Origin of the sequence: Paeniglutamicibacter gangotriensis Lz1y, from assembly GCF_000348945.1 — a bacterium.
Lineage (GTDB): Bacteria > Actinomycetota > Actinomycetes > Actinomycetales > Micrococcaceae > Paeniglutamicibacter > Paeniglutamicibacter gangotriensis.
This window is the reverse complement of record NZ_AOCK01000009.1, coordinates 173,014-229,130: the sequence shown is the minus strand read 5'-3', so window position 1 is coordinate 229,130 and position 56,117 is coordinate 173,014. Positions and strand designations below refer to the sequence as shown.

Genomic DNA, 56,117 nt, shown 5'->3' with positions numbered 1-56,117 from the left:
GACCTGCGGCAGGAAGTTGCGTGTGTACCAAAAGTCCTGGGCGAAGGTCCACGATAGGTAGTCGTCGCCAAAAAACGTGGTGGTGTCCACCCTGCGTATCTTGACACGGATGCCTGCGGCTTTTGCCTGCTGGGCAAAGACCTGGGCCGCTTCCACGGCACCGGCCTGGATCGGGGCGGTCACCAATTCAATGTCCAGGCCGTCGGGGTAGCCAGCTTCGGCGAGGAGCGACTTGGACTTTTCGATATCTTGGGTGCGTTGGGGAAGATGCTTGGCATAGCCGGGATCGAAGGGCGCATAGAGGTCATTGGCCACGGATCCGTTGCCGCTCAAGACCTGTTCGATCATCTGTTCACGGTCCACCGCGAGGCGGAAGGCTTGGCGCACCCGAACATCGTCGAACGGAGCCTTGTCGATGCGCATGGTGAAGGGAAGCCACGCACCGGTTTCGGAGTTCAGGATGCTGATGCGGGGATCGGCGGCAATTACCTCCAGTAGCGCCAGCGGGATCTGGCCGATGGCATCGACCTGCGTGGAAAGCAGCGCGTTGAGCATGGCGTCGTCATCGGAGAAATTCAGGATGACCAGTTCATCAAGGTGGGGCTCGTGCTCCCGCCAGTACGCATCGTTGCGGACGAAGACTGACTGCCTGCCGGGATCGAAGCTGGAGGCCTTGAACGGGCCGGTGCCGACGGGATTGGCGACGTCGAAGTCTTCGGGGACGATGCCTAATGCGTATTGTCCCAGCGAGTCGTCAAACGTGGCAGTGGGGGTGTTAAGCCGGAATCTGACGGTCAGTTCGTCGACGACCTCGACCTTGTCGAGGACGGACAAGGCGGCCGCCCCGCTTTTGGGATCGTCGGGGTTGGTGACCCGGGCAAAGGTCGAAGCAACGTCCCGGGCGGTGACGGTTCGGCCGTCGTGGAACTTCACACCCGGACGCAAATCAACCGTCCACACCCGAGCCGTGGCATCCGGGGTGGCGGCCAGCGCGAGCAAGGGCTTGAGCTCGAAGTTCTCATCGCGGTAGAGCAGCGATTCGTAGAGGTTGACGACACGGGCAATGTCGGTGGTGCTGACCGGCGAGTGGGGGTCGAGGGAGTCGGCTGCGCCGCCTCCTGCCAGGCCCACCCGGAGCGTTCCGCCCCGGACCGGTTCCCCGGTGGGTGCCTGCAGTACCGCGATCTCGGAAGAACCGCAGGCGGTCAGCAGCAGTCCCAGTCCCAGGGCCATGCCGCCGCCCAGGACAGTGCGGCGGCATGGACCGGGCGTGGTGCCCGGTTTTCGTTCGAATAGTGGTGTTTCGGAGTTCAAGACGTACTCGATTCTCGTGAAAGGCGCGAAGGATTCATGCGGTGATGGATCGGCCGCTCCAATCGCGGGTGCTCTGCCCGTGTGCTTCAATGCGTCCAAGGACCGCTGCAGGGAAGGGGATTGTGCTCCCGCTGGCCTGGTCAACATGCAGGCCCAGGATTTCTTCGGTGGCGATGAGTTTCCCGGCTCGGTGCATTTCGTGGGCAAGATGCAGTTTCTTGGGCCTCGAGGCAACAATGACGGTGGTGATTTCCAGTTCCTCGCCAAGGGAGGCCTCGCGCAGGTAGCGCACGTGTGCCTCGACGGTGTAGAGCGACCAATTGCTGGAGGTGCGATAGTCCTCGTCCAGACCCAGAGCAGCCATCACCGCAGTGGTTGCATCGCCGAAGGCCAGTACGTAGAAGGCTTCGGACATGTGTCCGTTGTAATCGATCCACTCCGGCAGTACGGAGCATCGATAGGGAGGCAGGCTCATTCTTGCCGCGCCCCTGTCGGAGTCCGGATGCCGTCCACGACCTGGCGGACCGCGATGATCGCGGCATCGCGCTGGGCGATCAAGTCGGTGAATGAACGTCCGTTGGCTTCAATGTCGCACCCGTCGATGACGTCCTGGCGCAACTTGGTGGTCAGCTCAGGAGCATCCAGCCGCGTCCAGGGGGACTTGAGCGAGGGCCCGAAGTGGTCGAGCATGTGCGCCATTCCACCTTCGCCACCGGCCAGGTGGAAGGTAAGCATGGGCCCCTGCAGCGGCCAGCGCAGGCCGGGACCATCGGTGATGGCCGTATCGATCTGTTCCACGGTTGCTTCGCCGTTGTCCACCATGTGCAGGGCCTCGCGCCAGAGGGCTTCCTGCAGCCGGTTGGCGATGAACCCCGGGACCTCGCGGTCCATGGTGATCACCGACTTGCCGATGTATTCGTACCAACCGGATGCCCAGGACGTGGCCTGCGGGTCCGTTTGTTCGCCCCCCACCACTTCGACCAGCGGGATCAGGTACGGGGGATTGAATGGGTGGCCCACCACCAGGCGGGAAGGATCGGCGGCGGCCTGCGCCATTTCGGTCATGCCGTACCCGGAGGTGGAGGAACCAACGACGACATTGGAGGCGACGGCCGCGGCGACCCGGGCGAGCAGTTCCTGCTTCAACGTCAAGTCTTCCGGGGCGCTCTCCTGGACAAACCCGACTCCGGCAACAGCCTCGTCCAGGTCGGTGTGGACGGTGAAGTTGTCCTTGGAGGCATTTTTTGCAAGGCCGAGCGTGGTCAGGGCGGGCCAAGCGGCGTCAATGAGCCTGCGCAATTTCACTTCGGCGTCGGGGGCCGGGTCCCACACGCGCACCGCCAGGCCGCGGGACAGGAAGTAGGCAGCCCAGCCGCCGCCGATGGTTCCGGCGCCGATGCAGGCAACGGTGGAAATGTCTTCGAATTCGGGATAGTTGCTCATGCCGAGGCCACCTTGTCGAGCTTGAGGATTTCGCGGGCTTCGTCGGGAGTGGCCACCGTGTGGCCCATTGACTCAACGATCGAGATCGCGCGTTCGGTCAGCTGCGCGTTGGTTGCCTTGACCCCCTTGGACAGGTACAGGTTGTCTTCCAGGCCCACGCGCACGTGACCGCCCAACCTCACCGAATGCTCAACCCAGGGAAGCTGGTTACGGCCAATGCCAAACGAGGTCCACTCTGCACCTTGGGGCAGCATGTTCACCATGACCTTGAGCAGGCCCGGATCGGCCGGCGCGCCGTAGGGGATGCCCATGCAGAGTTGGTAGAGCGGCGGGGGAGCGATGAGCCCTTCCTCCACCATGACGTTGGCAAACCACAGGTTTCCGGTGTCGAAGATTTCCATTTCGGGTTTTACGCCGAGTTCCCGGATTCGTGCCGCGCCTTCGCGCAGCATGTCAGGGGTGCTGATGTACAGCTGTGAACCTTCGCCGAAGTTCAATGAGCCGCAGTCGATGGTGCAGATCTCGGGACGCAGTTCCTCCACATGTGCCAACCGCTCCAATCCGGAGACCAGATCGGTGCCCGGCAGGTGGACCGTGGGGTTGGATGGATCGATAAAGAGGTCTCCACCCATGCCCGCAGTCAGGTTGATGACCGGGTCGACGTCCGATTCCTTCACCTGGCGGACCACTTCGCGGTACAGGGCCACGTCTCGTGAACCCTGGCCGGTGGCGATGTCGCGAACGTGGATGTGCACCACGGATGCCCCCGCGCGGGCGGCGGCGATTGCGTCGGCCGCGATCTGAGCGGGGGAGACCGGAACGTGTTCGCTCCTGGACGTGGTGTCGCCGGCCCCGGTGAGGGCACACGTGACGATGACTTTTCGGCTCATGCTGTTGCTCCTTGCTGTTGGATGATGACGCGGTCGATGAAACCGCAAATGTTTGCGAACATTTGACTCGGAGTCAGGTTTCCGGTGAGGACCTGGATGCCCATCCCGTCGAACATCGCTGTCAGTTCGGCGGTCAGTGTTCCGGGATCGACGTTGACGAAATGTCCCGTGGCCTGGCCGGCCGCAATGATGTCGCGGACGGTCAAGGTCCAACGTCTGTAGCCGGGGGAATGCGTGTCAAGACCTGCCTCGTTGACGGCAAGTTTGGTCCAGGTCTGTAGCCAGATGGACCATTCGGCACGTCCTTCGGGCCCGGTTGGAAGTTGCAGTTCAATGAGGTGCTTGAGCTGGGCCGCCGGATCGGCGTTCGGTTTCAGCTCGGCCACTTGCCGGTCATAGGCGAGCTTCACCGAATAGTGCAAGGTCTCGGCGAACAGTGCCTGCTTGGTGTGGAAGTAGTAGTGGACCGTGGGCGTGCTGACGCCGACGTCCTTGGCGATGTCGGAGATTCTCACCGCGGAGTAACCTTGGTCGGAAAACAGCCACCAGGCGCGTTCGATGATGCTTCGGCGACGCTGGGCGTGCCGCTCGTCTTCGCGGTGTCGCGTGGGAAGTGTGCCCCGGGGAGGCTCGGCGGAAAGCGCAGGCGCCGAGTCCGAGCCGGTGATCAGCCAGTTGGCGGTCACTCCCGTGACCGTTGCCAGCAACACGATTTCCTCGCTGGTGAATTTTCTGGTGCCGGTCAGGGACTTGGACAGCTTGGACGCTTCGAATCCCGTCCGGAGTGCGATTTCTCGTTGTGCCAACCCGGTGTTCCGGATGGCTTCACGGGTGCGCCCGGCGATGTCCGACGGGGCGCTTTCAGGTGTTGGCATTGAGCAAGACTAGGTCAAGTATTGCGATTTACGCAATGTCCTTGACTGACAGTCAGTGAATTGATGCGATTTTGTTGTTCATTCGTTATGCGGCCCACATGATGCCGGGCGACGTATTGCGGTAGGCACCCGTCGCCGAATCCGGCAAACCGCGGGCTGCGATGCCGGGCCCCGGCCTTCGCCGACCCCGGCACATCGCGCTAAAAGAGCTGGCGCCAGTTGGTGGCGGCCAAATCCAGCAGCTCGTCGCCCTTCCCGGACATCACCGTGCGGATGGCATAGAGCGCGAAGCCCTTGGCCTGTTCCGCGGTGATGGCCGGAGGCATGGATAGTTCCTGCCGGTCCGTGACCACGTCGATGAGCGCCGGCCCGTCGTGGGCCAGGGCCGCGGCCAGGGCCTTGGGTAGGTCCTTGGAGTTCTCCACCCGGAACCCTCGGATACCCAGAGCCGTGGCGACGTCGGCGAAGTTTGGGTTGTCGAGGTCGGTGGCGAAGGTGACGAACCCTGCGGCCTTCATCTCCAGCTCCACGAAGTTCAACGAGGAGTTGTTGAACACCACCATCTTGACCGGCAGCTTGGACTGGACAAGGGTGAGCAAATCGCCCATCAGCATGGCCAGCCCGCCGTCGCCCGAGAGCGTGACGACCTGCCTCTGTGGATGGGAAGCCTGGACACCGATGGCCTGCGGGATCGAGTTGGCCATGGAGCCGTGGCTGAAGGAGCCCAGCAGCCGGCGCTTGCCATTCATCTTCAGGTAGCGGGAGGCCCAGACCACCGGGGAGCCCACATCGGGCAGGAACACCGCATCGTCGTCGGCCAGCTCGTCTAGGAGGCGGGCCAGGTATTGCGGGTGGATCTTGGCGCCCTTGCGCGCCGGGGTGGCCAGGTCGTCGAGTTTCTCGCGGGTTTTGCGGTAATGCTTCTGCGCATCACGCAGGTGCGAGGTGTCCTTTTTCTGCGTCAGCAGCGGTGCCAAGACCTCCAAGGTGTCGGCGACGGTCCCGACCAGGCCCGCGTCGATTTTGGTGCGTCGTCCCAGCTGTTCCCCGCGTACATCGACCTGGATGATGGTTGCATGCTGCGGGTAGAACTGCTGGTAGGGGAAGTCGGTGCCCAGCAGCAGGATCGTGTCGGCCGCGTCCATGGCCCGGTAGCCGGAGGCGAACCCGAGCAGCCCGGTCATCCCGACGTCGTAGGGGTTCTCGTATTCGATGTGTTCCTTGCCGCGCATTGCGTGCACGACCGGGGCGCCGAGCAGCCCAGCGGTCTGCAGGACCTGCTGGTGGGCACCTGCGACTCCGGCGCCGGCCAGGATTGTGACCTTCTTGGCCGCATTGAGCAGATCGGCGGCACGAGCCAGGTCTTCGGCATGGGGTAGGACAGCGGAGCGGCTGGGGGTGATCACCGAGACGTGGGTTCCGGCTGCCTCGGCCAGTGCGACGTCACCGGGCATCACCAGCACCGCTACTCCGCGGCGCTCGATCGCGGTGCGCATCGCGATTTCCAGCAGGCGCGGCATCTGATCGGGGGTGGAAACCACCTCGCAGAACACCGAGGCCTCGCGAAAGAGCTCGGCGGGATGGGTTTCCTGGAAGTAGTTGCTGCCGATCTCCGAGCTGGGGATGTGCGCCGCGATCGCCAGCATCGGGACCCGGTTGCGGTTGGCGTCGTAGAGACCATTGATCAAGTGGAGGTTTCCCGGCCCACAGCTTCCGGCGCAAACCGTGATGTTTCCGGTCATTTCGGCTTCGGCCCCGGCAGCGAATGCTGCGGTTTCTTCGTGCCGCACACCCAACCAGTCGATGCCGCCGTCCTTGCGCATGGCATCGGTGAGGCCGTTGAGCGAATCTCCGGCAACTCCGTAGATGCGTTTGACTCCGTTGGCCTTGAGTGTGGAGACCATGGTTTCCGCGACGGTGGGCATGTGTATCTCATTCCTGCAGGTGAACGGGCGAACACTGCCCACACTACGCCGTTGACCAGTGCCAATCTAGGTACGGACATCTGGCGGCGAGGTGAACGCCCGAGCCCGCGATTGTGGCGTCGGTCGCATTGGTGGTTAAGCTGGGTGGCAGATACAGCAGGTGGCCGCAGGGCCACGGAACAAAGGGATTTAGCACCATGACGCAGACTGCGGCCGAAAAGAATCTTCCCGAACTCGCAGCGGGCGATTTCTACTACCAGCAAACCGGGGAAGGGCGCTACCGCTCCACGGTGCACGCACAGGGTGCCTGGAACCCGCACGAACAGCACATGGCGCCCGCCACCGGGATCCTGGTCCATGAGATGGAATTGTTCGCCCCGCGCAGCGATATGCGCATGGCTCGGGTCAGCTTGGACATCTACGGGATTATCCATGGCGGGGAATTCCAGATCAAGACGCGACTGCTCCGCCCGGGTCGCACCATCGAACTGATCGAGGCCGAGATGGTTTCCCAGGGTCGTACGTGCATTGTGGCCCGTGGCTGGAGGCTCGCGACGCTGGATAGCTCAGTGGTGGCTGCCAGTGAGGACGCCGCGGTGGTGGACCCCGGGGAACTGGAACCGTTCGTCGGCATGACGCAGTGGCCCGGCGGGTACATCGAGGGCCTGGAATTCCGTGGCGCGGCCGGACACCGACCGGGCAAGGGTGTGGTCTGGATGCGCAACAAATTCGAGATGGTCGATGGCGTCGCGACCTCAGACATGGTGCGTTTGCTGGGCATGATCGATACCGCCAACGGCGTCGCGCCACGCGTGGAACCCGGCCCGGCTTCCTGGATGTTCCCGAACGTGGACCTGCAAATCCATATGTACCGCGCGCCTGCCGGGGAATGGTTGGGCCTCGAAGCGCAACAGACCTACGGCGTCGATGGGATCGGGCTGACCAGTGCGGTGCTGCACGACGTGCATGGCCCGTTTGGACGCAGCGAGCAGATCCTCACGGTGCGCCCGTCCCCGGTGTCGGCCTAGCAAACCGTGCCGGCGACGCCGGCACGGCACTGACTCCTAACAACAGCAGCTATGCCAGGGACAAACTTCGTTTCAAGCCCGGTTCTGCCGATTCCGATGTTACGCGCTCAACCTCCTGCATGGGGCCTTGGCCAATGCTTCCTGAGTGTCCGAGTTTGTGGCTTTGCAGCCCCGGAATAATGCCGTCCAAATGCTCATGAGAGTGCAGCGGCGCCCGGGGAACGGCCACATCCGTGGACCGGGGGACCCTCGGGTCCACGCATCGAACCTGGTGCCGGTGCTGGCTACACCGCGCGGATAACGGCAACACCCACACCGGCCCGTGCTGGGCGGCTTCCGTGCCGGCCCGGTCTCAGATGTCGACGTGGTGCGGATCCAAGCCGTCGATGACCTGCGCTTGGGTTTTTTCGGCGCGACGGAATGCAGCTTCCAAGCCCGCGACCGCCTGCCGGTACCCGGTTCCCATGGTGCGTGCGGCCTCCGCGGCGGCAAGTGCACGAGCGAGTTCCGCTGTTGCCGGGGCATTTACGTCGTTCATGTTCGGATGAGCAATGGCCGCCGCGGGATCCAGTTCGTAGCGGCTCCAGGCCGTGAGCACCGAGGCGTGACGAATGGCCAGGGCCGAATGCTCGGAGGAGATCAGCGATGCTTGCTCTCCGGCCTGCCTCCGCTGCAGGGCGTTGGAAGAGAATCTGTTGGTGGCCAGGATGGTGGCCGCCACCATGGCCAGAGTTGCCAGACCGAACCACCTGTTGATGAGACCGACGCCCAAGAACAACGGAAACACCAAGGAGACGCCGGCGAAGACGTACCAAAACGCGGCGTCGGGATCTTGCTGGGTCGTGGGCCGGGTCTTGACGAGCCAGACCGTGGATGCGGCAGCGAGGACCGCTAACGCTCCGAGTATCGGGGCGAGCATCACATCACCTCCCAGTCCGGGGCCCGGCTCCGTGGATGCCAAGCGTCCTACTTACATTTGAACCCGGAGGGGCATGTACGTCAAGGGCTGTGGGGCAATTCTCCCCGTGCTACAGCCGCCAGGAGCTTCTTCACGGATTTCTTCTTCATCGGGGTGAACCCGGCGTCCAGATGCCTGCCACGGATTTGGCGGTCGGCGCGAAAGAGCGCGTAACCGCGCTTGAGCAGGAACAAAATGGGTTTGCGACGTTCCTTGACGTCGCGTACGAAACGCCTGACGGCGGTGGTAACCGCGGATACCTCGATGTAATAGGCCTGCACCGGCACGCCCAGACGCCGAAGTGGGGACAAAAGCTCACTGACGAAGATCCCCTCAGCGAGCAATGGTCCGCCATTGAGCTCAATTCGGTGCGTACCGTCGTAGCTGGAAGTGCTGATCGAGTAGTTGGGGACCTGGGTCTGTCCGGGCTCCAGCAGCTCGATCAGGGCATCAACGGCCTTGTTGCAATTCCAGGTGCCTGGATGGTCCCAGTCGATTTCCCCGTAGCCGGTCTGCGGCAACGGGGAATCGGCAGTGTGCTCGGAGATTTCCCGGTAGAAGTTGTCCAGCTCCAAATGAGGTCGGCCGAAGCGGTTGGCGAGGTAGGACTTCCCAGATCCGGAGGCCCCGCCCAGCAAAATCAATGGTGTTTGTTGTTTCGGCACGACACCCATTATTCACCGACACGCATCCGGACCTACAATCGTCCCCATGAGCCTTTGGAATCCCGATGCCGACCACCCCCTGCAAATCCGCATCGAGGACCCCACCGGAGACGCCGAGGCGGATCTACTGGGCGGGATCAAACTGCTCGAGTCGGTCCGCGATGGGCACTCGCCCGCGACCCTGCGGCTTTATCGCCCGGAACCCACGGTGGCGTTCGGGCAGCGCGATGTGCGGCTGGAGGGCTACGGGCAGGCCGTGGCACACTCCCTGGAACACGGGTTTGCCCCGGTGGTGCGCAAGGCCGGCGGGCGTGCGGCGGCCTACCACCGCGGAACGGTGATCGTTGACCATGTCGAACCCGCCACCGAGGCCATGCTGGGCCACCAGCTGCGCTTCAAGGTATTGGGCACGTTATATGCCGATGCCCTGCGCACTGCGGGCATCGATGCCCGGGTGGGGAAGATCCCCGGGGAATACTGCGTCGGGGAATACAGCGTCCACGGTGTTCGCCCCGGGGAGCCGGCGCCCGGGGGTGCCATCAAGCTGGTGGGCACCGCGCAGCGCGTGGTCGCGGGGGCCTGGTTGTTTTCCAGCGTGTTTGTCATCGAGGACTCGGCACCCATTCGGGCGGTGCTCGACGATGTCTACCGGGCCATGGAAATCCCCATGGACCCGTCCACCGTCGGTGCGGTCGATGACCTGCTGCCCGGCTACGACACCGAGACCTTCATCGCGGACCTGCTGGCCGAATACGGCAGGCATGCGCAGCTGCTCGTCTCCTGATCCCGTGGGAGCTCCGGCCAATCAGCTCCGGCGCCGTGCCACGGCAAGACCTGCCCAGAATGCTGTAGCGCATGCGGCACAGGCGATGAAGGTCCACCCGAGGATCTGGGCCGTGGTCAGGAAGTGCATGCCCGGGGCAAAGACCTCGTCGCTCAACGGAGCGTAGGCGAACCAGCCAAACGAAGACGCGGCGCTGGGTCCGACGATAAGGGTGACCACGCCGGCGACAAGTAGCAATCCCGCCAGAACCGCAGTGATCATCGGTAGCCTGCGCCGCGGGGTGTTCGAAGGCGGCGGGGATGCTGCGACTGGTTCGTTCATGGGTCCCAGTGTGCCATCGATACCAGTTCATCGCCGCGAGGCAGGAGGGTGTCGCCCGGTGGCAGCGCAACAGGATCTGAGCACTGCATTCTCGGGGGCCAGCGGTGCTGCTGCTCAGTAGCCGGCAGTCAGCTCGTTCCACAGCTCCTCGGGGTCCAGCTCCAGTCCCTGGCCCGCAACGGCCTGAGCCACCAACAGGCGCCCCGTCATCGTCAGATGTGCATGCATGGCGGTGGCGGCCCGCGCACCGTCCCCGGCCGTGATGGCCTCAATCACGGGGGAGTGCTCGGTGAGGATGTCATCCAGCGTGCGCTCCTGGCCGACGGTGAAGACGCCAAGCAACTTGGTGGCCAGGCGCAGGCGGTTCACGATCTTTCGCCCACGATGCGAGCCCGCGGCAGCCAGGACCAGATCGTGTAGTTGCTGGTCGAAGTCGAAGAATTCATCCGAGGCGCCCGTGGCTGCCAAGCTCCGCATCCGGTCCTGAAGCACATCGAACTCCACGGCCAGTTCGGGGGTGCAGGTCGCGGCGGCGCGCTGCGCTGCCGGGACCTCAATGGCCAGACGCAGTGAGAAGATCTCCGCAACATCCCACGGGCTGGTGGGCACGATCCTGAAGCCGCGGTTGCGGGAGAACTCGATCAGGCCCGCTTCCTCAAGACGCAGCAATCCTTCGCGGACCGGCGAGCGCGAAATGCCCATGGTCTCGGCAAGTTGGTAGATGCTGTAGAGCCGTCCGGTTTGCATCTCCCCGGTCGACACGGAGTGGCGCACGTAGTTCATGACCTGGTCGGCCAGGGACTGCCCGCGTTGGGGCAACGTGCGGGAATCAGGACTAGTCATGGCCTGAGTCTCTCATTGTTCGCAGCTAAATGGAGGGGGGTAAACCCATCGGACGGTTTTTCGGCGCAAGCAGCTGCTGGAACAATTTACTACGAAGCCAACGGCGCGAAGGCGCGTACTGCGTGGCGGTTAGCCTCGTGTGTTTCGGGCCGTTATGTGGGTGCATGTCCACGGACGATCGATGGGCGATCGAGATGGAACCTCCAGGATGTTGGGCTCCGCAGGTATAGGAAGCCGGATACGAAACAGGTTACGGCTCGCTTCACGGCAACTGGAAGCCGTGGTTCCGGATACGCGGAAGCCCGGAGGGTATCGGCCCCACACCGCAAAGGCCCATGTGCGCCGGGCCAGCGGCCATGCAGGCGCGCACATGGGCTGTGCACACCTGTACCTTGTGCGGACGAGCCCGTCGCTGTAATACTCTGCTCAAGGCAGAGCCCGGCATCAAAAACCGACGCCACCTGCAGGGATTTGAGTTTTGAGTGACTCCGGAGGTATTTTCCATGGCCGAGATGCCAGCGCCCGCCACCTACCCGCCAGTGATCACCGGGCTGGCCGGCAAACGAGTTCTGGTCACCGGCGGGGCCGGTGGACTAGGCAGGGCCATGGCCCACACTCTTGCCGCCCAAGGTGCACACGTCGTCATAGCGGACCGTGACGGCGCGGCAGCTGATGCCTTGGCTAGGGAGATCAACGGTGAAGCGTGGGAGGTGGATTTGCTAGACACTGCAGCCTTGGAGTCACTGCATCTGGAAGTGGATGTGTTGGTCAATAACGCGGGGGTCCAAACCATCGCCCCGATCCAGGACTTCGAGCCACAGGCCTTTCGGCGGATCCTTACGCTGATGCTGGAAGTCCCCTTCCTGCTTACCCGTGCCGCGCTGCCGCACATGTACGAGCAGGGATACGGGCGGGTCATCAGTATCTGCTCGATCCATGGTCTGCGCGCCTCCGAATTCAAGTCCGCCTACGTGGCGGCCAAACATGGGTTGGAGGGGCTTTCAAAGGTCACGGCCCGCGAGGGCGGGCGGCACGGGGTGACGAGCAACTGCGTCAACCCGGGCTAGGTGCGCACTGCCATGGTCGAAGGCCAGCTCAAGGACCAGGCAGCAACCCGCGGCATCGACGAGGACACCGTGCTCGAAACGGTCCTGCTCACCAAAAATGCGATCAAACGGCTGGTCGAACCGCACGAGGTGGCTTCGTTGGTCACGTTCCTGGCCTCGGAGCAAGCAGCAATGGTCACCGGGGCCTCCTATGTGCTCGACGGCGGATGGAGCATCTGATGCGTGCCGCGATCCTTCGTCATTTACCCACGGATGGGACGGTCTCCTATGGCACGGGCCGTCCACTGTCCATCGAGGAACTTGCCGCTCCACAGCCCCGGGCCGGTGAAGTCGGAGTGGAGATCATCTTGTCCTCGCTGTGCCATTCGGACCTCTCGATGGTCAACGGGGCACGGCTACGACCACTGCCCATGGCCCTGGGGCATGAGGCGGTGGGACGCATCACGCAGCTCGGAGACGGTGTACAGCATTTGACGATCGGGACGAAGGTGGTGTTGGTCTTTGTTCCCAGCTGCGGATCATGCCGCGCCTGTGCTGCGGGGCGGCCTGCCCTGTGCCATAGGGCAGCTGTCAGCAATAACGACGGTGAGCTCCTGCATGGCCCGGCCCTCCTGCGTGGACCCGGCGGGGAACGGGTCAACCATCATCTGGGCGTTTCCGCCTTTGCGGACTTTTCGGTGGTTGCGGCAGAATCCGTGGTGCCCATCGACGAGGACGTGCCAGACGAAGTCGCGGCCATGTTCGGCTGCGCGGTACTCACCGGTATCGGCGCGATCCGCCACACGGCGATGCTTGGGGCAGGTCAATCGGTGATCGTCTACGGGCTGGGTGCCGTGGGACTGGCAGCGATCATGGGTGCGGTCCGCCAAGGAGCCGACAGCATCATCGCCATCGACCCGAACACGAACAAACACGCCCTAGCGCTTGCCTGCGGAGCCACCGCTGTCGGCACCCCCGCACAAGCGCAGGAGCTGGTCGATCGGGCCACCGGCGACGGGGTCGATATAGTGATCGAGGCCTCCGGATTCGCTGCCGTGATCGGACAGGCATTGGATGTGCTGACCCGTGGCGGTGCCGTGGTCTGCGTGGGGCTGCCGCACCCCGAGGCGCAGCTGACAGTGCAGGCACTCGCCTTTGCCGGGACGGGCAAACGTCTGCTCGGCTCCTATATGGGGGATGCCAAGCCCGCGGCGGACATTGCCTTCTTCGTCCAGGCCTGGCGCGAGGGCAGACTGCCGGTGCAGCTGCTGTACACCGACACCAGGCCGCTTGCTGAAATCAACGAGGTGTTGGATGCGTTGGCGGAAGGCACGGTCATCCGTCGGCTGCTGGCGCCGATTTCCCATGCGCGCTCCACTGCCGGTCGCCCGTCGCCCGAAGTGATCTGAATCGTCAGCAAGGGATTCCTTGACTCGGATGGCACCTTTCTACTTTCGGCGCCAGAAGTTGTCCCATCGGTGTTTGGTCGATGACCGACATCGATGATGGCGAGTAAAGTTGACCCGTGTTTGAATCGTGCCAGCTTAATGAAGAAGTCAGCATGCGGCTCCTGCGCCCGAGCGATGCAGCGGCGCTCGCTGCTGCCTATACGCGCAACCGGGAGTACCTTTCGTGCTGGGAGCCCGTGCGTCCCGAGGCGTACTACACCGAGGCGTGGCAGGCTGCGGACATTGCCCGTCGCCTTGTCGAGACCGAAACCGGCGGGGGATACCCGCTGGCGTTGTGTGCCGGGCAAGCTCTGGTCGGACGTTTCAACTTGGCCGGAATCGTGCGTGGACCATTCCAAAGTGCAGGGCTGGGCTACTGGGTGGACAGCAAATACGCGGGCCGCGGTCTGGCCTCGGCGGCTGTCCAGGCAATCGTTGAAACCGCGCGTGAAAAACTCGGATTGCACCGCATAGAGGCGAGCACTCTGCAGCACAATGTCGGCTCACAACGGGTGTTGTTGAAGGCTGGTTTCCGGAAGATCGGGATGGCCCCGCGATACTTGAAAATAGCTCGTGAATGGCAAGATCACAATCTTTACCAAGTTCTCCTGCATGACTAGGCGCTCACGCCAGATCCATGACCCCTGGACCGCCTAAGCAGTTGGTAGCTGTCAGGTATTCCTACAGGTCTTGGCCCCCTAAGTTATAAGAAAAGACGACGGGGTTTGGCCGAGCAGGATGTCTCGGGTTTGAGAACGCAGCCAGAGGCTCGACTGAATTCTGGGGGATTGGTGAATTGGAGTTTCGACCGCGTTCATATCCAAACCACAGAGTGCGTTGTCCGTTCTTGCGGCCTTTACTTCACGTGAGTACCCACGGATTCCGATTAGCTTAAGTCGTCGGTGGTTCCTACGACGGCCGAGAAGAGGAACACAACGGCGCCTATGAACAGACTCCAATCAGTACCTTGGAAGGTCGCAAACATTCTCGCCACGCGGTTGCGAGGTAGCGGCTTCCCGCCACGGTGGGCCGGTTCTGAGCGGGCTGGTTGTGCCTGCTAACAAGGAACAGAAAATAATCGGCGTAAACCCCAAAAATCATCTTCTTCACGTCTTGACGGTGCGGTGTCCGTTGCTGCGGTTGATGCCGCTGATTTCTCGAATCCACACGGAGATCGCGCATCCCGGACAGAGCTGACGATCTCACAAGAGTCTCCGTCGTTTTTGCAGCACGATGTTTCGTCCGGACCACGATGGGAAAATAGCGCACCCACTTCATCCTGAGCCAGCATGGGTTGCTTCCAACGTTTGGAAGTTCAACGTTTGTCTCTCACAAACAACATTGGGTCGCGGTGATGACTGGCAACGGCTCTTCGGTAGTGTTCAGTCACCTCCGCATACGGACTGATCCTCTCGCGCAGCCAGCCGTAGCGGCGCAACTAGGGACCTACGGTAGAACATCACCAGCAGCGTAGCTGGCGATCACCCCCAAAAAAGTGGATTTATGGATTGGGGTTGAACTGAGCTCCGTTTGGCTGTTGACAGGGCTCCGCATGCTGACTAGTGTCAGTAACATGCCACATGCGAGGGATGCTTCAGACCGAGTGATCTCTGTCGACCTTGCAAAGAAAACTTTGTATTCCCTAAATTGGTCAGCATTTGAGAAGCAGCCACACTGAATTGAGATCAGGCACATGAGCACGAGTCATGAAAAGCCCCACATCGTGTATGTGGACGCGAACGCTTCGAGTTTGACGCAGTTCCGCAGTCTAGGACTCTTGGAACGTCTGGGCTCCATCGGCGTTCTGACGGTCCACAACGGCACCCCGGAATCTGCAGCAGACTACGTTTCCGTGGTTGGTTCGGCTCAAGTGGTGATCGTTGGGGGCACCTTGCCCGATGAAGTGTTGTCGAGCGCCCCTCGTTTGGCCCTCGTCGCGTACGTCGGACAAGGCGCGTCGAACTTTATCAATCTACGGCTGGCACAGGATAGGGGCATCCATGTCGCAAATACACCGGAATACGGTAATTCTGCGGTTGCGGAGCATGTGATCGCACTGCTTTTCTCGGTTGCGAGGCGGACGCCCCAAGGAGATCGGCACGTTCGGGCGGGGCTTTGGCGGCCATTCCCATCAGGGATGGAAATCTCTGGAAAAACGGCAGGCCTAATAGGGTACGGCGGTATTGGGTCGCATGTTGCCAAGCTTCTTGGCGCGCTAGGGATGAAGGTCTTAGCGTGGAACCGAACTCCGGTGATCGACGAGGACTCGAACGTCGAATTCTCTTCCCTGCCCGAAATATTCGAGAGATCTGACATGGTGAGCTTGCATCTGGCTCTTAATGAACAGACGCACGGCTTCATCACCGGAGAACTGCTGGATCGATTGCGACCTGGGGCGATGGTGATCAACACTGCCCGATCGGAACTTATCGAAAAATTCGCGCTTGAGGACCGGCTGGAAAAGGGGCTTCTTTCCGCCGGTCTCGACGTGTTCGGACAGGAACCACCGGAGCGCAACGATCGTTTACTATCACTGGAGAACGTTGTGCTGACACCGCACCAGGGTTACAACACACCCCAGGCCTTCTCTGCCATGGCAACGATGGTGGTCGAAAATATCGAGAACTTCCTGCAGGGGAAAGACTTCCACAGGACGTCTCTTTGACTCCGTAGGTCGACGACTACTTAACCACCGAAATCATGCAGGGAGTTAATGAATGCAGTACAACAACTTTATCGACGGCCAATGGGTTTCTGGAAAATACCAGCCGAACATCAACCCTTCGGAGACTAGTGATGTCATTGGCCACTACGCGCAAGCGACCAGTGAAGATACGGATCTAGCTATTGAGGCTGCCCGGGGCGCTAAGTCCGCCTGGAGTCATCTCTCGCCAAAGACGAGAAGCGAATTTATCGCTCGCATTGGTGACGTTATATTGCGGCAGAAGACTCGTCTCGGGACGTGCCTAGCGCGTGAAGAAGGGAAAGTGATAGCCGAGGGTATCGGAGAAGCCGATCGCGCGGGTCGCACTTTTCTCTACTATGCTGACCAGCTGCAGCAGGCTGCGGGCGAAAAATTTACTTCCTCACGGGATCGGACCTCGATTCATACGGTCAGGAAACCCGTTGGCGCCGTTGGCATCATCACGCCATGGAACTTCCCGTTGGCCATCCCCGCCTGGAAGATCGCCCCTGCCCTTGCCTTCGGAAACACCGTCGTATTCAAACCTGCTGCCTTGGTACCGGCATCTGCATGGAATCTGGCAGAGATTATTGCTGAAGCGGGTCTTCCCGCAGGTGTCTTCAACCTGGTCATGGGGTCAGGCAGCGTTGTTGGTGACCGCATGGCGAAGTCGAAAGCACTCGATGCGGTGAGCTTCACGGGCTCCGGTGCCACTGGAAAACGAATCGTCCAAGATTGCTTGGACGCAGGTAATAAGAAGGTTCAGGCCGAAATGGGAGGCAAGAACAGCCTCATCATTCTGGATGATGCTGATATCACAACGGCAGTGGAAGCCGTCATCGATGGTGCCTTCTACTCTTCCGGTCAGCGCTGCACAGCAACGAGCAGAGTGATCGTGACGAAGGGGATACTCGAGGAGGTCAAGACACGTCTTGTGGATAGCCTCTCTACGCTCAGCGTCGGTCACGCGTTGGACCCGGTCAACGACATCGGTCCGCTGGCGAGTGAGGCTCAGCTCTCCACCGTTCTGGATTACGTCCGGCTCGGAGTGGAGGAGGGCGCAGAGGTTGTCGCGGGCGGAACGGTTTGTGAATCGGACACTCCAGGGTTCTTCATGCTGCCAACACTATTCTCCGGCGGGAGATCAGACATGAGGATTAACCAAGAGGAGATCTTCGGCCCCGTTGCCTGCCTCATCGAAGTAGATGGAATAGATGAGGCTATCGAGATCGCCAATGACACCGATTACGGTCTGTGCGCGGGGATTATTAGCGAGTCTTCGCAGGCGATCGATAAATTTTTACACTCAGTCAACGCTGGCATGCTACACGTCAATCGTTCGACTGCGCTGACCGAACTTCATGTACCTTTCGGCGGTACCAAATCATCGAGCTACGGCCCCCGCGAGCAAGGCACAGCCGCCAAGGACTTCTACACCACCATTTTCACGGTATACACCACGACCACCTCCTAACATCGAGCCGAAACAGGGAAGCGACAACACATGAGCCACGTAAAACAAACGGAGTTGCGCAAGCGGCTTTCCGGCGTCCTGTCCGATCTTTACGGCGGCGAGGTGCCCGCCTACAACATGCTGGTCGAAGTAGCCCAAGAAGTGAATCAAGAACACCAACGTCAGCACCCAGAAAAGGCCGGGCAGTTCGGTAGCCTCGAACGCGTTACAGCTGAACGGCATGGGGCCATTCGCGTGGGGAGTCCGGATGAGCTCGCCCAAGCTGCAAGGGTCTTCGGAGCAGTAGGTATGTACGCGGTAAATTTCTACGACTTGCGTGACGCGAAGCCGAATCCCATTCCTGTCGTTTCGACGGCGTTCCGACCCACAGATAGGCAGGAGCTTGCCGAGAACCCGTTCAGGGTCTTTACCTCGATGTTGGTTCCTGAAGACCGTCGATTCTTTACACAAGAACTGGAACACCGGCTCAAGAACTACATATCCCAGAGGACGTTGTTTTCCGAAGAGCTGTTGACCTTGGCAGATTCTGCGGTGAATGGAAATGGCCTGCCCGAAGAACAAGCCCAGCGCTTCCTCGATCTTGCCGCGGCATCGTTTGCTTTGTCTTCAGAGCCGGTTGATCGTGCGTGGTACGACGAGCTTGAAGATATCTCTAGCGTTGCCGCGGATATTGGCGGGGTCTCCAGTACTCATATCAATCATCTAACTCCCAGGGTGCTCGATATCGACGAGCTTTATTCTCGAATGGAACTGCGAGGAATCAGCATGATTGATTCCATCCAAGGCCCGCCTAAATGGCAAGGGCCAGATGTTCTATTGAGGCAAACTTCCTTCAGAGCACTTTCGGAGCCTCGCCTGTTCAAAGAATCGGACGGGTCAGTCAGCGAAGGAGAGCTTCGCGTCAGGTTCGGTGAAGTCGAGGCCCGGGGGATGGCTTTGACTCGCGAAGGGCGCGCGCTTTACGACGCAAGTATGGCGGAAGTGGACAGCGAAGTGGCTCGTAGCGGCCGCACGCGTTCGGACGTGGCGAGTGAAGTCTGGGCTCAACGGTTTCCTAGAACCGATATCGAGTTTCTGAAGGCAGATCTCGGATTCTTCACTTTCGCGCTCACCTCCGATGCACCCGCATCCGAGCTGCCCACTTCGTTGATAGATCTGGTGACAAGTGGCCATGTTCAGGTTGAACCCATAGTCTACGAAGATTTCCTTCCTCGATCGGCTGCCGGTATCTTCGCATCAAACCTCTCTGGTGACGGAAATATGAGGGATGCCCAAGGGGAAGCCCCCCGGGATGCCATGTGGATGTCTGGGCGGATCGGGACGCCGGTTCTGGATTCTTTTGATATCTACGCCCAGGAGCGTTCATCGTCACTAGCTCAGGTTTGCCAACAACTGGGAATGCATGTTGACGACCTGATCCTCCCGTGGAAGCAAGACTAAAACCCCACCTGAACCCAAACAGAATTCTTATGAATTACTCTTCCACTCCACGTTTACCCCCCCTCACAGAGGAATGTCCATGCCTGTAGATGAAATTCCGCGCGTTGCTTTGATGGAGTCGATCCACCCAATGGGAATCGAACTTCTCACGAGTCATTGCATCGTTGACCGTATGCCGGCGGAGGAGAATGAAGAATTCGAAAAAATCCTCGCAAGAGCGGATGCGGTCATCATCCGGAGTACGCCTTTTACTGAAGAGATGATGAAGAAGTCTCCCAAGCTGAAGATCATTGGTCGGCACGGTGCCGGCACGGATAACATCGATCTATCGGCGGCGGAAAAGCTCGGAATTAAGGTGGTGACCACGCCACAGGCCAATACCGGCTCTGTTGCGGAGTACGTCCTAACTGTGGCGCTTATGCTCCTGAAACGAATTCCGGAGGTCACTTCATCCCTCAGAAGGGGGAACTTTTCCTCCGGCGCAGGGTCGTTGCCGGGACAAGTTGATCGTGCCGGTCTGACCGGGCGGGAGGCTAATGGCACCAGGCTGGGGCTAATAGGTGCCGGTGCCATCGGAGCTACTGTGGCGCAGCATGCACTCCAGTTGGGTATGCATGTCACCGCATATGATCCTTTCCTAGACCGGACAAAGGAGCGGTCCTTTGCGCTCGTAGATGACATGGACGAGTTGCTGTCGTGCTCAGACATCGTCAGCCTGCATGTTCCTGGCGGGCCGGAAAGCCAGAATCTGATCGGCCGGCGCGAACTGGAGCTTCTCCCACCGGGCGCCATCTTGATCAACGCGGCCAGAGGCGAGCTTGTCGATCAAACGGCGCTGATTGCAGCCTTGGAATCAGGCCATTTGTCCGGAGCTGCCCTCGATGTCTACGCGCCCGAACCTCCAGATACGAATTCTGCGCTCTTCTCTGCGCCGAATCTAGTTCTGACCCCGCATATGGCCGCCATGACTGAAGAGGCCCTTAAAAGAATGTCAACGCAGGTCACCACCCAAGTCATTCAATTTTTGGATGAATATAAGCGGGATCGCCTTTAGGGTGAATCTAAGTCGGGGTTTCGCCCCGGAGGTTCATGCTTCCGGGGCATTTCCATGCTTGTGGGCCAAAAGACAATCGCGGAATAATTGTCGAGAAGTTGTTCGTTCGCAGCCGCAAGTGTTTAATTGGCTGCGCAAGAGCGGTGCGCATAGTCCGTGCTTGCCGCCTGTATGGTCAAGGACTGGATTACTTTCGCACCCACGACTCGGCCCGACCATTTGCGCTCAAAGTCCGTATGACCGTGAAAATTTACAAGTCCTCGACGGCGAGAACCAGACTGGTCTACTCCCGAATCAAGTCCGACCGTCGAAGAGCACAGCAGGCTGTTAACGACTCGCGAGAGTTGATGCCGGACAAGACCGAGTTGGCAGTGTCATGTGTGGTGCTGGTGGCTGTAGATGTAACAAAAAGATCCGTTGCTGAGGCCACTCGGCCCAATGACTTGGCGGTGTATCCGCAAATCGGTCAGCGCGGTAAACCGAGCAACTAAACTCGGCCTCATTCAGGAGGCAAGCCGCTACCAGGTCTTTGGGTGGCCACTGCTTCGTTCCAGATGAACACTCGCTTCTTGATCTACACACCTTCTACGATAACTTGGCCTGAGCAGTAACCATCAACGTGACGCGTCGCACCAGCGGGTTACAACGGGTTCAGCAAGTTGCCCGTCGAAGCCATCCACAAGTCGATGCTTGTGTGCCGGAGCAACCGTGTGGACGAGAGAGTTACGTAGGGGACCCCGGGCAAAATATCCTAGCTCCCCGTATGGAGTCAACTTTGGATTTGAAGGCCTTCCTGACAAGTATGGCCGTTCTAAACCCCAATCGACGTGCTGGCGCAACACCTGCCGCACGAGCACGCCTTGTCCGCCTACTCCATGGACCACACTGCATTCGCTGCGAGTCCCTGCTTGGACCCTTGTGGAAAAAACTAGGACTTGGTCATGGTTTTGTTCGCCCCCTGTTTCCATGCCAAGTCGAAGCTTGAGACCTTGCATGAACTGGTTCGCCGACGCCGACAGCGCATGGAACCTGGGCCATGACTGCGTCGGTGGCCTGTATGTTGCGATGAACTTGCTGCCGGAGCATTACCATTCGCTGAAAGCAGTTCGCACGGACGCATCCGGGGATCGAACACAATCACGACAGACTTGTGCTCTTCGACCAGACATCCTTCTGCGTCGCTGGAAGACGCAGCACCTGACTAAGCATTGCTACTTCTGGGATACAAATACGGATGCGAACAGATCGAATTCATCCAGATCGCACCCGAGGCGGTTCTTACCTTCAAATGGCTGGCCACTGTGGAGAAGCTCCTCAATGCCCGGTGGCCCAGGCTTCCGGTTCGGTCGTTCTTTCACCGCGGACCGGTGCCGGGCCACGTGTTCCTCTGTACGCTCGCCTCGCCTCGGACCTAGCACCTGCCCACTGCCTGAGCGCAGCTGGCGTTCACCGAAGATTGGCGTCCCGAAGAGCATGCCGATAAGGCAGCACATTCTGCCGCCGTGCCACGCAAGGGTTCGCATTCACAAGCTTCATGACATGAGCGCCCCTTGACCTACAAGGACCTGATGGACTGTATGCGGAACCGCGCCCGCGGCATCATGAGGGTCGCCTATGCCGAACAGCCAGGTGAGGGAATCAGCCTCTCGGGTGGGCCGAGGAGCCAACCACGGGCCAACGCCGAGCCGTGGGCCTCATCATGCTCCACATCCGAAAAAACTGAGAGTAGCCACATCCCCGGAATGACCGATGAATGGCAATCCGGGGAGCTTGTCGTTCTAACTGGCGCCGATGCTAGGCCAAAACAAGTGAAATGCACTATGCACTACGCCCCAACATATTGAGGACAGCACCGGATGTTATGACAACTATTTCAGTCGATCAGACGTTCCCATAGTTCGTTTGGATCGTGTCCGGTCTCGGTCCGTTTCACAGCGTCAGCTAGCAGCACTCTTCCTGTCTTGCGAAGGTGCGTATCCATGGCGCGGCCGGCCTCCACTGCGTCTCCGGCTAAAACAGCCTCCACGATCGGTCGGTGTTCAACAAGAACTGCGTTAAGATCTCTGGATCCCTTGATGGTTGAGGAGCCAACGAGTCTCGTTGCATCGCGGAGCGTATCGATCACACGTTCTACGTAGCTGTTTGCCGCAAGCTTGAGGATTACCCCGTGCAGCTTTTGATCTTCATCCATGAACTTGGGCTCATCACGATTTTTGGCGGCTTCTTCCATGGCCTCATAGACAGTCCGAAGTTTGTTCTCTTTGTCGAGTCCGATGTTGTGCGCGGCACGTCGGGCAGCCGGGACTTCGAGGGAAATGCGAACGGCGATCATCTCTGCGAGTTCTTTGGGCCCCGGCAACACGACTCTAAAGCCCTTGTTGCGTTCGAAGTTCACTATTCCCGTTTCCGCGAGCCGTAGAAGTGCGTCGCGGACGGGGCTTCTGGATACGCCCAACTCCTCAGCCAAACGATACACCGAGTACAGCTCACCTGGAATTAGTGTTCCTGTGCGGATTCCCTCACGCACTGCATTTAGGGTCCGGTCCGTCAGGGTGACGCGTCGGGTATCCAGCGGCTGCAAAGCCGGAGTGGGGACAGTCATCGCACATCCTAGATAGTCATTAGTATTACGAATGCTACAGGTAACATGCAGACTTCGCGGATGAAGGTACCTTATCTGCCAATCCAGGCTTACCTGTCGCGGGAAGAGTGGTCTCTTCTCGATTGCCAGTTGGATTTTTCCCGGCAGTGACTTTGATCAGATGTCCCGGCTGGCAACGCTTCCCTCAGAACCGTTTCCTTTTCAAACGTAAACATGTAGTGTGATGCCTATCATGTAACATGCGACACACCCCCTTTGGAGGTTCCACGGTGAAAAACATTCGCAAAAGTTCCCAGGTGCTCGCGAGCCTCGCGGCAATCGCAATGCTGGCCCTAACCGGCTGCAGCGACCCGGAAGCGGCCTTGTCTGAAGGTTCCGACGAGAAATCCCAAGAACGGCCGACGGCTGAATTCAATCAAGAGGCCGCCGACCTTCTTCCGGCCGATGTGAAAAAGAAGGGCACTCTCGAGGTCGCGACCACCATGGGTATGGCGCCGTTGGGCTACCCCGATCCAAAATCCGGCGAAGTAGTCGGCTTGAATCCGGACATCATGGCGGCGATCGGGGAGGTACTCGGCCTCAAAGTCACTATGAAAGCTGCCTCGATGGATCAGATCATTCCAGGCATCCAGGCGGGACGCTATGATGCGACTGCCGCCAATATGGCCATTACCGACGACAGGATCAAGGTCCTTGATTTCGTCCAGTACTACTTCGCGAACAGTTCGTTGGCACAGCCCAAGGGGAACCCGAAGAATATCACTGCCGACACCCTTTGCGACAAGTCCGTCGGCCTAGAAGTTGGATCGTTCCAGTTCACCGAAGTCATGCCCGTCAAGTCGAAGGCATGCGCGGAGGCGGGCGACCAGCCGATTGATGTCCAAGGCTTCCCGGACCAGCAAAAGGCGCTCTCGGCACTCGACAGCGGTCGGGTTGATGCAGTGGCAGGCGATACGCCCATCCTCCTGTATGCGGCCAACCTCAACGACAAGATCGAAGTCGGTGACGCGCTCACAGATGGTTCTATTCTCGGTATCGGAGTGGATAAAAAGTCGCCCATGACCGAGGCAATTGCCGCAGCAATGAACGACCTGATCGACTCTGGCGTGTACCAGAAAACAATGGAAATGTACGGTGTCGGAGATCTCGCGATTGACCACGCTGAAATCAAGAAATAGCAGAAGGTGACAAAAGCCCGTGCCATCGAATTTAGCCCCTGACATAGCCCCTGCTCCGGCCGTAGTTATTCCACGGAACATCAAACAGATCGTACTCTCCGCCTTTGTCATTCTGGTGGCGCTGGCAATTCTTGTATCCATCTTTGGAAATGAGCGCTTTGGTTGGCGGGTCATTGGTGCATACCTGTTTAGCACCATCATTCTTTCTGGCATCGCGAACACCCTGCTCTTGACGCTCATATGCATGATCGCGGGTACCCTTCTCGGAGCCGTGATAGCGCTCATGAAGTTGTCCGCGAGCCCTCCGCTGCAGTGGATAGCTACCGTCTATACCTGGATTTTTCGCGGGGTGCCGCTGCTGGTCCTGCTTCTATTCTTCTTCAACCTTGCGGCGCTGTTTCCCCAATTAGAACTGGGGATGCCTGGTTCACCACCGTTGATTACCTTGAATGCAAATGAGATCATCAGCCCTTTTACTGCAGCTTTCCTCGCCTTGTCGCTGCATGAGAGCGCATATATGGCGGAGATCATCCGATCCGGCATTGTTGCGGTTGCTAAGGGACAGAGCGAAGCTGCCCACGCACTTGGAATGAAGCCGCTCAAGGTTACCCAACGAATCATCTTTCCCCAGGCAATGCGCTTGATCGTTCCGCCCACTGCCAACCAAGTCATCACGATGCTGAAAAGCACTTCACTGGTCAGCGTTCTTGCACTCAGCGATCTTCTCTACTCAGCACAAATCGTTTATTCGCAAAATTATCAAGTCATCCCTCTCCTTGCGGTTGCCACTATTTGGTATCTCGTACTCGTCTCCATCCTCACCTGGATACAAAGTCGTGTTGAGCGGGTATTCAACCGCGGATATGGGGAAAAGAGAAGGAGTCATAAAAAAGTAAGTCAACGACCTTCAAACGAATCAAAAAACCAGCCAGCGATCAACGAAGAGGAAGCAAATGCCTGAGGTCAATAACCCCGAAACCGTCATTGAGCTCAAACGAATCACTAAATCATTCCCAACCAAAAATTTCGAACGCCTGGTTGTTCTGGATGACATGTCCTTAAACATCAAACGTGGCGAAGTTGTTTGCGTCATAGGACCCTCCGGTTCTGGCAAGAGCACAATGCTGCGCTGCATCAACCGTCTTGAAACACTCGATTCGGGAGAGATCCGCGTGTTGGGCGAATATGTTGGGTACAAAGAAGTGAACGGTTCGATGGAACTGCTCAGTGAAAAAGCCACGGCCCAGCAGCGCCAACGCCTAGGGATGGTGTTCCAACAGTTCAATCTATTTCCACATTTGACCGTCTTGCAGAACATTATCGAAGCACCAACAGTCGTCAATGGGGTGCATCGGAAGGAAGCCACGAAAGTGGCCCTCGAGCTGCTCGCAAAGGTCGGGTTGACTAGCAAAGCTGATGCATACCCCGGCGAGTTATCTGGTGGACAACAACAACGGGTTGCCATAGCCCGAGCACTGGCCATGAACCCTGAGGTCATGTTGTTCGACGAACCTACCTCGGCGCTCGATCCAGAACTGGTCGGCGAAGTACTCCGAGTCATGACGGACTTGGCGAAAGCCGGCATGACCATGATCGTGGTTACCCACGAAATGCAGTTCGCGCGGGAAGTAGCGGATCGCGTAGTGATTATGGACAAAGCGAAGATCATCGAGGACGGAACCCCGGAAGAAGTCTTCGAGAATCCGCGAAGCCCTCGAACACGCGAGTTCCTCGCCAGGGTCTCCGGAACAAACGGCAAGGCATAACGGAATTAGCTGCCGTCCGAAACCAACCCACTTACACCAGCATTCAAAACACCCTGAATTTCAGGGCCCGCTTCAGAGCTCAAGGGAGTAGCTAAATGGACGGAAAAATTGCCGTTATTGGATTGGGCACCATCGGAAGCATGATCCTGTGGCGTTCTTCTTTGCGGACTGAAGGAGTCGTCGGATTCGAACAGTTCCACCCGGCCTCCGACAACACGGCAGTAGGTGGTGATACGCGGATGTTCCGCATGGCCTATCGGGAAGGGGCCGAATTCAGCCGACTGCTCGCCAAATCTGAGGAACTGTGGAAGGAACTGAATGAAGTCAGCGGCCAGACGGTTCTGGACCAAAGCAACGGAGCTCTAACGATAAGCAGCGATCGTGGTGACTATATTGAGCAATTCACCCAGAGTGCCTCGCAGACTGAAAATCCTTATGAACGACTAGCCCATGACCGGCTGGAACAGACTTACCCGCAGCATCGTCTCCTCCCGACTGACATCGGACTATTCGATCCGCGCGGTGGATTGCTCAGGACCGACCTAGCGGTACTTACCGCGATTGAGCAGGCCAAAGCCAATGGTGCTCGGGTGCATGCTTCCGCTCAAATTGACCAAATTATTCCGCATGAGAACCACGTTGAGATCGAAGTTGATGGCAAACGCCTGAAATTTGAAAAGGTGGTCATTGCAGCAGGCGCCTGGTCCCGAAATCTGTTACCTGAGCGCTATTCCAAGTGGTTGAAGACCGGGCGAATCCTTCTGACCTGGTATGCAACCAAGCATCCGAAGGAATTTTCAGCAGAAGCCTTCCCCGCATTCATGCGTGATTCAACGGATCTGCACATGTGGGGCGCACCCGCGATCGACGGCAGTACCGTCAAGCTCGGAGGGATCGTTCCCCCACAGGAAATTCTTCGGATGTCGGAGATGGATCGGAACCTATCACCTGAAGAAATCAATACGTGTAATCTGGCCGTTGAGCAGTTCATGCCAGGCTTGTATCCTACGTGCGTCCGTTCGAAGGCGTATCCAGACCTTTACTCCATGGATAATAATCCACTCATCGGTTGGGTCGATGAAATGCCAGGGGTATATTTGGCTACCGGGTTTTCGGGTAAGGGCTTCAAAATGGCCTCTGGTGTCGGTGAATCTGTCGCTAGTGAACTTTCGTCAGGTCAGCCGAACGAAAATATTGCCTTTGCAAACCCCTCGCGATTTCATACCAGAAAGCCGAGCGGTCACGATTGGGAACGGCTAAACCTAGCATGACGAAAATTTCGGTCCCTGAGCCGCCATAGCCGATTTGGAAATAAATTCTTTGTGGCCTGCTGACAGCTGGCCACAGATTCATGCGGTGTCGATATCGGTGCCATGGTTGGACGGCCAGATTATTCAGGGGATGTTTGAGGTATCTCTGGCCATCAACGAAGCGGGGTCCGGTTTTCGCAGAGTCGTTTCTCGACGCCGCTATTGGCGGCGGAAGTATCGGTCTGGGAGTGTTCGATTGACGGGGTGTTCAAAGCGGCTTGGGGCTTTGCGCTCACGATTTGGGCCTCCACCACTGTTTACGTCAGTTGTGAGTGGCGCGTCCGAGGCGATTTGCGGTGATGCTTTCGTCGTCAGCACGGCATGCGTACTGTACAAATCTGAGTTGCAGAACTTCAAATCGGCGTCGGTCGTAAAAAGTTAATATCCTTCGGTCCACTCGTGCCACAGGTCATCGGGATCCACATCTAGTTCTTGACCCGCGACAGCTTGCGCGACCAGAAGCCGCCCGGTCATCGTGAGATGTTCTCTCATGGCTGTGGCGGCTTCGGAGCTTTTTCCGGCTTTGATGGCCTCAATGATGGGTGAGTGCTCGGCAACGATGTCGTGCATTGTTCGTTCCTTGCCGGCTGTGGAAACGCCCAGTAGCCGGGTAGCCACACGTAGCCGATTGACGAAGTCCCGTCCACGGCTTGAGCGTGCAGCCCCTAGGATCAAATCGTGTAATTGCTGGTCAAGAGCGAAGAACTCATCTTCTGAGTCATGGGATGCTGCCGTGCGCATGCGGCCCTCAAGTGCCGCGAATTCGGCTGTTAGTTCCGCTGTTCGGGCCGCCGCAGCGCGGTGGGCGGCTGGCACCTCGAGCGCTAGCCGCAGTGAGAATATTTCTGCCACGTCGTGTGGACTTGTCGGGATGATACGGAAGCCCCTGTTGCGTGAGAACTCGATCAACCCCGCCTCTTCGAGCCGCAATAAGCCCTCACGGACTGGTGAGCGGGAGATTTCCAGCAGTTCGGCGAGTTGGTAAACGCTGTAAAGTCGCCCCACTTCCATGTCGCCGGTGATCACTGAATGGCGAACATAGTTCATTACTTGGTCGGCCAACGACTGCCCGCGTTGGGGCAAGAGACGGGAATCGGGGCTAGTCATGTTCCGATCTTCTCATTGTTCGGATTTAAGCGGGTCTACGTATAACCGAAGCAACGGCACGTCCACGGATTGACTGTAACATGTTACGATTGCGATACTTGTCCCAAGAGAGGCCCTAGCCATGGAAATCCTGCCCGTTGCGCTCGACGCGGCCGCAGCGATGCGCTCGCGGTTGCGTACCGACATGACCACCCGAGCTGCATACGTCTCGGATGCATCGATCTTCAGGCGTGTCCCGGCCGCTGTGCTGGAAGTTCGCAGTGAGGAGGACATCACCCACGCGCTGGCCTACGCACAGTCCGAAGGGCTTGCTGTAACCGGCCGCGGCGGGGGCACCTCGGTGGCAGGCAACGCCATTGGGGAAGGTCTGGTGCTTGACACCTCGAGATACTTCAACAAGATCCTAGACATCGACCCGGTGGCCCGAACCGCGCGCATCCAACCCGGGGTCGTGTGCGACAAGCTGCGTGACGCGGCTGCCGAATTCGGGCTTACCTATGGGCCTGACCCCTCCACACACAGTCGGTGCACCGTGGGCGGCATGGTTGCTAACAACGCCTGCGGTTCCCACTCGCTGGCCTGGGGCACCGCGGCTGACAACGTGGAATCGGTCAAAGTCATGTTCGCCGATGGCACGACCGCCACCCTAGGGACCACAGGCACCGACAGCCACGAGCTCAACGTGGCACTGAAAAAGCTCCGCGACGCGAACCTTGCCACCCTGCGCACGGAACTCGGACGCTTCCCCCGTCAGGTGTCCGGTTACGGGCTACACCACCTGTTGCCCGAAAACGGGTTCAACACCGCCCGCGCCTTCGCCGGAACCGAGGGCACCTGCGGAATCATCACCGAACTCACCGTCAAACTCGTCGAAAAGCCTCGGGCCACAGCGCTGGCAGTGCTTGCCTTCGAAACTGTTTTTGATGCGGCTGCTGCGGCCGCCACCATGCGCCGCCCCGGCGTCACGACCGCAGAAGGAATGGGCGGTGACTTGTTGGATGCCCTGCGTTCACGCCCGGGACAGGAGCTAGCGGGGTCCGACCTCCCGGGCTTGGGTGGAGGCTACGCCAACGGAGTTGAAAAGGCTGGTGGCTGGCTCTTCTGCGAAACAGCGGGGGAGACCCCCGAGACCGCCCGTGCCGTCGCCGATGCCCTGGTTTCCGAATACCTGGATGCAAAGTCCGCCGGAGCCATCGACGCCGTGGTCGTCACCGAGCACGCTGCGGCCCGCAAATTGTGGCGCATCCGGGAAGCATCGGCAGGCATCGTCACCCGTCTGCCCGACGGCGGAGAAGCCTGGCCGTCATGGGAAGACTCGGCCGTTCCTCCCGAGCACCTGGCAGACTACCTCCGTGATCTCTACACACTGATGGACAAGCACGGCCTGCGCGGCATCCCTTTCGGCCACTTCGGCGAGGGGTGTGTGCACGTGAGGATCTCCTTCACGCTGGGTACTGAGGAGGGCGTGGCAGTCTTCCGTTCCTTCATGGAAGCCGCAGCCAAGACCGTAGCGGGCTACGGCGGATCGCTCTCCGGAGAACACGGGGACGGCCGTGCGCGCTCCGAGCTGCTGGGCACCATGTACAGCGGCGCCGCGATGGGCGCCTTCAGGGACTTCAAGAACGTCTTCGATCCCACCGGGCTGTTCAACCCCGGGGTGCTCATCGACCCCGAACGTATCGATGACCGGCTGCGGCCCGGCCCGGGCCAGCGCAACTTTGAGCTGTCGCCCGTCCACGCGCTCTCCCGCGACAAAGGCTCGCTGCTCAACGGCGTGAACCGCTGCGTCGGGGTGGGACTGTGCCGCTCGGACGAGGGGGCGATGTGTCCCTCCTTCCAAGGCACCGGCGACGAGGTGGACTCCACCCGGGGACGGGCCCGGGTGCTCTCGGAAATGTTCCGCGGCGAATCCCTTCCCTCCGCTTACAAATCGGAGGAAGTCAAGGACGCCTTAGACTTGTGCCTGTCTTGCAAGGCCTGCGCGTCTGAATGTCCGGTCAACGTGGACATGGCCACCTACAAATCGGAGTTCCTACACAGGTTCTACGAGAAGCGGCTGCGGCCCATGGCCCACTACACCATGGGTTGGCTGCCGATGCTCACCCGGATCCTGCACGCGATTCCCGGTGGGGCATCTGCGACCAATGCGATGCTACGCCTGACGCCGGTAGAAAAACTGGTGAAAAAGCTTGGCGGCATCGAGCCGACTCGGACCATGATCACCTTTGCCCCCGAGTCGCTGCAGCGCTGGTTCGCCAAGCGCCCGACGAGCAACTCTGCCGCCGGCTCCACGGTGGTGCTTTGGCCGGACTCATTCAACAACCACCTCGATACTTCTCCAGGCAAGGCCGCCGTCGAAGTACTCGAAGCACTTGGATACACCGTCATCATCCCCGAAGATTTCGTCTGCTGCGGACTCACCTGGCACTCCACCGGGCAGCTGGATGCCGCCCGGAAAGTCATCGGCCACACACTGAAGGTCATGGAACCGCTGCTCGAGGCCGGCTACCCGGTCATCGGCCTGGAGCCCTCCTGCACCGTGATGCTGGGACACGAAATCACCGAGCTGGTCCCAGGCGATCCACGCGCCGCTGCACTGGCCGCCGCAGTGGTGCCCTTCGGCGATCTGGTCGCCGAACACTTGCCTGCAGACGGCAAGCCCAGTGCCGTCTGGCCCTTTGGAACGTTGGACGCCGGAGCAGTCTCGCAGGTGCACTGCCACGAACGATCTATAGGTGATCACTCCGGAACCGCGAAGGTACTTGCCTCGGTGGGCATCAACGAGCGCGAGATCGAGACCGGTTGTTGCGGGCTGGCCGGGAACTGGGGCTTCGAACCCGGACATGCGGAGCTCTCCCGCACCCTCGGTGAGCGCGAGCTCTTCCCGGCGATCCGTGGGAGGGCCGAAGGGGACCTAGTGCTGGCCGATGGATTCTCCTGCCGGACCCAGATTTCCGAGGGCACCGACGCGAAGGGCATGCACCTCGCCCAGGTACTCGCCGCCGCACGGCTGGACGCCAACGAGCTGTAAATTGCACAGCGCAGCGGGAGCCCTCCGGGATGTTTTTGCGACCGCGCAGGTGCCTACAGCGGCTGGCTCGGGTCTGGTCCTTGGCTGCTTTTGGGCACTGGGTCCCCAATCGAAAAGCAACGCAGCCAGAGGCCTATCCGAATTCGGGGGATTGGCGAATTGGAGTTTTGACAGCGTTTATATCGCGGCCCAAAGAGTGCGTTGTCCGTCCTTGCAACCTTTGCTTCATGTGAGTACCCACGGATGCCGGTCAGCGTAAATCGTCCGTGGTTCCTGCAACAGCCGAGAAGAGGAACACCAAGGCGCTTATGAACAGACTCCAGTCCATACCTTGGAAGGTCACAAACATTCTCGCCACGCGGTTGTGAGGTAGCGGCTTGCCACCACGGTGGGCCGGGTCTGATCGGGTTGGCTGTTCTTTCCACTTGGAATAGACAAGAATCGCCGCAAGCCCAACAAAAGCAACCCACGATACGATCGTGTCCATTGTTGCGACCCTTTTCGTTGGTTGGGTAAATTCTTTGCCTGGCGCCCAGACAGAAGAGGTCTGTTAGGAAATTTGCCGCTTCCATGAAGAAAGGTGTGGGCGGTAAAAACACGGAAACCATGTCTTCACCACCCACACCCTGCGGACCAACAACGGAGACTAGCTCCCGCGCTTGATCCATTCATCCAGGTTCGGAGCTTCTGCCCCGATGGTGGTGGCATCACCATGACCGGTGTTCACCACAGTGTCACCGGGCAGTTGAAACAGACGTTCGCGAATCGAGTCGATGATCGTCTCGAAGCTCGAGTAGCTACGTCCGGTGGCACCAGGGCCACCGTTGAACAACGTGTCGCCGGAGAACAAGGTTCCCAGAGACTCAACGTAGAAGCACGTCGAGCCGGGGGAGTGCCCCGGCGTGTGCAAAGCGACCAAGGTGGTTCCGGCGACCTCGAAGGTGTCTCCGTCATTGATCTCCACATCAGCGGTGGTTCCGGGGAACACATCCTGCCAGAGCATCGTGTCTGCCGGGTTCAGGTGGATCGGAGCCTCAACCAAGTCCGCGAATTCGCGGGCGTAACGGATGTGATCGTCGTGCCCGTGGGTCAGCAGCACGGCCTTGACCGCACGGTTGCCCACCGCTTCCTTGATCTTGGCCGGATCGTGGGCCGGGTCGATGACGAAGACCTCGTCCTGGTTTCCAATGATCCACACGTTGTTGTCCACATCCCAGGTGCCTCCGTCGAGGGAGAACGTGCCGGAGGTGACGATGTTCTGAATCTGCGCGCTCATTAGAGTTCCACCACCGAACGCAAGACCTTGCCCTCGCCCATCTTGGTGAAGGCGGCCTCCACATCGTTGATTCCAATGCGTTCGGACACGAACGCATCCAGATCCAGACGACCGAGCTTGTACTGCTCAACCAACATCGGGAAGTCACGCGACGGCAAGCAATCCCCGTACCAAGAAGACTTCAGCGATCCACCGTGTCCAAAGACATCCAGCAGCGGCAACTCCAACTTCATCTCCGGGGTCGGAACACCCACCAACACCACACGGCCAGCCAGGTCACGGGCGTAGAACGCCTGCTTGTAAGTTTCCGGACGGCCCACGGCCTCGATAACCACATCGGCGCCAAAGCCACCGGTGACGGCCTTGATGCCTTCGACAGCATCATCGGTCTTGGAGTTCACGGTGTGCGTGGCCCCCATGTTCTTCGCCATGGCCAGCTTGTCGTCATCGAGGTCCACGGCCACGATGGTGGTGGCCCCGGCCAGCTTCGCTCCGGCGATCGCGGCAATGCCGACACCGCCGCAACCGATCACTGCCACGGACTCGCCGCGCTTGACCTCGCCGGTGTTGAGGGCCGCACCAATGCCGGCCATCACCCCGCAACCCAAAAGGCCTACGGCTGCAGCATCGACATCCTCATCGACCTTGGTGCACTGCCCGGCGGCAACCAGGGTCTTTTCGGCAAACGCGCCAATGCCCAGGGCCGGGGAAAGCTCGGTCCCATCCTCCAAGGTCATCTTCTGGGTGGCGTTGGCGGTGTTGAAGCAGTACTGGGCCTGGCCCTTGGCACAAGCACGGCACTGGCCGCAAACCGCACGCCAGTTCAAGATGACGCGGTCGCCGACCACAACGTTTTCAACGCCGTCGCCGATCTTTGAGACCACTCCGGTGGCTTCGTGCCCGAGCAAGTAGGGGTAGTCGTTGCCGATGCCACCGAGCTTGTAGTGCAGGTCGGTGTGGCAGACCCCGCAGGTGAGGATGTCCACCACTGCCTCGCCCGGACCCGGGTCGGGAACAATGATGGTCACCGTCTCAACGGGGGCGTCCTTGGCACGGACGATGACGGCCTGAACCTTTTGTGACATGTCACTCCATTCATGCGCGGTCGCGTTGTGCGACCAAAACTTAACGAGGAAGGGGCGCCAATTGCCTTTCGGCGAGGGGCACCCCTCTATCCAATCACAGGCCGACTAGACCCGCTCGAGGACTTCCTCAATACGTGGGTTTGTTGCGGAGGTTCCATCGGGGAAGATCAGCGTCGGTACGGTTTGGTTCCCTCCGTTGACGGATTCCACCAGCTCCGCGGTGCCTTCGACTTCTTCGATGTTGACCTCGGTGTAGCCGATTCCCTTGGCATCCATGAGGCGCTTGAGGTTGCGGCAATAGCCGCACCACGAGGTGGTGAACATCGTGACTGCGCCGGCTTTGGGGATGTAGGGGGCAATTTTTTCATTTTCGCTCATACCTGATGTAACCACGGACATGGGAGTCTTATTTCATGTTCCTTCACGAGCCGGCCGGGAAGCACACGTCCCCGCAGGCGCATGCCAGCCTGCTCCGTGGAGGGTGGGCGGGCGACCACCACTGCTTTTGGTGCCGTTCGGCCCACAAGCCATGGATCAGCGGTGAACATTTTCTTGGCAACCACCCCGCCTTCAACGTCTCCTGGCTCCGCCAACACCCGTCACCGAGGTGACTTGTTTCATCCACTCCACGATTCCGGGTTCGTCGATGTCGTCAATGGATTCAAGCTCCACGCCTCGCGTCGCCTTGCCCATCCCCACCGGCGTCACCGGCGGTACGGGTTTCAGTGCGGTGCCGTTGATGAACATGAGCTTGACGTGGCGGGCAAAGCCTCCGCAGCTGAAACACCACCCGTCGCCCACTCCGTAGTAGGCCATGCCCCATTTCTCCGAACGCTGCAGGCGGGGCAGGGTCATGGCTGCCAGGGCATCGACCGCCTCGGCGATACCGCGCTGTGGCTGTGGAAGGCTCGCGAGGTAGGCGAAGACAGGTTTGTCGCCGACCGCCGTTTTGGCGGGGCTTGCCCTGCCGGTCATCGCTTCCGGCAGCGTGGTGGTGGCCTCGGCCGGCGCTGCAAGGTCTGTGGCAGGTTTCCGGGCTTCCGACTTACCGTTTTCCCGACTGTTCATGAAGGGAATTATCCCCTGCGCCTCGAAAAAATGCACCGGCCGTGCTCCATCATTATCGATCCGCCACGGCGAGGGATGGGGCGGCTTGGTGTAGCGGTGGGCGATTCGATTCTTGCTTTCGGTGCTGTTGTCGATTGTTGAAGATTGAAAGGGAGTGCCGATTCCGGCGATGGTGATGCGGCCTAGCGTGGGGGTGCATGGATTTCTCCTTCGTTGCAGTCACCTGCACCAGGCCGAGACTTGCTTTGCCAACCAAGAGGGGGCATTTCGGTATAACCAGATAGATGTGTTCACGTCCGAATTGACGCTGGGCAATCCCGTGGCCGTGGTTCACGGAGCCGACGGCTTGAGCGAAGACCGGATGGCGGCGTTTGTCCGTTGGACAAACCTGAGCGAAACAACGTATCCGCTTGAACCCACAACCACGGCCGCCGACTGTCGGGTCAGGTCCTTCACTGCGGTCAATGAACTGCCCTTCGCCGGCCATCCGGCGCTTGGATCGGCACATGCCGGGTGGATTGCGGCGGCGCTCCCCAGCAGAAGGGGCAGATCGTACGAGAATGCGGGGCCGGAATGGTTCGCGTACGCCCAGACGGTGGCCGCTTGCCTTTTGTCGAACCGCCACTGGTGCGGAGCGATGCGCTGGATGAATCGTACATCACCCTATTGGAGAAGGCACTCAACCTGGAATCCGAAGCCGTGATCGAAGGACGCCGGACAGACAACGGACCGGGATAGATGGCCCTGCTGCCTTCCGATGCCGGGAGGACGCTCGCCGCCGTCTCGCCCAACGCTGCCGTCGGCGGCTTCGCCAAGGTCGGGCCTATTGGTTCAAACCGTGCGGGGGCGACGCCGGATTCGAAGTTCGGGCGCTCACATCCATGAACTCGCTCGGGGAAAACCCGGTCACGGGAGCCTCAACGTGGCGATCGCCCAGTTGCTGATACCTGCGGGAAAGCCCCATGTGCCTATACCAAGGTCCAGGGGACAAAGATGCGGTGCCGTGGCCATATCAATGTTGAACAGATTGGCGAGGGCATCTGGGTCGGAGAAGACACCGTTTCCGGAATCACCGGCAGCGTGTCCTGGTGACAGCCGAACAGGGAGGGCGGGCCGGCTGTGGATTGGCCGGGTCCCGGACCGAAACCTCGAATCCAGCTGCAAGGTCCAGCTAGTCCGTTTGGTTTGTGTTCGGGGCGTCGGTGTCCCGCAAGAGGAACGTTCTGCGGGACACCCAGCAACAGTTCATGGGTGTGAAAGTGAAACCGGCATTTTCATCCACGTAGTCGGGGAATTTCTCCGCCGAGGCCATACGCCGTTGCGAGATTTCCGGAAAGTGGGGAATCAATTGCAGACTGCTGCTAGCCTTTCACGATGCGGATACTGCTCACACTCCTCGGAATGGTTGCGATCATCGTCTATTCCCTTCTCGGGGCAACACTGATGAACGACTGGGCAGTGATCGCCGCGAGCGAGATGCCGCTTGAAACGACGATTGCTGACATGGATGCTGCGGGTCAGACCTACACCACCATTCCGGGCTTCGTCTTCGCTGTGATGGGTATATTGCTCGCACTTGCTTGGGGCGTGACGACGCTTTTCTGCCGATCCGCACTTCCGAACTGGGCAGCCGTGTCACTATGGGCCGGAATCGTCACCCTGGGTGCGCCGGCATATTTCTTCACGTCGTTCGCCAACCTGAACTCAGTAGGCGATACCTATTTCGATTGGAACGCCGAGGCGGCATTTGCGTTGGAGATACCCCTGTACATGCTCAGCGGACTCGCGTTCCTTGTTGTCGTTGCAATGATGGTGACGGCGGTGAACAAGGCAACGGCGCGGAAGAAAACGTCGCCGGTCACGTAGCAGGACAACAATAAATGCTTGTAGTCTCCTGACCGCCGGGCACACGAGCGGAGAAGCGAAGTCCGCCTGACGGTGGGATATGCGCTTGATCGCGGTGACCTAGCGTGGAAACAGACTTCCCGCGACCGTGAGTGTTGAATGAGTGTGCAAAACAACCTGAATCGCCATTGCCGTAAATGCCCCAGATAAGGAACGGCGATACGGAACGTACTTTGGGGGATGACTCCGGGGGCGCTGGTGGAGAATGGGTGCATGTCAGAAAGATTCAAGTGGGTGCCTGACCTCGCACGGGGCGAGTGGCTTCGTCCCATGGAAACCGAAACGTTTGGCAGCATCCTGTCGATTGTGCCCCGCGGGTATGAGATGTACGCGCGAGTGTTCCATCCGGTCGAGCGCGACCGACCGCGCGACACAAAGACGTGGCAGGGCATTGACGAGGCGACATTTTTTACCGGTGTCCGGGACATTGCGGAGTCGCTCGAAACCGAGCGCACCACCTGGGCGGAGGCTGCGACATCGTTCGGCACGATCATGCACGCCGAGGCGCAGTATGCACGGCTGGTACGGCGTGACTACGGCAATGCCGACGGTGCGATCTCCGCAGACGGTTGGCGCTACGGCAGCACGTCCGAGGGCAATCTTGATGGCGTCTCGCTTGCGGCGGCTTCCGAAGTTCTGGCCCGTCACACCGCGACTCCGAATGCCGGCATCGCCGCGGTCTGGGACGGGTGGGGCGGTCTGGTGAGTTCGGTAGGAGTAGAGCACTTCGCGTTCGACTCGAGCGACGGAATGCCCGCACGTTACACCGACGATGCTGCCGCGGGCAATGCCGACCTATCGCTTCGCAAACGGATTGCCCTGGTCGTTCAGCGGAGAATTGCGGGGGCACGCTTAAAGATCGAGGCTTTTCCGGGGCTTGCCCGCAATAATGCCGAACCTGGCTCAGGGTTGCTCCCTCGCGAAGTCGCAGCCGGACCACGGTTCGACCTGCACGGTGGCACCGGCCGGAACTACATTCTGTTCGAGGCGGCGGTCAATGATTTCGCGGCTACTACCTGGCCTGGCCGCGCGCCCTGGGTCGACAACGCCATGTGGGCGCAGTCGCCCAGCATCCTGTGGCCCGATGACCACGCGTGGGTGCTCGCCACCGAGATCGACTTCGACTCGACGCTTGTTGCGGGAACCGCGGCACTCATCCGCGAGCTCATGCATACGCCAGGTCTCGAAGTGCTCCCGATTCGAACCGGCGCCGATCTGACTTGTGATGGCGACGTGCTCAATCGCCCCGAATGACGGCGGAGCGAGGGGCCGTTGCCGTCGTTAGAAGACGGTTGTACAAAATTCCATAGCCGTCTGCACGGCACTTCTGCGCCCGCAGGGGAACTTCCTACGGGCAGTAGGAGGTCGATTCATAGAGAATAACGCTGGTTTGGGTTCCTAGGTATTCGAAGCCTGCGCGGAGTGCCGTGCGAATTGAAGCGGTGTTGTCCGTACGGGCGCGCCACTGCGGGAACGCGGGCTACACCTCGTTCAATAGCAATCCGTACTAGCTTGAGAACGACTCTGCTCCACTCAGGCAGACTGGGTACATGGAAACTCCCTTATTCGTCGACCAATCAGAGCCGCCAGTGGTCTTCATCTCCTACTCATGGGCCAGCGAGCAACATAAGACATGGGTCATCAACTTAGCTCGACGCTTGCGCGCAAACGGTGTCGACGTTCGCTTGGACCGCTGGGATGTCCGTCTTGGCCACGACCTGAATTTGTTTATGGAGCGCTACGCTGACCCTTCGGCCCGTGTCATAGTCGTGCTCTCTGACGACTACGGACCAAAGGCCGATCAACGTGGCCAGCAACCCTCTGGTGTTGCCACTGAAACGACTATCGTGTCAGCAACCGTCTACCGTGACTTGGGTAGTAACCGAGTCGTCCCGCTGGTCCCGGACTCCGGCACGGTGGAGGGGGAACCCATCGTGCCCACCTATCTCGTGGGCAGAAATTGGATCGATTTCCGCGGCGACAACGAAACCGCATACGAACACCTACTGCGTGACCTGCACGAAGCGCCCCTCGAGGCCGCCCCGCCGCTGGGGAAGAACCCTTTCAAAGGAAGAACCGAGGCGCAAGCCACTACTGCAATTCGCAACGACCCGGCCCGCTGGCATACTGGCAGCTCCAGAGGGTTGGTCGAGGTGAATCTGAACCAGAACTCAGGCCTGTTTACCCTCGGCAACGACGAGGCGAGCTTTACGTTGAAACTCCAGTATCCGTCCGGCGGAACCACCGGGCCCGACGGACCAAAACTGGTCCGCCACTATAGCGACCAGATAGGCGACATCGGCTTGGTTGCTGCGGTCAACGACCACCCCGGGCGCTTCGCCGACCTTGCCACACTTCCGATGTCCAATCGCGTTGAAGAGACCAAACCCGGCGACGCGTTGGTCATGTTGAACCGAAAAGGCTACTGGTCATTACTCTTGCTCGACGACGTCGTTTTTCGCTCCGGCCCCAACGGCTATGAAGCGATCGCACTAATGCGCTACGCAATTGCAACTGACCGCACTGCTTCACTCACCCTCGGTAGTTTGCCCCCGACGGGAGAATAGGCACAAAGGTCCAACCTGTGTGCGCGCCCCGCAAACGACCGTTTTTGGTTGCAAAATCCTCGATGGCTAAAGTTTGTCATTTTCCGAAGACGACTGCACTGAGTGTCCAAAGTCCTCTGCACTGCGATTTCGCGTCCGCAAGCGGAACCCTCACCGGGACGATTATTTCCGGCCATACGCATCGGTATTGCTGCTGCAAGATCCGTTTGAGCGTGCGGCCTAACCTAGGGGTTCCCTACCGTGTGAATGATGAAGGGCGCGAGTCCTGCCGCTGCCGCGCTGGCTATCGTTTTTGCTGGTGCCAGACATCGAGGCCATCCGGAAGAATATCAAGCATGATCCACTGTTGGTTGAGGTTCATGTCATGGCCAGGGGGAGGGGAAGACAGTTCGGCTTGCAGCCTGGCTTGAAGCTCCGCGACTGTCTCGGGCCATGGAAAGAAACTGTGTTCGTCCGTGTATCTCCCCATCCTGGCGAGTCCCAACTCGCACAATGTTAGACATGTCGAAGAAGCCAGCTCGACGGCCTTTGCTTCGTCGAGGGACAGACCTTGGGCTTCGTTGTGGATTCCCATGATGTGAGCAAAAAGGACCCAGTCGTCCTCACCGTTTTCGAGGACTTCGAGTTCGATGTCGTTTAGACGCCGGGTCATCATGCTTCCACCTTTCCACATTCAACCATGGCCCCTCGACGTCGAGCGTAGGCGTCAGCGAGTAGCCGTTTGAACTGCGCCCCGCGGCAGAGATGATCCTCCACATTCAACAACCGGCCTAGGCGGGCGAGAGCCGCAGATTCGTCAGGCGCCTCATCAATGATCTGGAAGACCTCGTCCCGACGGTCCAAGGCATCTCGGATGGCGTTTAGGAGGATCAGCTCCTCGCGGGTCTGCTCGTCGTTGTTCATGCCCTGAGTCTTCCAGATTTCAGGGCACACAACGGCCGCCTGCGCTCCACCTGAACCGTCCCATGTAGGGAAGAGCCAGCAGGATATTGGCCCAGGGCATGGCTTTCAAACGTTGCCATATTTCTTGGGCCGTCTATTCGACGACCCTGCCCCAGAATGCGCGGGCGTCCGGACGTCCCCGGATTGCGGTGGCTGGGTCACCTCCCGCATTGAAAATGAACATTGGGCACGAATCTAGCAACATGAATGCCGAGCATGGATAGTAAGGGAATGATTCCAGTGATTAAGAAGCTGTTTCCCGTGGTTCTGTACGAATCCTGGAGCGAGGATCCAGAAGACGAAGAGTACCTCTGCGAGAGAATTTTTTCGAAGGACCCGTTTGGTGCGAAGGGAACGACATGGGGCACTGTTTACGACTTGACCGTCAGAGAGACAACTCTCGGAGTCTTCTCTGAAGATATAGGGAACATCTTCTACGTCAGGGCTTGTTCCCCTGATTTCGTGGATTCCGATGATCGTTTCAAGGGTAAGTGGCGGGTGGAGACGGATAGCTTCAATGATGCAGAAATCAGGAGGAAGATCGTTGACTACGTCGAGGGCGTGCGGGGCGTTTTCCTACTCAAGGCCCCCGTTGAAGCCCTTGCATCAACCCTGTGGAGCGAGGAACTTTAGGCACCAAACGCTGGGACTCGCCAGGCCGAGTGTTCCAGAAGAGAACTAGGTAGAGCACCTCTTTTTTGCTACCGAATCAATGGCGTCGTCCCATTAGGGGTCTGTCCGGATTGACAATTTGAACCGTCCCGATAGGGGGTCCTCTAACGGAACGCACCTCGCGTTGACCTGAAGCTTCATGAAAATCGAGATTCACAGGAAAGTACCACGTCCCGTAAGACCCGTCCGGTGAAACGTCCGGTGCGCGGGCCCTATATGGAACAAGTTCTGAAGACGTCCGGTCGTGATCGGTTCACGTTCCGGTGGTCCGCGTTTAGCTAGGTCTTGCTAACGGTGCAGGCGTCGTGAAATCGGTCCACTTGTGGTGAGACGTGACAGGCGGATTCCATATTTTCCGCAGGATGCCATTGCTGGGAGCCGGCAAACCGAACAATCTCCCATATCCGGAAGGAAGCGCGGCGACGTTTCGGGGAAACCGCGTAAACGATACGGTGTCTATGGGATGCAGTGGGTCCGCAGCGCCCAGGGTCCGGAGCTGTCTCGATTAAACGAAATGCAACAAGAAGGGGTGATGGGGATGTGCGGAAGATATGTAATGGCCAAAGCAATCGGCGACCTGGTGGCCGAAGCCGAAGCGGAAGCCGACGCGAACCTTGAATTGCGGCAATCCTGGAATGTAGCGCCCACCACCGATGTGCCGATCGTGCTGGAACGGATCATCGACGACGCGGTGCACCGGCAGGTGCACGTGGCCAAATGGGGGCTAGTTCCGGTATGGGCTAAGGACTCGGCCGTGGGCGTGCGCGCCTTCAACGCCCGCAGCGAGACCGTGACCGAGAAGCCAACTTTCAGATCTGCGGTGAAGGCGCGACGTTGCGCAGTCCCCGCGGAAGGCTATTACGAGTGGTTGGCCGGGGACACCCCGAAGGCCAAGAAACGCCCGTTCTATGTACATCCGGCCGACGAGTCGTTGATCTTCTTTGCCGGCCTCTACGAATGGTGGAAGGACCCGTCCAAGGGAGACGGAGACCCGGAACAGTGGTTGCTCTCCACCACGATCCTTACCTGTCCGTCGCCGGCAGCCGATGCCAAACCCCCGGTCCTGCGACAGCTGCATGGGTTGCACGATCGGTTGCCGATCCCGCTGTCGAAGGATGCGATGGCCGAGTGGCTGGATCCGAAAGACAAGAACGCGGTGGACCTGGTGGAGATGGTGCGTGCAGATGCTGCCGAGGTGGCCTCCGACTGGGAGCTGCGCGAGGTCGACGCGGCAGTGGGCAACGTGCGCAACGACGGGCCCGAGCTTATCGAGGCGCACTCGGGATTGTTCTAGCCGTCGGAACCAAGGGACGTCGGGTGCTCTTGAGCTTTAACTCCAATCAACAAGTCAAGACCCAGTCCGCCGCGTTCACCAGGTGACGAAGGAGCTGAACGACGCGGACCGGGGGACCGCCACCAGGGAACTCCGAAATCCGCTGGGATCCAAGGGGCAGGAACACCACCCAGGTCGAGCCAAGGGCAGTCGCTCACCGTTCCGTGAGCCACGGGACAAGGGCAAAGCCCCTCAAGGTCCTGATGACGCGGGGGGTGGCCGGCGCTGCGAGGCGTTGCCCGGTCGCCGAAGATGCAGCAATGGGGGATTGAAAGCTAGGGTGTGAACCAGCTGCCCAAGAACAACTCTTGGCCCGATGAAAGGACACCATGGAACTCGTTGAACTCCTGGAGGAACTGAATGCCGGGCGGAGAATACCCGGGAACTCGCCGTTGCATCAGACCATGCACCGGTACAGCCAAGAGGCGCTGCGCCTCACCGGCGAACTTAACGGGGGCTACCACGAACCCGAGCGGGTGCGCGAGTTGTTGGCGCAACTGATTGGCAAGCCGGTGGACGACTCCGTGACGCTGTTTCCGCCGTTCAACACCGACTTCGGGAAGAACATCACCCTGGGGAAACGGATCTTCATCAATGCCGGATGCAAAATCCAGGACCAAGGTGGCGTGAGTATCGGGGATGACTGCCTCATCGGGCACAATGCCGTGATCGCATCACTGAACCACGATGTTGATCCAGCCCGTCGTGCCGACATGATTCCCGCGCCCGTGACCATCGGGCGCAATGTCTGGATCGGGGCAAACGTCACCATCCTCCCCGGGGTGAGCATCGGGGACGATGCGGTGCTGGCGGCGGCCTGCGTCGTCACGAAGGATGTGCCAGCCGGAGCCATTGTCGTCGGGTCCCCGGCACGGGTGGTTCGCTCGGTCAGCGACTAACCTGCCCTTCGGGGATCCGACCTCTGCAGCTAGTTTCACTGGGTAAGGTCCGGGGCGGGTGCCGGTGTCTCTTGGTGCAGCTCCCGTTCACCGCGCAGCATCGACAGGGCGCATGCGGAGATCACCACCGCGGCCCCGAGCATCAGCCAGCGGTAGTCCATCATCCCCACCAACAGCGCACCGGCGGCGATCGAGACCAGCTGCGGAACGTTGAGGACCAGATTGGTGGCCGCCGCGGCCCGTCCCTGTAACCGGGCCGGGGTCAGACGCTGCCGGGTGGTCACAAGGGAAACGAAGATCCACGGGACACCCACCCCGGCGAGGAAGAGCGAGGGCAGGACCAAGGCCAGCAGAAGTTCCGGGCTGACGAGGACCGGGAGCAGACTGGCGGCGGGGGCAAACGAGGCCAAGGCGATCATCGCCAGGCCCAGACCGACGGCACGGCCGGGCCCCACCCTGCGCATCAGCATCGCCGCAGTCAGCCCGCCTAGGATGCTCCCGGCACCTTGCAGGCTCATCAAGACCCCAAAGAATCCCGGTCCCTTCCCAATCCCTTCTCGATCAATTCGAAGAGCGCCGAGTTGAACAGGCCGATGACACCCAGTGCTATCGCCGTGACGACCACCATGCGCCACAACAGCGGAATGGTGCCCAGATGGCGGAAACCAGCGGAGTTCTCCTGGAGGACCCCTCCACGTTCTGATGCCGGTTCCGGGGCTGACTCCTGTGCGGAGACCGTCAGCAGCAACGCCGCGGTGAGCAGCAGCGCTGCGGCAACCCCTACGGCGAGCGCGCCTCCGCCCCATAACGTGTAGAGGGCCGCGCCGAGCAGGGGAGTGAAGATGCGCAGGCCCTGGTCGATGGTGGAGAGCAGGCCGTTGGCACTGTCCAGGTGCTCGTCCGTGAGCATGTCGCGCAGGATCCCGGATTGCGCCGCCCCGTTGAGGATTCCCAGGAGCCCGTAGCAGAAGGCAACGGCATAGATGAGCCACAGGTCACCGGGCTCGGTGACCAACAGCAGGAGCAGCGCGCATCCGGCCGCCGCAGTGTTTGCCAGGATCAGCAGTCGGCGCCGAGGGTGCCTGTCGGCGAGCGCGCCGGTCAGTGGGGACAGGACGATGGGCAGCCCCAGCACCAGGAAGACCATCCCTGCCGCGCCGGAGGAGCCCGAGATGTCCTTGACCCATATGGAGAGCGTGAGGAACAGGGCGCTGTCGGCGAGGTTGTCGATGGTCCAGGCTCCGGTGAACCTGCGAAACACGGGGATGGAGAGCAGGGCCTTCATGGTTTGGTGTCTTTGTGCATGAGGTCGTGGGCCAGGGTTGTGGCCATGAAAACGCGTACGGGTGCGGATGCTTCGGGACGCTGTGCGGGATCGGTGATACGCCCGATGTAGGGGGCGATGAGCTGCTGGAAGTTCGCTGCGAAGCCATCAACTTCCTCTGGGGTGAGGAAGAGGGTTGATCCCGAGTCGTACAGGTGTCCCTTCCAGGCCTCGGGGACCGGAAGGTGCCGTCCGGCACGCATGCGTTCGAATTCCCAGTTTTGGAACACGTCGCCAAGGGCCACGGCTGCCAGTTCGGCGTCGGGGTCCGCTTGGTCCCTGTTGAAGTTCTGGGTGATGCCGGTGATTTGCCAGGGTTTGTTGCGTCCGGTGGCGCCGGGCGCGCGCTCAATGTAACCATGCTCGGCCAACGTGCGCAGGTGAAAAGAGCAATTGGAGGGGCTTTCGTCGACGTATTCGCTGGCCCGGGCGGCGGTGATGGGGCCGTGGACCCCGACGACTCCGAGTAGCTGGATGCGCAGGGGGTGAGCCAGTGCTCGCATGGCCTTGGCGTCGGTGATGTCCATGCGCCACACGCTCCTATCGAAAGAACTCTTTCGCAAGGGTTCTTTCGATAGGGTTTGCCCGGGTACAGCTGGGCCGTGGGCGCGAGGCCCTGTCCGCCGCCTCGCGGGGGTATGGGGCACTGATAGCCTCAACTCCATGAAGCAAGCCGATCTGGAAACGCTCACCGCGCTGCGTCGGGCCAAGGACATGATCGACCGCGACTACGCGAAGCCCCTTGATGTTCCCACCATGGCTGCCAAGGCACTGATGTCCGCGGCCCACTTCTCCCGGCAGTTCAAGGCAGCCTACGGGCAGAGCCCCTACGCCTACCTGATGACCCGGCGCATCGAGCGTTCCATGGCGTTGCTGCGCGCCGGAACGAGCGTGACAGATGCCTGCATGGAGGTGGGCTGTACCTCGCTGGGGTCGTTCAGCACCAGCTTCACCCAGATCACCGGGGAAAGTCCCAGCGGGTACCGGAACCGGGAGCACGCGGCGGTGGAGGCCATGCCGGCCTGCATTGCCAAGTCCGTGACCCGGCCCAAGAGCACTGGAACTCCTCGGTACTAGAATCCCGGGCACCCAGGTGTCAGGGTGGCCCACTTTTTCTGGGATAACCGGATGGAACGCAGCACTTCCCTCGGTGGTGAAACTTGCGTCTCTCAAGCCGTGGCCCGTGGCTCGAGAGACGCGTGATGATACGGGCGGGGTCGGTTCGGTCGTCGCAGGGAAAACGACCATTCACATGTATGGCCGTACTTTGACCTCCGGTGGGCGCCAGACATTGAGCAGGATCCGAGAAGCGCCCCTCGGGAACAGCGTCTTATTCTTAGGCCATGGATATTTCTTTGCAGTACTCACATATCACCGTCAACGACGTTGATGCAGCCATTTCCTTCTACCGCGACGGGCTGGGCCTGAAGGTCGAAAACGACGTCTCCTCGGGCGAGCACCGCTGGGTCACCCTCGGCTCGGACATCCAGCCGGGACTGGGCATCGTGCTCTCGGACCCGCACGCCGGACGCTCGGAAGCCGACGGCGACGCCATGCAGGAGCTGCTCACCAAGGGCGTGCTGCCCATGACGGTGTTCAGCACCAATGACCTCGAGGGGCTCTTCGAGCAGGTCAGAGCCACCGGGGCCGAGGTGCTTCAGGAGCCCATCGAACAGCCGTGGGGTCCGAAGGACTGTGCGTTCCGGGATCCGTCGGGCAACATGGTCCGGCTCTCCCAGCGCTAAAACCTGGTCAAGGCCGACCCAAGCCGGTGTTCTTGCACCTCCGTACGGCGGAGATTACTGGTCCACCGGTGTGGGGCAGGGTTCTACCGGATCGGTGGGAACGGCCCTGGGGGGTCGGGCTCCACGGGCGGGCGGGGCACCGGTCCCGGGTCCGGAGGTGGTTCGGACGGAGGACCGGGTGGCACGGGGGGAACCCGCCCGGGTTCGGCCGGTCGGACCGGGGGTTCTGGGGGCTGTGGGATCGTCATGGTCTCGCACCTTCTGCCGGTAGTGGATACAAGCCCAGTGTATGGTGTGCCCGAAGGTGGCGAAAGCCCCCTAAAGTCTCTGGCTGGAGTGCCTGTTTTGGTATTAGGTACGCACCTCTGCATGGCGGATTCTCTAGGGTTGCCGGGCTTCAGGAGTTGCCGTGCCAAGGGGAGCGGGCCCCTGAGCGGTGGCTCTCGCGCCCCTGGGGCTGGAGCGGCGTGATGCCCCGCGCCATTTCTCCATGAAGAGCCGTGGGGGAGTGTCCCTTGGCTGCATCGACGAGGTGTGGCTCCGGTTCATGGACTCGCTACGGCCCCGGGCCGAGTCCGGGGGCGGCATGCCCCTCAGTCGAAACCGACGGACACCGGAAGACCGGCGCCCGCCAAATAGTTCTCGATGACGCCCATAAATGTTTCGTCCGGGCTCTGCTGTTCAAGGTGTCCGGCGAGCGCACCGGCCAGATGCGGGTATTTCCCTGACTGGAACGCGGCGGATAAGTGCTGCAGTCGTTCTTTGTTCCCGTGATCGATTGCACCGGGTCCGGCGGACTGGGCCAGCTCGTTTTGGACAAAGGCCGAGGAAATCGCGGTCAACATGGCCACTGTCTGGAGCTTGGCCGGACCGGGCATGTCCACCGTCACCAGTGCGGCAAGAGCGCGCTCGAGGTATGCGAGCGAGTTTGGCCCCAGGGAGGGCCGAGTCAGCAGCAAAGGGGCCAGCCAGGGGTGGCGGTGCATGATGGCACGGCCCTGCCGCGCCAGATTTAGTAGTTGGGCTCGTGGCGGTTCGGCGGAAGGCCCGAGGTCGTATTCGCCGCCAACGGTGTCGACCATGAGCTCAACGAGCTCGTCGTGGGAGTTCAAATGCCGGTACAAGGAGGCCGCTCCGGCTCCGATGTCGGCGGCCACACGCCGGATGGAGACCGCCGCCATGCCGTCCTTGTCGGCGATCTCTATCGCCGCCGCAACGATCGCTGCGCGCGAGTGTTTCGGTTTTGGTCCGACGCCGGAACGCTCCGGCCGCCGCCAGACATCGAGGGGGTCATGTGAGGCCATGGCTGATCCGTCTTCCGTTCGATCACGTGCATTAGGTCCAGTCATCATGTCACTATAAACTTGATTGCGAACAGTGATCGCAATCAATCGGAATGAGAACCACCATGCGAGTACTCATGATCACGCCCGGTACCAAGGGAGACGTCGCCCCGATGGCGGGACTCGGCGGCAGACTCCAGGCCTTGGGTTTTGAGGTGGCCATCGCGGCCAATGCCGCCTACGCTCCGTTGATCACCGCTGCCGGGTGCGAGCACCGCGAACTTCCCGGGGACATGAGCCATCTGGTGAGCCCCGCCGCACCCGGGAAGAAGGCCACGGCCGCGGATCTTCGCTGGTACATGAGTGAACTCGGGGACTACATGGACCTGGCCGCAAGTGGCACCCTGGCCGCGGCCGAGCATGGTGCCGACGTGATTCTGGCCAATGCGGTGGCTCCCTATGCCTACGACGTCGCCGAGGCCTTGGGCATCCCCGCCCTCGGCGCCCATCTGCAACCCACGGAAGCCAGCGCCGCCTACCCGCCCATGGTCCTGGGCACCGCTCGCAGCCTGGGACCGGTGGGCAACAAATTGCTCGGTTCGTTGATCACCGCAGGGAAGGCGCCCTACGACGCTCCCAGCGCCCGACTGCGCCGGACCCTTGGGCTGGGCAAGAAGTCCAGGGCCGTCGCCGAACGGCAACGCAGGAAAGCAAACAGTCCCGTTCTGCACGGGATCAGCCCGGCCGTTTTGCCACGTCCGACGGACTGGCGCTCAGGTCTGTCCTTGACCGGCTATTGGTGGCCGGACACCGAGCCGGACTGGCAACCGCCCGCCGAGCTGGTCGAATTCCTTGCGGACGGGCCTCCTCCGGTCTTCATCGGATTCGGAAGCAGCGCCGCCTTGGACATGGATTTCATGCTGGACACCGTACGCCGAGCAGGTATGCGTGCGGTGCTGCAGGGGGTTGAAGAGTTCTCCGCGCCGGACGCTCTGGGCATCGGAACCGTTCCCCACCACTGGCTGTTCCCGCAGATGGCCGCCGTCATCCACCATGCAGGGGCGGGTACGACCGCGGCTGGTCTGCGCGCCGGGGTGCCGACGGTCAGCGTACCGATCTATACGGACCAGCCGTTCTGGGCCGCACGAATCGTCTCACTCGGTGCGGGCCCGCAGTCGGTCCCGTACAAGGAACTCACCACCGAGCGGTTGGCCGCAGCCATCACGCAAGCCACCACGACTCCGGAGTATGGGGCAAATGCCCGCCGGTTGGCGGCGGTGCTGGCAACCGAAGATGGAACCGCGCACGTTGCGGCAGCACTGCGTTCCGCCGGCAAACGAACATAGCGCGCTGCCCGTACACCGCGGCAAGCTTCCAGAGTAAGAGCAGCAGCACGGGCCTCGACCAACTCGAGTCCCGCGGTGTGGTCCCTTGGGGAACAGAGCGTGCCGGAGCGGGGGCCGGTGGCAGTGTTCGTGTCCTTCAGCCGGACACGACCGACCGGACCAAGGACCCAGATCGCTACCTGCTGGGTTTGCGTGGGAACGCCGGCCAAGCTGGGTCGCACTCGATTTCCGACCTCGGGGACCAGCTCAGTCGGAGCGGGGTGCCACCGCGTCATGCGATGCTTGAAGCATGGATTTGGAGATTTCACCGGCGCTGACGATTCCGGCAGCCGAGCTTGACTGGAGGTTTTCGCGTTCCTCCGGGCCGGGAGGACAGCACGTGAACACCTCGGATAGCCGCGTTGAGCTTTCCTGGTCAGTCGCAGATTCGCGCGTGCTGAGTGAGGAGCAACGCCAGCGGCTGCTCGAACGCCTGGAATCGAAGCTCATTGCCGGGATCCTGACTGTCACCGCCTCCGAGCAGCGCTCCCAGTTGCGCAACCGGGAGACTGCCCTGCAGAAGCTTTCTACTGCCGTGAGCGCCGCGCTTGCGCCCGATGGGCCGCGCCGCCGGGCAACGAAGCCGACCAAAGGCTCGCAGCGGCGGCGTCTTGCCGCCAAATCCCACCGCTCCGCCACCAAACAGCAGCGTCAGCGGCCCTCGGCCGAATAGGGCGACGGAGTCCGCGGTGCGGACATCGAATGGCCTGTTCTCCGTGTCCGTTCTTTGCCGAGGTCGGGACTCCTACTCTTGGCATTGGAAACGCAATTCATGCCCGTCCGGATCCTTGACATGCGGCAGCACCCATCCGGCAGCTCCCGGGTGGACGCCGGGGTGAGGTTCGCCCAGTGCTGTCAGCCTTTCCGCCAGGGCCTCGAGCGCCTGTCTGTTGGTGGCACCAAAAACAAAATAATCGAAGCCTGCTGCGGCCGCCGCCCGGTCCGGGTCGAGCCATAAGCCCAGATCCGGTCCTCCTCGCGGGTGCCTCAGCAGCAGCCCGATCACCTTCACCCCGTCGCTAAATTCCATGGCCTGCTCAAAGCCGAGCCTGCTCTGGTACCAAACCCGGCTGCGTTCGAGGTCTGTGACCGGGAGCTTGACGTGGTGGATTCCCGCGAGCTCGGGGATCTGTGTGCTCATCGCTGTCACCTTTCGTGTTTGGCAGTTCCACGGTAAGTCCGTGAAGCGGCAAAATACAGGGGAAAGGGGACGAGCCTTGCTCATCCTGGGTTTCGGGGCGCGCCGGGCTCCGCTAGGTGGTTTTTGTTCCGTGGTGGCAGGATGTGGTTACCACCGTGAAACTCGTTGGATGGGCTCGCACTGGGGAAGGGAACCTAGAACATGAAGGACCTTGAAGACGTCGCAAACGCGGCCGAGGACGCTTCGAACTCACGCGCATTCGTGATAGCTGCCAGGGCGGGCTTTGCCGTCAGTGGTCTGCTGCACCTACTGATCGGGGTCATCGCCGTCCGGCTGGCCCTGGGTGACTCCCAGGATGCCGACCAGGGAGGGGCGATGGCGCAGCTGGCCGCCCAGCCGGCAGGAGTCGTGCTGCTGTGGGCAGGAGCAGTTGCCTGTCTGGCCTTGGGACTGTGGCAACTAAGCGAAGTGATCTTCGGGTACCGGCGGGTGGCGGTACGCAGACGGCTGGGCAAGAAGCTGGCCGCGGCTGGGCAAGGAATCGTGTTCTTTGTGTTGGCCATCGGCTTCGCTTCCTTTGGCCTGGGAAACCGCAAGGAGAGCAGCGAATCAACCAGCGACGCCACGGCCCAGGTGATGTCCATGCCTTTCGGCCCGATGCTCTTGCTGCTGGTGGGGGCCGGAATTGCCATCACCGGTGTCGTCTTCGTCATTAGGGGTCTGCTGAAGTCTTTCACCAAGCAGATTGTCCTGCCCGCCTCGAAGGCCTTGCGCCGGGGGACCCTGATTCTGGGTGTGCTTGGCTACATGGCCAAGGGTGTCGCCTTGTTCCTGGTCGGGCTCCTGGTCATCGTCGCCACGCTGCAGTCCGACCCGGAGGAATCCACCGGGCTGGATGGCGCACTGAAGTCCCTGCGCGAGCAGCCGTTTGGCGATTATGCACTGATCTTCACTGGTGTTGGGTTGGGCTGCTACGGGTTGTTTCTGATCGTCAAGTCGCGCGTGGCGAAGATGGATTGAAGCGTGGTCGGCGGATCCGGCGCGCTCAAGGTCAAAGGGAAGCTGGCCAGTATCCGGTGGAGGGGCTAGCGTAGGAAATATGAGCGATGAGACAGGCAACATGACCGATAATGAAGAACTAGAGAACAACCTGACACCCAGTACTGATGCACGGAAGGTCAGCGAAAAGCAGCTGTCCAAGTGGAAGGGTGAAGGTGGGGCATTGCCCGCGGACTTCGACCCGGATCTTGCTGATTCGCAGCAGGAAGAGTAACCCCTCGGGGATTTTTGCGGTGCGGCGGGGCCCGGTGCCCCGCCGCACCGCGTTAAAGATGCCGCAGGTAGCGTTCGGGCATGTTCATGAAGGAACGCCAGTTGGTGACCAGATCTAAATCGTCCCAGTTGCTGTGTCGCAGCCCCCACGGGCCGACCTCGTAGATGTCCGCGCCGGGCAGGGACGCCAGCAGCGGCGAGTGCGTGGACATGATGACCTGGGAATCGCCCTGGGCCATGAGATCCTTCAAGATGCCCACCAACGCCAGACAGCCGGAAAACGAGAGTGCTGACTCCGGCTCGTCCAATACCCACAGCCCGCCCTCGCGGAACCTGTCCACGATGAGTTCGAGGAACGATTCGCCGTGGCTCATGGTGTGGAATTCGGGATCCTTGCGCCGCATGGAGGGATTGTCTTCCAGATACGTATAAAGGCCGTGCATGGTTTCGGCGCGCAAGAAGTAGCCGCGGCGGCTGGCACCGATATTGCGCAGCAGCTGCAGGTGGTTTTCCAGACCCGATTCGGTGGCCCTGGTGCTGTGCTGGGCACCTGTGGAGCCGCCCTCCGGGGACAGCCCGTAGCCCAGAGCGATGGCTTCGATGAGTGTTGATTTTCCCGAACCGTTTTCGTCTACGAAGACCGTGGCGGCGCCGAAGTCCAAGCCCTGATCCAGAAGCTGGAGTACCGGTGGAAGAGTTTGTGGCCACTGACCGCGCGGAGCCGGGGAGAGTGCGTGTTCGCCGATGCTGCGGATCGGCAGACTGGAGAGCTTCATAGGTGGCACCGCGAATCAAACACCGGTGACGGTCCCATCGTCATCGATGACGAAGCCCGGGTTGTGCACAAAATCCCAGCGGAACCCGTCGGGGTCCGCCACGCAGGCGCTGGTGCCTCCCCAGTCCCGGAGCATCGGCGCGCTGACTTTTGTCGCACCGGCAGCAAGCGCCCTCGCATAGAGGTCTTCGACCTCCTCGACGCTGGTGGTGTTGTGGCCCAGTGACACGGGCGGGGCCAGGGGGCCGTGCCCGACGTCGCCGTATTCGCCGGGCATCGATTCAATGTTCCACAATGCGAGCATCAGCCCGTACCCGGCCTGGATGAACAGGATCTCGCCGGGGATGAAATTGATTTCGCGGAATCCCAGGCCAGCGACGTAGAAGTCGCGTGAACGCTGGAGATCGCGCACCCCCAGGGTGAGTGCGGTGATTGCCGGAGGCGTGTTGAGGGTCATGGCTCCAAGCTTAGGCCCATGTGAAAGCACGTCAACGGCGCCCCGCAACAACAAACTGTCGTATGTACGTTCTAGTCTCATCTTGCATAGAACAAAGTTTCTAATAAAATGGTTGAGTGCACGCATGTAGCCCGCAACCGCTTTTCACTCCATGGGGTGTGCGAAGCGTTGGGTCTGCTGGTGCGACGGGAAGGGTGGCGAGCGAATGGGGATCTTTACCCAATCGATCGAAGTTGACTGCACGCCGGCGGGCGTGCCGATCCGCATGCGCTGGCAGGGTCGCGAATACAGGCTTGCGGCAGAGCCGGTGCGCTGGTTCGAACGACGAAAGTGGTGGATCGAGGAGCTGCGTGCCGAACGCGGCCGCGGCCCGGGGCTTGTCGACTATGAGGTCTGGCAACTGCAGGTCAAGCTTGCTGGAGTGGGGCCGCTGCGCACCTTCGAAGTCTCACGCCAGGCCGATACCGGGCGTTGGCGCATTATTCGCATGCCCGAGGCCTACCAGGAAAGCGCCTGAGGGGGGCTGTGTGGGTACTGGGCCGCTCGCAAGGCTTTGAGTCCACACCTCGGAAGAGGGCGCGACTCTGGTCGTTGGCCGCGCCAGATGCAAAGCTGGGAGCGGGTGCCTGGATGGCGGCCACGAGGGACGCGAACAGGGGAGTGCTCCGATGGAAGAAATATTCGATGCCGCGATCATCGGCATGGGCCCGGGCGGCGAGGTCGTTGCAGACCGCCTGCTGACGGCCGGCAAAAAGGTTGTTGTCTTCGAATCCGAACTCATTGGCGGAGAGTGCGCCTACTGGGCCTGCATCCCCTCCAAGACCATCCTGCGCGGACCCGAGGTGAATATCGAGGTTTCCAAGGTCGCCGGGGCCTCGGCAACCCCTCTGGACTGGGAGAAGGCCCGGGAATATCGCGACTACATGGCCCGGCATCTCGATGACACCGCCCAGGAGCAGGGGTACCTCGAGCGAGGGGCAACGGTGGTGCGCGGAACGGCAAAAATTACCGGGCCCGGCCATGTGACCGCCAACGGGAATGAATACCTCGCCCACCACATCATCATTGCCAGCGGAACCGAGCCGGCAACCCCCGACTTCCCAGGAGTCCGGGACATTACCGCCTGGGGCAACCGCGAGGTCTACACCCTAACCGCGCTGCCCGCCTCCGTCGCCATCGTGGGCGGAAGCGCAGTGGCCCTGGAAACGGCCGTCTTCCTCGCCGGCTTCGGGGTGGAGGTCACGGTGCTGAACCGAAGCGCCAGGCTACTGGGTCGCGAGGAACCCGAAGTTGCCGAACTGGCCCACAGTCACCTACTTGGACTCGGGATCGCCGTGCATTTGAATAGCTCCGTGGCCAGCGGGCGGCGCGGGGAGGATGGAAGTAGCATCCTGACGCTGCGCGGGGAGACGGAAATTGCGGTCGATGCTGTCATATTCTCCACCGGACGGACCCCGCGCGCGGGTGCTTTGGGCGTGGCCAAGGCCGGAGCAACCCTCGATGGGAGCGGCAACGTACGGGTGGATGAGCACTGCTGGGCCGCCGAGGGGCTCTGGGCTGTCGGTGACGTCACCGGGATCATGCCCTTCACCCATGTGGCCAAATATCAAGCACGCATCGTGGCCGACTGCATCCTGGGCAAAGAGCGCAGTGCCAGCTACGACGGGATCCCACGGGTGGTGTTCGCCAGCCCGGAAATCGCAGCCGTGGGACTCACCCTAGAAACTGCCGGGCAACACGGGATCGATGCCGCAGCAATCCGCGTGAACCTGCCGGCGGCAATCGCCCGGCCCTGGACCTATGAGCGCGACCCGCAAGGGGACCTAGGCATCCTAGTCGACAGGCGCCGCCGGGTACTGATCGGCGCCTGGGCCGTGGCCCCGCAGGCCAGCGAATGGATACATGTCGCCTCGTTGGCCATTAGGGGGCAGATTTCGTTGGAGGTACTGCGCGATATGGCCCCGCAATTCCCCAGCTATTCCGAGGCCTACCTCGTGGCCCTCGACAAGCTCTGGTCTACCGAGGGAATCTAGGCAAGCCCCCGAGTGGGCCTTCTCACTGACGACTTCCCGATGCAGGTCAGCGGCGGGAACCCCGATTTCGAAGGCCATGGAACCCCGGGCGCGCACCTCTTTAAGGTTTGATTAGAACAGGTGTTCGAATATGATGGGCTTGTTCCCCCGACCCGTGGAGCCGGCTGAATCACGCCTCACGGAACAGCAACCAAGGCACGCCCGCATGCGCAGCCCACCAGGGGGAAAGGTGAACCATCGGGCCAAAGGGGAGCGGGCACCATCATGAGCGCAACCAAACATGCACGCATAAGCCTCGGGGCACCACACAGGGGATGCGCATGAGCTTCACCCACCTGCACGTCGCCTCTGCCTTCAGCGCACACTACGGGGTCTCCTGGCCCAAGGACCTGGTGGCAGCCGCGCTCGCCGACGGGGCCGACGCACTAGCCATCACCGACCGCGACGGACTCTACGGAAGCGTCAAACACCTCAAAGCCTGCATCGAACATGGCATCGACCCCATCCTCGGGGTCGATCTGGCCATCCTCGAACCCGATCCGGCAACCACACCCCATACAAAGCCACTGCCCTTGCGCGTTGCCGGCCGAATCGTCGCGCTGGCTAGGGGGCATGACAACGGTGCTGGATATGCGGCACTATGCCGCCTGATCACCGCGGCACACCAGATGAGCACCAGCACGGGGATCAACAAACCGAGAACGGGCATCACCCGCGAGGAACTGGCAGCCCATGCACTGGGCCCCGAGGGCGAAACACTGCTGACGATCCTGCTGGGGGCGGGCTCCGACATCGGACTGGCCACCGCACGCCGGCAGTACACCCACGCCCGTGCCCTACTGCGTACCTGGCGTTCCCTGCTGGGGGGAGACTCCCTCAGGGTGGAGGTCACCACGCACCTGAATACCCCCGGGGCCAAGCTCAGCACAGCACACGCCATCCGCATGCTGCGCTGCGCCGAATCCGTGGGCATCGCCCCCGTCCTGACCAACGAGGTGCGCTACACCGACCCGGATGGGGCGGCAACCGCCGATGTCCTGGACTCCGCACGCGCCCTATCCTCTCTCTCCACCCTCAACGACATCCAACCCAATGGGCAAGGCTGGCTCAAACCCGCCGCACTCATGCACCACCTGGCACGCGAGATCGCAGCCTCCGCCGCCGACACCTCCCTGGCCACCACCCTGCTGCGTAACACCGCAGCGCTCGCCGACTGGGCACGCCTGGACCCCGCCCTGGACACCGGATGGTCGATCCCGGTAGTCCCCGAAGCCCACATCATCGGCATCACCGCCGACCCCAATATCGAACTGGCCTCCCGCGCCGAGGCCGGTATCACCCGGCTCATCCCCGCACAGGCCAACGACCCCGGAATGCGCCACCGCCTGGAGGCAGAGCTCTCCACCATCTCCGACCTCGGCTTCGCCCCCTACTTCCTCACCGTCGCCGAAGTCAGCTCCATGATCACCACCATGGGGATACGCTCAGCCGCCCGCGGGTCCGGGGCCTCCTCGCTGGTGAACTACCTCATCGGGATCAGCCAGGTGAACCCCCTGGCCCACGACCTGCTCTTTGAACGCTTCCTCTCCCGCAGCCGAGCCACCCTGCCCGACATCGACATCGATGTCGAATCCGCCAGACGCCACGAGATCTACCACAAGATCTTCGAACGCTTCGGCGCAGAGCGCGTCAGCCTCATGAGCATGCAGAACGGCTACCGCGCACGCGGGGCGGTACGCGATGCAGGAGCGGCACTGGGCATGGGGGAGG

At 60.8% G+C, this 56,117-nt stretch carries 54 protein-coding genes and 2 pseudogenes (2 of these 56 only partly in view); 30 read left to right on the top strand and 26 right to left on the bottom strand.

Annotation, left to right across the window (positions count from 1 at the left end; translation table 11 throughout):
- The 6 genes from ADIAG_RS15120 to poxB all read right to left on the bottom strand — a co-directional run.
- On the bottom strand, nt 1-1,314 hold the 5' portion of the coding sequence (locus ADIAG_RS15120) for an ABC transporter substrate-binding protein (RefSeq protein WP_316502598.1). The gene continues 288 nt to the left of window position 1, outside the view; 1,314 of the gene's 1,602 nt are visible here — the first part of the coding sequence; the start codon lies at nt 1,312-1,314; its stop codon lies off the left edge, out of view.
- A 34-nt stretch (nt 1,315-1,348) separates the two neighbouring features.
- Complete coding sequence (locus ADIAG_RS15115; RefSeq protein WP_007272287.1) at nt 1,349-1,789, bottom strand: thioesterase family protein; 441 nt, start codon at nt 1,787-1,789, stop codon at nt 1,349-1,351.
- Nucleotides 1,786-2,757: a 3-hydroxyacyl-CoA dehydrogenase NAD-binding domain-containing protein gene (locus ADIAG_RS15110; RefSeq protein WP_007272286.1), complete on the bottom strand. Its 972-nt coding sequence runs from the start codon at nt 2,755-2,757 to the stop codon at nt 1,786-1,788. Before ADIAG_RS15110 ends, ADIAG_RS15115 begins: the two co-directional genes overlap by 4 nt.
- Nucleotides 2,754-3,647 (bottom strand): BKACE family enzyme, encoded by an 894-nt coding sequence (locus ADIAG_RS15105; protein WP_007272285.1) that lies wholly within the window; start codon nt 3,645-3,647, stop codon nt 2,754-2,756. The genes ADIAG_RS15110 and ADIAG_RS15105 overlap by 4 nt, the downstream gene beginning before the upstream one ends.
- Nucleotides 3,644-4,522, bottom strand: coding sequence for a TetR family transcriptional regulator C-terminal domain-containing protein (locus ADIAG_RS15100; protein ID WP_007272284.1), 879 nt, complete (start codon nt 4,520-4,522; stop codon nt 3,644-3,646). The genes ADIAG_RS15105 and ADIAG_RS15100 overlap by 4 nt, the downstream gene beginning before the upstream one ends.
- A gap of 200 nt (nt 4,523-4,722) precedes the next feature.
- A complete protein-coding gene (gene poxB / locus ADIAG_RS15095; protein ID WP_007272283.1) occupies nt 4,723-6,447 on the bottom strand; it encodes a ubiquinone-dependent pyruvate dehydrogenase in 1,725 nt (574 codons plus the stop codon).
- 197 nt (nt 6,448-6,644) lie between these two features.
- On the opposite strand from poxB, the gene ADIAG_RS15090 reads away from it, so the two are divergent.
- Entirely contained in the window at nt 6,645-7,475 is an 831-nt protein-coding gene (locus tag ADIAG_RS15090) for a thioesterase family protein (RefSeq protein WP_007272282.1), read from the top strand.
- A 352-nt stretch (nt 7,476-7,827) separates the two neighbouring features.
- Here the strand turns inward: ADIAG_RS15090 and ADIAG_RS15085 are convergent, their stop codons facing one another.
- Together ADIAG_RS15085 and ADIAG_RS15080 are read right to left on the bottom strand one after the other, a co-directional pair.
- Complete coding sequence (locus ADIAG_RS15085) at nt 7,828-8,436, bottom strand: hypothetical protein (protein ID WP_152426180.1); 609 nt, start codon at nt 8,434-8,436, stop codon at nt 7,828-7,830.
- A gap of 38 nt (nt 8,437-8,474) precedes the next feature.
- The gene (locus ADIAG_RS15080) at nt 8,475-9,107 is read right to left on the bottom strand and encodes a uridine kinase family protein (protein WP_007272280.1); all 633 of its coding nucleotides are present in this window, start codon (nt 9,105-9,107) and stop codon (nt 8,475-8,477) included.
- 37 nt (nt 9,108-9,144) lie between these two features.
- Between ADIAG_RS15080 and ADIAG_RS15075 the strand changes: the two genes are divergently transcribed.
- Complete coding sequence (locus tag ADIAG_RS15075) at nt 9,145-9,882, top strand: lipoate--protein ligase family protein (RefSeq protein WP_007272279.1); 738 nt, start codon at nt 9,145-9,147, stop codon at nt 9,880-9,882.
- A 21-nt stretch (nt 9,883-9,903) separates the two neighbouring features.
- Here ADIAG_RS15075 and ADIAG_RS15070 read toward each other — a convergent pair whose 3' ends face one another.
- Together ADIAG_RS15070 and ADIAG_RS15065 are read right to left on the bottom strand one after the other, a co-directional pair.
- Nucleotides 9,904-10,203: a hypothetical protein gene (locus ADIAG_RS15070; RefSeq protein ID WP_051059962.1), complete on the bottom strand. Its 300-nt coding sequence runs from the start codon at nt 10,201-10,203 to the stop codon at nt 9,904-9,906.
- A gap of 114 nt (nt 10,204-10,317) precedes the next feature.
- Nucleotides 10,318-11,046: a GntR family transcriptional regulator gene (locus tag ADIAG_RS15065; protein WP_007272277.1), complete on the bottom strand. Its 729-nt coding sequence runs from the start codon at nt 11,044-11,046 to the stop codon at nt 10,318-10,320.
- A 512-nt stretch (nt 11,047-11,558) separates the two neighbouring features.
- On the opposite strand from ADIAG_RS15065, the pseudogene ADIAG_RS15060 reads away from it, so the two are divergent.
- The 7 genes and pseudogenes from ADIAG_RS15060 (at nt 11,559) to ADIAG_RS15030 (ending at nt 20,191) form a co-directional block, all read left to right on the top strand.
- Nucleotides 11,559-12,332 (top strand): annotated as a pseudogene (locus ADIAG_RS15060) (3-hydroxybutyrate dehydrogenase).
- The gene (locus ADIAG_RS15055; RefSeq protein WP_007272274.1) at nt 12,332-13,501 is read left to right on the top strand and encodes a zinc-binding dehydrogenase; all 1,170 of its coding nucleotides are present in this window, start codon (nt 12,332-12,334) and stop codon (nt 13,499-13,501) included. The pseudogene ADIAG_RS15060 and the gene ADIAG_RS15055 overlap by 1 nt, the downstream one beginning before the upstream one ends.
- 116 nt (nt 13,502-13,617) lie before the next feature.
- Nucleotides 13,618-14,160 (top strand): GNAT family N-acetyltransferase, encoded by a 543-nt coding sequence (locus ADIAG_RS15050; protein ID WP_235045924.1) that lies wholly within the window; start codon nt 13,618-13,620, stop codon nt 14,158-14,160.
- A 1,073-nt stretch (nt 14,161-15,233) separates the two neighbouring features.
- A complete protein-coding gene (locus tag ADIAG_RS15045) occupies nt 15,234-16,205 on the top strand; it encodes a 2-hydroxyacid dehydrogenase (RefSeq protein WP_007272272.1) in 972 nt (323 codons plus the stop codon).
- Nucleotides 16,206-16,257: 52 nt separating this feature from the next.
- Nucleotides 16,258-17,697, top strand: a complete 1,440-nt coding sequence (locus tag ADIAG_RS15040; RefSeq protein WP_007272271.1) for an aldehyde dehydrogenase family protein — start codon at nt 16,258-16,260, stop codon at nt 17,695-17,697.
- 30 nt (nt 17,698-17,727) lie between these two features.
- A complete protein-coding gene (gene hglS / locus ADIAG_RS15035; protein ID WP_007272270.1) occupies nt 17,728-19,137 on the top strand; it encodes a 2-oxoadipate dioxygenase/decarboxylase in 1,410 nt (469 codons plus the stop codon).
- 79 nt (nt 19,138-19,216) lie between these two features.
- Entirely contained in the window at nt 19,217-20,191 is a 975-nt protein-coding gene (locus tag ADIAG_RS15030; protein WP_007272269.1) for a hydroxyacid dehydrogenase, read from the top strand.
- A 1,873-nt stretch (nt 20,192-22,064) separates the two neighbouring features.
- Here ADIAG_RS15030 and ADIAG_RS15020 read toward each other — a convergent pair.
- The gene (locus ADIAG_RS15020) at nt 22,065-22,793 is read right to left on the bottom strand and encodes a GntR family transcriptional regulator (RefSeq protein WP_007272267.1); all 729 of its coding nucleotides are present in this window, start codon (nt 22,791-22,793) and stop codon (nt 22,065-22,067) included.
- A gap of 269 nt (nt 22,794-23,062) precedes the next feature.
- On the opposite strand from ADIAG_RS15020, the gene ADIAG_RS15015 reads away from it, so the two are divergent.
- The 4 genes from ADIAG_RS15015 (at nt 23,063) to ADIAG_RS15000 (ending at nt 27,008) form a co-directional block, all read left to right on the top strand.
- Nucleotides 23,063-23,971, top strand: coding sequence for a transporter substrate-binding domain-containing protein (locus tag ADIAG_RS15015; RefSeq protein ID WP_007272266.1), 909 nt, complete (start codon nt 23,063-23,065; stop codon nt 23,969-23,971).
- 19 nt (nt 23,972-23,990) lie between these two features.
- Nucleotides 23,991-24,932 (top strand): amino acid ABC transporter permease, encoded by a 942-nt coding sequence (locus tag ADIAG_RS15010; RefSeq protein ID WP_007272265.1) that lies wholly within the window; start codon nt 23,991-23,993, stop codon nt 24,930-24,932.
- A complete protein-coding gene (locus ADIAG_RS15005) occupies nt 24,925-25,737 on the top strand; it encodes an amino acid ABC transporter ATP-binding protein (protein WP_007272264.1) in 813 nt (270 codons plus the stop codon). The genes ADIAG_RS15010 and ADIAG_RS15005 overlap by 8 nt, the downstream gene beginning before the upstream one ends.
- A 95-nt stretch (nt 25,738-25,832) precedes the next feature.
- The gene (locus tag ADIAG_RS15000) at nt 25,833-27,008 is read left to right on the top strand and encodes an FAD-dependent oxidoreductase (RefSeq protein ID WP_007272263.1); all 1,176 of its coding nucleotides are present in this window, start codon (nt 25,833-25,835) and stop codon (nt 27,006-27,008) included.
- Between the two features lie 417 nt (nt 27,009-27,425).
- Here the strand turns inward: ADIAG_RS15000 and ADIAG_RS14995 are convergent, their stop codons facing one another.
- Entirely contained in the window at nt 27,426-28,154 is a 729-nt protein-coding gene (locus tag ADIAG_RS14995) for a GntR family transcriptional regulator (RefSeq protein ID WP_007272262.1), read from the bottom strand.
- Nucleotides 28,155-28,275: 121 nt separating this feature from the next.
- On the opposite strand from ADIAG_RS14995, the gene ADIAG_RS14990 reads away from it, so the two are divergent.
- Nucleotides 28,276-31,185: an FAD-binding and (Fe-S)-binding domain-containing protein gene (locus tag ADIAG_RS14990; protein WP_007272261.1), complete on the top strand. Its 2,910-nt coding sequence runs from the start codon at nt 28,276-28,278 to the stop codon at nt 31,183-31,185.
- Nucleotides 31,186-31,435: 250 nt separating this feature from the next.
- Here ADIAG_RS14990 and ADIAG_RS14985 read toward each other — a convergent pair whose 3' ends face one another.
- The 5 genes from ADIAG_RS14985 to ADIAG_RS20445 form a co-directional block, all read right to left on the bottom strand.
- The gene (locus tag ADIAG_RS14985) at nt 31,436-31,672 is read right to left on the bottom strand and encodes a hypothetical protein (protein WP_007272260.1); all 237 of its coding nucleotides are present in this window, start codon (nt 31,670-31,672) and stop codon (nt 31,436-31,438) included.
- A gap of 159 nt (nt 31,673-31,831) precedes the next feature.
- Nucleotides 31,832-32,461: an MBL fold metallo-hydrolase gene (locus ADIAG_RS14980; RefSeq protein WP_007272259.1), complete on the bottom strand. Its 630-nt coding sequence runs from the start codon at nt 32,459-32,461 to the stop codon at nt 31,832-31,834.
- Nucleotides 32,461-33,546, bottom strand: coding sequence for an S-(hydroxymethyl)mycothiol dehydrogenase (locus ADIAG_RS14975; RefSeq protein ID WP_007272258.1), 1,086 nt, complete (start codon nt 33,544-33,546; stop codon nt 32,461-32,463). The genes ADIAG_RS14980 and ADIAG_RS14975 overlap by 1 nt, the downstream gene beginning before the upstream one ends.
- Nucleotides 33,547-33,651: 105 nt before the next feature.
- A complete protein-coding gene (locus ADIAG_RS14970; RefSeq protein WP_043475236.1) occupies nt 33,652-33,924 on the bottom strand; it encodes a mycoredoxin in 273 nt (90 codons plus the stop codon).
- 192 nt (nt 33,925-34,116) lie between these two features.
- Complete coding sequence (locus ADIAG_RS20445) at nt 34,117-34,614, bottom strand: DUF1801 domain-containing protein (protein WP_051059967.1); 498 nt, start codon at nt 34,612-34,614, stop codon at nt 34,117-34,119.
- Between the two features lie 169 nt (nt 34,615-34,783).
- Between ADIAG_RS20445 and ADIAG_RS22685 the strand changes: the two genes are divergently transcribed.
- The 4 genes from ADIAG_RS22685 to ADIAG_RS20440 all read left to right on the top strand — a co-directional run bounded on the left by ADIAG_RS22685 (nt 34,784) and on the right by ADIAG_RS20440 (nt 39,086).
- Complete coding sequence (locus ADIAG_RS22685; RefSeq protein ID WP_407636056.1) at nt 34,784-35,317, top strand: PhzF family phenazine biosynthesis protein; 534 nt, start codon at nt 34,784-34,786, stop codon at nt 35,315-35,317.
- A 671-nt stretch (nt 35,318-35,988) separates the two neighbouring features.
- On the top strand, nt 35,989-36,480 hold the full coding sequence (locus tag ADIAG_RS14955) for a hypothetical protein (protein ID WP_007272252.1): 492 nt from the start codon (nt 35,989-35,991) through the stop codon (nt 36,478-36,480).
- 309 nt (nt 36,481-36,789) lie between these two features.
- Nucleotides 36,790-37,773, top strand: a complete 984-nt coding sequence (locus ADIAG_RS14950) for a hypothetical protein (protein ID WP_235045923.1) — start codon at nt 36,790-36,792, stop codon at nt 37,771-37,773.
- A 296-nt stretch (nt 37,774-38,069) separates the two neighbouring features.
- Nucleotides 38,070-39,086 (top strand): toll/interleukin-1 receptor domain-containing protein, encoded by a 1,017-nt coding sequence (locus ADIAG_RS20440; protein WP_007272250.1) that lies wholly within the window; start codon nt 38,070-38,072, stop codon nt 39,084-39,086.
- 283 nt (nt 39,087-39,369) lie between these two features.
- On the opposite strand, the gene ADIAG_RS14940 is transcribed toward ADIAG_RS20440, so the two are convergent.
- Both ADIAG_RS14940 and ADIAG_RS20435 read right to left on the bottom strand, forming a co-directional pair.
- Nucleotides 39,370-39,741: a hypothetical protein gene (locus ADIAG_RS14940; RefSeq protein WP_007272249.1), complete on the bottom strand. Its 372-nt coding sequence runs from the start codon at nt 39,739-39,741 to the stop codon at nt 39,370-39,372.
- Entirely contained in the window at nt 39,738-39,989 is a 252-nt protein-coding gene (locus tag ADIAG_RS20435) for a hypothetical protein (protein WP_007272248.1), read from the bottom strand. Before ADIAG_RS20435 ends, ADIAG_RS14940 begins: the two co-directional genes overlap by 4 nt.
- 255 nt (nt 39,990-40,244) lie before the next feature.
- Between ADIAG_RS20435 and ADIAG_RS14930 the strand changes: the two genes are divergently transcribed.
- From ADIAG_RS14930 to ADIAG_RS14920, 3 genes are all read left to right on the top strand, one after another.
- Entirely contained in the window at nt 40,245-40,661 is a 417-nt protein-coding gene (locus tag ADIAG_RS14930) for a hypothetical protein (protein WP_152426179.1), read from the top strand.
- A 577-nt stretch (nt 40,662-41,238) separates the two neighbouring features.
- Nucleotides 41,239-41,994 (top strand): SOS response-associated peptidase, encoded by a 756-nt coding sequence (locus ADIAG_RS14925; RefSeq protein WP_149621143.1) that lies wholly within the window; start codon nt 41,239-41,241, stop codon nt 41,992-41,994.
- A 368-nt stretch (nt 41,995-42,362) separates the two neighbouring features.
- The gene (locus tag ADIAG_RS14920) at nt 42,363-42,932 is read left to right on the top strand and encodes a sugar O-acetyltransferase (RefSeq protein WP_007272245.1); all 570 of its coding nucleotides are present in this window, start codon (nt 42,363-42,365) and stop codon (nt 42,930-42,932) included.
- Nucleotides 42,933-42,967: 35 nt separating this feature from the next.
- Here the strand turns inward: ADIAG_RS14920 and ADIAG_RS20430 are convergent, their stop codons facing one another.
- Genes ADIAG_RS20430 through ADIAG_RS14910 form a run of 3 tightly spaced genes read right to left on the bottom strand, consistent with a single transcriptional unit; the run spans nt 42,968 to nt 44,783 of the window.
- Nucleotides 42,968-43,450 (bottom strand): MFS transporter, encoded by a 483-nt coding sequence (locus ADIAG_RS20430; RefSeq protein ID WP_007272244.1) that lies wholly within the window; start codon nt 43,448-43,450, stop codon nt 42,968-42,970.
- Nucleotides 43,450-44,217, bottom strand: coding sequence for an MFS transporter (locus tag ADIAG_RS14915; RefSeq protein WP_007272243.1), 768 nt, complete (start codon nt 44,215-44,217; stop codon nt 43,450-43,452). Before ADIAG_RS14915 ends, ADIAG_RS20430 begins: the two co-directional genes overlap by 1 nt.
- Entirely contained in the window at nt 44,214-44,783 is a 570-nt protein-coding gene (locus tag ADIAG_RS14910; protein WP_007272242.1) for a winged helix-turn-helix domain-containing protein, read from the bottom strand. Before ADIAG_RS14910 ends, ADIAG_RS14915 begins: the two co-directional genes overlap by 4 nt.
- Nucleotides 44,784-44,919: 136 nt before the next feature.
- On the opposite strand from ADIAG_RS14910, the gene ADIAG_RS14905 reads away from it, so the two are divergent.
- Together ADIAG_RS14905 and ADIAG_RS14900 are read left to right on the top strand one after the other, a co-directional pair.
- Nucleotides 44,920-45,333, top strand: a complete 414-nt coding sequence (locus ADIAG_RS14905) for a helix-turn-helix transcriptional regulator (RefSeq protein WP_007272241.1) — start codon at nt 44,920-44,922, stop codon at nt 45,331-45,333.
- A 266-nt stretch (nt 45,334-45,599) separates the two neighbouring features.
- A complete protein-coding gene (locus ADIAG_RS14900) occupies nt 45,600-46,001 on the top strand; it encodes a VOC family protein (protein ID WP_007272240.1) in 402 nt (133 codons plus the stop codon).
- Between the two features lie 593 nt (nt 46,002-46,594).
- Here the strand turns inward: ADIAG_RS14900 and ADIAG_RS14895 are convergent.
- The gene (locus tag ADIAG_RS14895) at nt 46,595-47,305 is read right to left on the bottom strand and encodes a TetR/AcrR family transcriptional regulator (RefSeq protein ID WP_007272239.1); all 711 of its coding nucleotides are present in this window, start codon (nt 47,303-47,305) and stop codon (nt 46,595-46,597) included.
- 104 nt (nt 47,306-47,409) lie between these two features.
- On the opposite strand from ADIAG_RS14895, the gene ADIAG_RS14890 reads away from it, so the two are divergent.
- Nucleotides 47,410-48,630, top strand: coding sequence for a glycosyltransferase (locus ADIAG_RS14890; protein WP_043475229.1), 1,221 nt, complete (start codon nt 47,410-47,412; stop codon nt 48,628-48,630).
- Between the two features lie 289 nt (nt 48,631-48,919).
- Nucleotides 48,920-49,342 carry an alternative ribosome rescue aminoacyl-tRNA hydrolase ArfB gene (arfB, locus tag ADIAG_RS14885; RefSeq protein ID WP_007272237.1) on the top strand — a complete coding sequence of 141 codons (423 nt, stop codon included), beginning with the start codon at nt 48,920-48,922 and terminating at the stop codon, nt 49,340-49,342.
- Between the two features lie 72 nt (nt 49,343-49,414).
- On the opposite strand, the gene ADIAG_RS14880 is transcribed toward arfB, so the two are convergent.
- The gene (locus ADIAG_RS14880) at nt 49,415-49,810 is read right to left on the bottom strand and encodes a VOC family protein (protein ID WP_007272236.1); all 396 of its coding nucleotides are present in this window, start codon (nt 49,808-49,810) and stop codon (nt 49,415-49,417) included.
- Nucleotides 49,811-50,011: 201 nt separating this feature from the next.
- On the opposite strand from ADIAG_RS14880, the gene ADIAG_RS14875 reads away from it, so the two are divergent.
- On the top strand, nt 50,012-50,830 hold the full coding sequence (locus ADIAG_RS14875; protein WP_007272235.1) for a DUF1206 domain-containing protein: 819 nt from the start codon (nt 50,012-50,014) through the stop codon (nt 50,828-50,830).
- A gap of 79 nt (nt 50,831-50,909) precedes the next feature.
- Nucleotides 50,910-51,083, top strand: coding sequence for a hypothetical protein (locus ADIAG_RS21670; protein WP_161623966.1), 174 nt, complete (start codon nt 50,910-50,912; stop codon nt 51,081-51,083).
- A 52-nt stretch (nt 51,084-51,135) separates the two neighbouring features.
- On the opposite strand, the gene ADIAG_RS14870 is transcribed toward ADIAG_RS21670, so the two are convergent.
- Both ADIAG_RS14870 and ADIAG_RS14865 read right to left on the bottom strand, forming a co-directional pair.
- Nucleotides 51,136-51,858, bottom strand: a complete 723-nt coding sequence (locus ADIAG_RS14870; protein WP_007272233.1) for an AAA family ATPase — start codon at nt 51,856-51,858, stop codon at nt 51,136-51,138.
- A 15-nt stretch (nt 51,859-51,873) separates the two neighbouring features.
- Nucleotides 51,874-52,314, bottom strand: a complete 441-nt coding sequence (locus ADIAG_RS14865) for a VOC family protein (protein ID WP_043475227.1) — start codon at nt 52,312-52,314, stop codon at nt 51,874-51,876.
- A 205-nt stretch (nt 52,315-52,519) separates the two neighbouring features.
- Here ADIAG_RS14865 and ADIAG_RS14860 point away from each other — a divergent pair, with 205 nt between their 5' ends.
- The 3 genes and pseudogenes from ADIAG_RS14860 to ADIAG_RS14850 form a co-directional block, all read left to right on the top strand.
- Entirely contained in the window at nt 52,520-52,831 is a 312-nt protein-coding gene (locus tag ADIAG_RS14860; protein WP_007272231.1) for a hypothetical protein, read from the top strand.
- Nucleotides 52,832-52,982: 151 nt separating this feature from the next.
- Nucleotides 52,983-54,347: a dihydrolipoyl dehydrogenase family protein gene (locus ADIAG_RS14855; RefSeq protein ID WP_007272230.1), complete on the top strand. Its 1,365-nt coding sequence runs from the start codon at nt 52,983-52,985 to the stop codon at nt 54,345-54,347.
- Nucleotides 54,348-54,667: 320 nt separating this feature from the next.
- A pseudogene (locus ADIAG_RS14850) lies at nt 54,668-56,117 on the top strand (DNA polymerase III subunit alpha); it runs 2,116 nt beyond the window's last position.

Coding starts and splice junctions, on each gene's coding strand:
- ADIAG_RS15115 (WP_007272287.1), bottom strand. CDS start 1,789: ATGAGCCTGCCTCCCTATCGATGCTCCGTACTGCCGGAGTGGATCGAT.
- ADIAG_RS15110 (WP_007272286.1), bottom strand. CDS start 2,757: ATGAGCAACTATCCCGAATTCGAAGACATTTCCACCGTTGCCTGCATC.
- ADIAG_RS15105 (WP_007272285.1), bottom strand. CDS start 3,647: ATGAGCCGAAAAGTCATCGTCACGTGTGCCCTCACCGGGGCCGGCGAC.
- ADIAG_RS15100 (WP_007272284.1), bottom strand. CDS start 4,522: ATGCCAACACCTGAAAGCGCCCCGTCGGACATCGCCGGGCGCACCCGT.
- poxB (WP_007272283.1), bottom strand. CDS start 6,447: ATGCCCACCGTCGCGGAAACCATGGTCTCCACACTCAAGGCCAACGGA.
- ADIAG_RS15090 (WP_007272282.1), top strand. CDS start 6,645: ATGACGCAGACTGCGGCCGAAAAGAATCTTCCCGAACTCGCAGCGGGC.
- ADIAG_RS15080 (WP_007272280.1), bottom strand. CDS start 9,107: ATGGGTGTCGTGCCGAAACAACAAACACCATTGATTTTGCTGGGCGGG.
- ADIAG_RS15075 (WP_007272279.1), top strand. CDS start 9,145: ATGAGCCTTTGGAATCCCGATGCCGACCACCCCCTGCAAATCCGCATC.
- ADIAG_RS15070 (WP_051059962.1), bottom strand. CDS start 10,203: ATGAACGAACCAGTCGCAGCATCCCCGCCGCCTTCGAACACCCCGCGG.
- ADIAG_RS15065 (WP_007272277.1), bottom strand. CDS start 11,046: ATGACTAGTCCTGATTCCCGCACGTTGCCCCAACGCGGGCAGTCCCTG.
- ADIAG_RS15055 (WP_007272274.1), top strand. CDS start 12,332: ATGCGTGCCGCGATCCTTCGTCATTTACCCACGGATGGGACGGTCTCC.
- ADIAG_RS15045 (WP_007272272.1), top strand. CDS start 15,234: ATGAGCACGAGTCATGAAAAGCCCCACATCGTGTATGTGGACGCGAAC.
- ADIAG_RS15040 (WP_007272271.1), top strand. CDS start 16,258: ATGCAGTACAACAACTTTATCGACGGCCAATGGGTTTCTGGAAAATAC.
- hglS (WP_007272270.1), top strand. CDS start 17,728: ATGAGCCACGTAAAACAAACGGAGTTGCGCAAGCGGCTTTCCGGCGTC.
- ADIAG_RS15030 (WP_007272269.1), top strand. CDS start 19,217: ATGCCTGTAGATGAAATTCCGCGCGTTGCTTTGATGGAGTCGATCCAC.
- ADIAG_RS15020 (WP_007272267.1), bottom strand. CDS start 22,793: ATGACTGTCCCCACTCCGGCTTTGCAGCCGCTGGATACCCGACGCGTC.
- ADIAG_RS15005 (WP_007272264.1), top strand. CDS start 24,925: ATGCCTGAGGTCAATAACCCCGAAACCGTCATTGAGCTCAAACGAATC.
- ADIAG_RS15000 (WP_007272263.1), top strand. CDS start 25,833: ATGGACGGAAAAATTGCCGTTATTGGATTGGGCACCATCGGAAGCATG.
- ADIAG_RS14995 (WP_007272262.1), bottom strand. CDS start 28,154: ATGACTAGCCCCGATTCCCGTCTCTTGCCCCAACGCGGGCAGTCGTTG.
- ADIAG_RS14990 (WP_007272261.1), top strand. CDS start 28,276: ATGGAAATCCTGCCCGTTGCGCTCGACGCGGCCGCAGCGATGCGCTCG.
- ADIAG_RS14985 (WP_007272260.1), bottom strand. CDS start 31,672: ATGGACACGATCGTATCGTGGGTTGCTTTTGTTGGGCTTGCGGCGATT.
- ADIAG_RS14980 (WP_007272259.1), bottom strand. CDS start 32,461: ATGAGCGCGCAGATTCAGAACATCGTCACCTCCGGCACGTTCTCCCTC.
- ADIAG_RS14975 (WP_007272258.1), bottom strand. CDS start 33,546: ATGTCACAAAAGGTTCAGGCCGTCATCGTCCGTGCCAAGGACGCCCCC.
- ADIAG_RS14970 (WP_043475236.1), bottom strand. CDS start 33,924: ATGAGCGAAAATGAAAAAATTGCCCCCTACATCCCCAAAGCCGGCGCA.
- ADIAG_RS20445 (WP_051059967.1), bottom strand. CDS start 34,614: ATGAACAGTCGGGAAAACGGTAAGTCGGAAGCCCGGAAACCTGCCACA.
- ADIAG_RS22685 (WP_407636056.1), top strand. CDS start 34,784: ATGGTGATGCGGCCTAGCGTGGGGGTGCATGGATTTCTCCTTCGTTGC.
- ADIAG_RS14955 (WP_007272252.1), top strand. CDS start 35,989: ATGCGGATACTGCTCACACTCCTCGGAATGGTTGCGATCATCGTCTAT.
- ADIAG_RS14950 (WP_235045923.1), top strand. CDS start 36,790: ATGGAAACCGAAACGTTTGGCAGCATCCTGTCGATTGTGCCCCGCGGG.
- ADIAG_RS20440 (WP_007272250.1), top strand. CDS start 38,070: ATGGAAACTCCCTTATTCGTCGACCAATCAGAGCCGCCAGTGGTCTTC.
- ADIAG_RS14940 (WP_007272249.1), bottom strand. CDS start 39,741: ATGATGACCCGGCGTCTAAACGACATCGAACTCGAAGTCCTCGAAAAC.
- ADIAG_RS20435 (WP_007272248.1), bottom strand. CDS start 39,989: ATGAACAACGACGAGCAGACCCGCGAGGAGCTGATCCTCCTAAACGCC.
- ADIAG_RS14930 (WP_152426179.1), top strand. CDS start 40,245: ATGGATAGTAAGGGAATGATTCCAGTGATTAAGAAGCTGTTTCCCGTG.
- ADIAG_RS14925 (WP_149621143.1), top strand. CDS start 41,239: ATGTGCGGAAGATATGTAATGGCCAAAGCAATCGGCGACCTGGTGGCC.
- ADIAG_RS14920 (WP_007272245.1), top strand. CDS start 42,363: ATGGAACTCGTTGAACTCCTGGAGGAACTGAATGCCGGGCGGAGAATA.
- ADIAG_RS20430 (WP_007272244.1), bottom strand. CDS start 43,450: ATGAGCCTGCAAGGTGCCGGGAGCATCCTAGGCGGGCTGACTGCGGCG.
- ADIAG_RS14915 (WP_007272243.1), bottom strand. CDS start 44,217: ATGAAGGCCCTGCTCTCCATCCCCGTGTTTCGCAGGTTCACCGGAGCC.
- ADIAG_RS14910 (WP_007272242.1), bottom strand. CDS start 44,783: ATGGACATCACCGACGCCAAGGCCATGCGAGCACTGGCTCACCCCCTG.
- ADIAG_RS14905 (WP_007272241.1), top strand. CDS start 44,920: ATGAAGCAAGCCGATCTGGAAACGCTCACCGCGCTGCGTCGGGCCAAG.
- ADIAG_RS14900 (WP_007272240.1), top strand. CDS start 45,600: ATGGATATTTCTTTGCAGTACTCACATATCACCGTCAACGACGTTGAT.
- ADIAG_RS14895 (WP_007272239.1), bottom strand. CDS start 47,305: ATGGCCTCACATGACCCCCTCGATGTCTGGCGGCGGCCGGAGCGTTCC.
- ADIAG_RS14890 (WP_043475229.1), top strand. CDS start 47,410: ATGCGAGTACTCATGATCACGCCCGGTACCAAGGGAGACGTCGCCCCG.
- arfB (WP_007272237.1), top strand. CDS start 48,920: ATGGATTTGGAGATTTCACCGGCGCTGACGATTCCGGCAGCCGAGCTT.
- ADIAG_RS14880 (WP_007272236.1), bottom strand. CDS start 49,810: ATGAGCACACAGATCCCCGAGCTCGCGGGAATCCACCACGTCAAGCTC.
- ADIAG_RS14875 (WP_007272235.1), top strand. CDS start 50,012: ATGAAGGACCTTGAAGACGTCGCAAACGCGGCCGAGGACGCTTCGAAC.
- ADIAG_RS21670 (WP_161623966.1), top strand. CDS start 50,910: ATGAGCGATGAGACAGGCAACATGACCGATAATGAAGAACTAGAGAAC.
- ADIAG_RS14870 (WP_007272233.1), bottom strand. CDS start 51,858: ATGAAGCTCTCCAGTCTGCCGATCCGCAGCATCGGCGAACACGCACTC.
- ADIAG_RS14865 (WP_043475227.1), bottom strand. CDS start 52,314: ATGACCCTCAACACGCCTCCGGCAATCACCGCACTCACCCTGGGGGTG.
- ADIAG_RS14860 (WP_007272231.1), top strand. CDS start 52,520: ATGGGGATCTTTACCCAATCGATCGAAGTTGACTGCACGCCGGCGGGC.
- ADIAG_RS14855 (WP_007272230.1), top strand. CDS start 52,983: ATGGAAGAAATATTCGATGCCGCGATCATCGGCATGGGCCCGGGCGGC.